This is a genomic window from Pseudomonas sp. A014, from assembly GCF_052378495.1.
In the GTDB taxonomy this organism is placed as follows: domain Bacteria; phylum Pseudomonadota; class Gammaproteobacteria; order Pseudomonadales; family Pseudomonadaceae; genus Aquipseudomonas; species Aquipseudomonas machongensis.
Genome location: NZ_CP199001.1, coordinates 4,790,839 through 4,846,432, shown reverse-complemented (window position 1 = coordinate 4,846,432; position 55,594 = coordinate 4,790,839). Strand labels below are relative to the sequence as shown.

Genomic DNA, 55,594 nt, shown 5'->3' with positions numbered 1-55,594 from the left:
CCCACCAGTGCCACCGGGATGGCGCTGTCGGCGAACAGCGCATCGCCGTCGTCGCCCTTGGCTTGCGCCGGGCGGGTGGTGCGCTGCTGCAGGTTGTCCGGGGTTGGCAGCAGGTTGCTGAACAGCGGGTCGAGCGGCAGGAAGTTGGTCAGGTCGCCTTTGTATGGCGCAGTCTTGCCCGCCTCGGTGATGTAGGCCTGGGGTTGGCCGTCGAGCAGTTGCTGGCGCTTGACGCCTTCGGCGATGGACTGGGCAACCACTTCGGCGCCCATTGGCGTCCAGTGCGTGTCGGTGCGCAGGAATACCTGGCCACGTGCCTTGGCCTGCTCCAGCGGGGCGAGCAGGTCGGGGGCGAACACGTTGGCCTGGCGCGCCTGGGCGTGGAACTGGTTGAACAGCTCGCCGTGCAGGCTGGCGGGCGTCTCCTTGCCCAGGTACTCGGCATAGACCCGTGCCTTGGCCGGCACGATCGCCAGCACCAGCTCGATGTTCTGGCGCTGCAGGGTGTCGCGCACGCCGCGGATCAGCGCCAGGTTGTCCTGCATCAGTTGGTCGGCGTTGGCGGTGGGGTTGAATTCCTCATCGCTGAACAGCCACTGGTCGCGGCCCAGCACCACACCGGGGCGGCCTTCGTTGAACAGCTTGAAGTCCAGTGCGGCCCAGAGGTTGGTGCCCAGGCGCTTGATCGGGAACTGTTCGTCGTAGTGGGTTTCAGCGGCCTTGGCCAGCTTGCCGTCGAGCAGGGTCATCTGCCCGGTGCGGTTGAAGCTCTCCAGGCCCGCGACCGACCAGGCGCCCAGGCCCACCAGCAGACCGAGGAACGACAGCGAATAGGTGATGCGAAGTGTGCGGTTCATGTCATCCACCTCAGAACTGGAAGTACAGGAACGGCGAGTAGCTCTGCGCCGAAAGCTTGAGGATCGAGGCCACGAACAGCAGCAGCACCAGGGCGCGGGTCATGACCCGGGTCCAGTCCAGGCTGAGCGTGCCGTCGCCATGTACTTGCGCCGGAATGCGCGGGGCGGCCGGTGGCGTTGCGTTGCGGTAGAAGTCGCGCAGGCCGAAGAACGCCAGGGTCAGGTAGGCGACGATCAGCGTGGCCACCTGCAGGCCGGTGAGTTGGGCGCGGTTGAGTTCCGACAGTTGCCACTGGCCGAAGCTGAACATGGCGCCGTACATACGGCCGGCCACTTCGAGGTTTTCGGCGCGGAAGATCACCCAGCCGACGACCACCAGCAGGAAGGTGAAGGCCCATTTGACCGGGTTGAAGCGCTGCGGGTTGGTGTCGATGCCCAGCGCGCGTTCGATCGCCAGCCACATGCCGTGCCAGGCGCCCCAGATGATGTAGGTGAAGTTGGCGCCGTGCCACAGGCCGCCCAGCAGCATGGTCAGGAACAGGTTGCGGTAGGTGGCGAAGGTGCCGCCGCGGTTGCCGCCCAGGGTGATGTACAGGTAGTCGCGCAGCCAGGTCGACAGGCTGATGTGCCAGCGCCGCCAGAACTCGGTGATCGACTGGCTGATGTAGGGCTGCTTGAAGTTCTCCATGAAGCGAAAGCCCATCATCAGGCCCAGGCCGATGGCCATGTCGCTGTAGCCGGAGAAGTCGAAGTACAGCTGCGCGGTGTAGGCCAGCGCGCCCAGCCAGGCATCGCCGGTGGTGGGGTTCTGCAGGGCGAAGCAGTGGTCGGCGACCACCGCCAGGGTGTCGGCGATGAACACTTTCTTGATGAAGCCCTGCATGAAGCGCGTGCAGCCTTCGGAGAACTTGTCCAGGGTGTGGGTGCGGTTGTTGAACTGATCGACCAGGTCCTTGAAGCGCAGCACGGGGCCGGCGATCAAGTGCGGGAAGATCGCCACGAATGCGGCGAAGTCGATCAGGTTGCGCGTTGCCGGGGTGTCGCCGCGGTACACGTCGATGATGTAGCTGATCGACTCGAAGATGTAGAACGAGATACCGATCGGCAGCAGCACGTGGGTGAGGATGAACGGCTCAAGGCCGAACGAGCTGATGATCGCGTTGAGGCTGTCGACGCCGAAGTTGGCGTACTTGAAGTAGCCGAGGATCGCCAGGTCCACGCCCACGCCCAGCAGCAGCCAGCGCTGGGCCGGCTTGGTGCGCACGCCGGCAGCGCCGACTTTCAGACCGATCCAGTAATTCCACAGGGTGACGCCTGCGAACAGCGCCAGGAAGTCTACCCGCCACCAGGCGTAGAAGATGTAGCTGGCCACCAGCAACAGCAGGTTGCGATAGCGGTTCCCGCTCAGGTAGTACAAGCCGAGGAAAACCGGCAAGAACAGGAACAGGAACACGTTGGACGAGAAGACCATCCCGGTTCTCCTTTTTGTTCACAGCATCCGGGGCACAGCGCCCCCCAAACCCCCCACGCGTAGCTGGGGAGCAACCTAGTTCCTGTGGGAGCGGGTTTACCCACGAAGCAGACACCGCGGTGCCTGGCAAGGGCTTCGCCCTTGTTCGCGGGTAAACCCGCTCCCACAGGGATCTACTATTTCTTCTGTTCCGCGCTCGGGTCGTAGACCCGGGTCATGTCGCCGCCCATGCGGAAGCTGTTGAACGGCTGCATGTCGTGCTTGCGCTTGAGGGTGTCGCCGACGCACTGGTACAGCGCGCACCAGGGTTCGAGCCAGGCGTACTTGCTGTCGACCTTGAGGTCCTTGAGGTCCTGCTTGACCCCGGCGCGCTCGGCGAAGTGCACCGGATCGCGGGCACCGGCCAGCACGCCTTCGCCCAGACGCTGCAGGGCGAAGTTGTTTTCCTTGCGCAGGTCCACGCCATTGACCTGGGCGAAGCTGGCGATCATCGCCAGCGGCGGCAGGGCGTAGTTGTGGTAGGCCAGCGCGCGCTGGCGACGTTTGATCTCGTTGGGCAGGAAGCCTTGGTCGTCGATCTGGTTGGCGCCGACCTTGAACTCCTTCACTGCCCAGTCGAACAAGTCGCGCCGATCGGTGGCCACTGCCGTGGCCATCACCGACCAGGCCGCCCAGTAGCTATGGTTGTTGATCTTCTCCAGCGGCAGGTCGCTCCAGTCGCGCACGGTCTGTGTCGCCAGCTTGGCGAGCCACTTCTCGATCAGCTCGGCTTCGGCCTGGTGCGCGGCCAGTGGCTGGGACTTGGAGAACTTCAAGCGCAGCCACGAGCCGCTCATGCTGCCCAGCGCCCATTTGCGCATGGACTTGCCGGTGTGGTTGAAATCGGTGGACTCCAGCGCATCGGCGCGCGCCCAGGTGCCGAGCCAGGTCAGCACGCAATCGAGCTGGGCCGGGCGACCGTCGCGCATGTACTGGCCGACCATCTTGCTGACGCCCTTCTCCAGGGTGGTGATGTCGGCGGTGGAGTCGCGGAAGGCTTTTTCAGAGGCGACGTTGAGCGTTGCCCGAGCCTTGTCCGAGCCCTCGTACTTGCTGCGAAACTGCAGCGCGCCGGTGTAGGGCTTGGGCGCGGCTTCGCAGGTGAAGTTGCCGTCGCTGGTCTTGAGTTTCTCGATGCCCTCGTAGTAACCCTGCGGGGGCACCAGCGCAGCCTGCGCGGCACCGCCGAACAAGGCCAGCGCGAGCAGGGCGGGGCTGAAGGTTCGCTTCAATGTCGTCATGTTCGCCTCACTGGCCGGCTTGCGCGGTGTTGCGCGCGCTGCCGGCGAAGTTGTTGCGTTTGCAGAGCTTGGCCTCGACTTTCTGGGTGCCGTTTTCCGGGCCCTGGACTTCCAGGGCCAGCAGGTTCTGGCTGGCCCAGTCTTCGTCCTCGCGCATCTGGAAGACGAAGCGTCCGTCGGTGTCGGAGGTCTCGGGTTTTTCGATCTTGATGTCCTCGTGGCGCCCGTTCAGGTACCAGAGGGTGGCCTGCAGCACCTTGACCGAGGTGTCCTCGAAACGGATGTCGAGTTGGTGATTGCGGTTGACCAGGTCCTTGATCACGCCACCCTTGCCGTTGACCATCAGCTCGTTCTTGCCCGGCTTGAGTGTGGTGCTGGCGCTCATTTGCGCCGGGCGGCCGTCGCAGCCATCGTCGAGCAGGCCGAGGATCTGCCGCCAGATGGTTTCCTGGTCCAGGCGGTACAGCGGCGAGAATTCCCAGATCAGGATCTTCGGCGGGTTCTTGTGGAACTCCTCGCTGCCCAGGTACTGGATCATCGAGCCTTCCAGGCCGCCGCCGGGGAAAGCGACATTGAGTACGTCGGCGCCGATGTACTGTTCCAGAAAGCCCGAGAAGTTGTAGTTCTTGCCACTGTGGCTGGTGCCGACCAGGGTGATCTGCGCGTTGCCTGAATCGCCGAACAGGTCGTCGCCGCCGCTGGCGCCCCCCTTGGGTTCGGTGGCGAACTGGTCCATGTACTGCACCGCGTAGCTGGTGCCGCACAGTTGTCCGGCGACGTTGTGCAGGGTGCCGGTCTTGCCCATGCGTCCGGATTTCCGGGTTTCGAATTCCTTGCGTGGAATACCCTCGAAAGCCGGCATCTTGTGCACGGTGTCGGCCACGATCTTCGCTGCGCGCTCGGCGCCATAGGGCGTCCAGTGCTGGTCGCCGCGGAAGTAGAAGTCCTTGCCCTGGTCGGCTGCGGCGAGCTGCTCGTTGGTCAGGGGCGAGAGGTCGGGCACGTTGTAGCCCATCCGGGCGAAGCGCTGCAGTATCGCCTGGTAGTTGTGCAGGGCTTTCTGGTAGTCGAAGGCAGCCTTCTCTTCGGGCTTGAGCATGTTGCGGTTTACCAGGCCACGGGTCGGCTGGTAGACCACCACCAGCTCCACGCCGCGTTTCTTGAACGCATCGTGCACCTGCTGCAGACGCTTGTAGCCGCCGGGCGTGGTGTCGAATTCGGTGCGCAGGTCTTCGCGGGTACGGAACAGCCAGTCGCCCTGGGCCTGTACCAGGGTGGTGAAGTTCTGCTGGTAGCGGGTGGTGTAGCGGCTGGCGTCGTGGGCCTCGGGGCACAGCTGGCAGCACGGCTCGGCGCTGAAGCTCGGTGGCTGCACGTCGTCGGCGCGCACGCCCTGGCTGATGGCCAGGAGGGCGGCGGACAGGCCGAGCAGTTTCATCAGGTGTGGGGTCATGGTCTGGGCTTCCTTAATCGATCATTTCGGTCTGGCGTTCGACCGGGTCGATCAGCACGGCCTTCTGCTGGCGCACCAGCAGGTCGAGGATTTCGTCCTGGCGCTCGCCGAGCACGCCGTTGAGGCTGATGCCGCTGGATTTGCGCGGGGCGAGCATGGACACCTTGTACAGCTCCACCGACAGCGGCGAGTCGATCGATAAGGGCCCGGAACCGTTGGCCGCCAGCTCGCCGCCAACCACGATCAGCGACACCTTGGTGTCGAACGGGTCGAGGGCGATGTCGCGGTCGGTGTCGGAGAGGTCCTTGATGTGCCCGTACACCCCGACCAGGCCGTTGGCCATGGCGATGTTTTCGTACAGGCGGATGTTCACGCTGTTGCGTACGCGGATGCCGTGGCGACGGTTGTTGATCAGCTTGTTGCCCCAGATCAGGTTGTCGCCGCTCTCGTAGAGGGTGATGCCGTCGGTGTGGTTGCGGTAGATCTCGTTGTAGGCGATCAGGTTGTTGACGCTGTTACGGTCGATCACTACGCCCGAGAGCTTGTTGTCGTAGCTCTTGTTGTTGATGATCCAGCTGTCGTTGACCTCGCGCGAGACGATGATCCCGTGCTTCTTCTTGGTGCCGTACACGGTGTTGCCGGCAATGATCAGGCGGTGCGAGCGGTCGTGCGGGTCGATGCCGTAGACGATGTTGTCGCGGTAGGTCGAGTCCTTGACCACGAAGTCGCTGGTCTCGTAGCAGTAGAAGCCGTACCACATGTCGCTGAACTCCGAGCCGATGATCCAGCCGGTCGGTTCAGGGCGGCCCATCTGCTTGGCCATGTTCGGGGTGTACTGCGAGATGCTCACGCCATACGACTTGGACTTGGCATAGCCGAAGCTGGCCATCTTGCTGTTGACGATGTACGTCTCGGTGCCGCCCCAGCTGAGCAGGAACGGGCGGAATTCCTTGGGCGAGCGGAAAGTCGCCGGGCCGTTGGCCTGCTCGCGCCAGCCGGTGACCTGGGTATCGCTGACGAACAGCTTGCCGTCATTGACGATGAACGAGCCGCCCTCCTGGGACAGGCGCAGCTCCTTGACCTTGCCGTCGATCTCCAGCACGCCCTTGCGCCCGACCACGATCGGCAGGCGCGCCAGATACACGCCCGGCGCGGTTTCGCGCAGGTACTGGGCGGGCACCTTCTTGCTCAGTTCGACCAGGTCGACATGCCCGTCATCGACGAAGATCGCCTGGGGGATGCCGTGCTGGCGCTGGACCCACTCGGCGGCCTTGTTGTCGCCGCCGATGAATTCCTTGAGCGACTCTTCCTGGAGCATGCGGCGCACGCTGACCTTGCCCTTGTGGCGGCGGTCTATCTTCTGTTGCACGGCCTGCGCGGTGTAGCCGGAGAGGTCGGGCAGCTTGGGCGGATCCATCTGCAGCGGCTCGATCGGCGCGCTGGCGACGGTGTAGGTCTTGGCCTGTTGCAGCTCCTTGGCGATCACCGCCGGCTGGGCCGCGGCGGCCATGCCGCTGGCCAGCAGCAGGGCGCTGGCGAGCAGGCTGTGGCGGAGGTTCGGGTGCAGGTTCATAACGGTCCTCTCCCGGCCTCAGAAGCGCCAGATCACGTCGACGAAGGCGCGGTGCATGTACGAGTCCGCTTCCTTGCCATAGGCATCGCCGGGCTTGAACACACCGGCGCGCAGGCGTACCAGGGCCGACGGCTCGTCGATCGACTGGCTCAGCGAGGCGGGCAGCAGGCCCTGCTTGAAGTACTTGGTGACCACCACGTCCATCTCCTGGCCCAGGTCCTTCTCGCCGTTGATCAGCGGACGGTTGATGCCATCGTCGTTGACCACCGCGTTGATGCCGCTGGAGCCGATGTTCTGGTTGCCATCGACGCGCCAGAACTTGTGGTAGATGAAGCTTGCGTCGTAGTCGTCGCGCAGTTGCCAGGAGGCGAACAGGGTCGCGGCCTGCAGGTTGCCCAGCTCGCCGCGGAAGGCCTCGCCGAAGCGGTGCACGCGCGAGCGGGTGCCGGTGAAGTTGGAGCGGTTGCTCTCAAGGCCGGTCTGCTCGAAGTTGTTCGAGCCATCGCTGCCGCCACCACCGCTGCCACGGGCGTAGGCCGCGCCGACCTGCCACTGCGGGTCGAGGCGCAGACGGATACCGAGGTCGGTGGCCCAGGCATTGACGTCGCCGCTCTGTTTGCCGGTGGCGACCTGGTCTTCGCCGACCAGCTGGCTGCTGAGGCTGTCGCGATTGCCGGTCAGCCAGGTGACGCTGCCCCAGTAGTTGACGGTGTGGTCGTTGCGCCAGTTGTAGGCGTCGCTGTTGGCCTCAAGGCCCAGCCAGGTGAGGTCGCCGGTGCGGGTCTTGTCGAGGGCATCGACGGTCTCGCCGGGGTTCTTCAGGCTGCCGCTGTCATGGGTGTGGTGGGCGCGCAGGCCGACCCAATGGCCGGGTGTCCACTGCGTGGCGATGTTGCCGTAGACGTGCGTGCGGTCCTTGTCTTCGGGGGCCAGCTCGGTGAGGTCGGTGCGGTATTCGCTGAAGCGCTGGGCCACGCCGAGGTCGGCCTTGAGCAGGGTGGTGTCGAAGCTCCAGTTCAGCGCCTCGATGTTGGTGTCGCGCCACATGCCGTCGTCGCTGCGCAGGCGTTGGCGGCCGAAGCGCAGTTGCTCGCCGGGGTAGGGCGTGAAGCCGCTGTAGCCGATCCAGAATTCGCGCAGGGCCAGGTAGCTCTTGTCCGGCTTGCGGCTGTCGTCGCCGGTGTCGACGGCGGTGCCGTCGTCGTTCTGGCGCAGGGTGTCGGTCTCGATGATGTCGGTGGCAGTCACCGCCTGGCCCATGGCGAAGGCGCTCCAGTTGCCGCGCTCGCCATACACCCAGGGACGCAGGTCCAGGCCCAGGCCGTTGACGTCGCCGCCGGAGCGGGTGCCCAGGTCACGGTCGTCCTCGGACTGGCCGGTGATCTTCACGTCCAGGCCGAAGTTCTTCACTGCGGTTTCCGCGGCCAGGGTCGGCAGCGACCACAGCAGGGCGAAGCTCAGGCCGATGCCGGCTTTCACGAAGGGATTGAGCGTCATAGCGAGTCCTCGGCGTCTACGTCTTTCTCGTCTTGCAGGGCGTCCAGGGCCAGCGGGCTGTTGCTGGCCTGGAGCATCCCGGCACGCGCCTTCTTCTCCTGCTCCAGCAGGCGCTGGGCCTGGCTGCGCTGGTCGGGCGTGAGTTGCTGGTCGAGTTGCTGCAGCAGTTCGCTGGACTGCGGCGTCGGGTTGGCCTGGGCAAGCTGGGCGAATACCCAGGCGTTGCCGGTGTTCTGGCGGATGCCGTGGCCTTCGCTGTAGAGCTGGGCCAGGGCGTAGTCGGCACTGAGCTGGCCACCACGAGCCGCGCTGAGCAGGTGGTCGACGGCTTTCTGCGGCTCGACATGGCCCAGGTAGCCGCGGCGGTAGAGCTGGCCTAGGTAGTAGTGGGCGCTGATTTCGCCGGCGTCGGCGGCGGCCTGCAGGTGTTGCTCGGCCTTCACGGCATCGGCCGGAACGGTCTTGCCTTCGTAGTAGAGGCGGCCCAGCAGCAGTTCGGCGCGGGGCTGCTCGGCTTCGCGGCCCTTGTCGATGTAGGCCATCAGCTGGTCGGTGTCGCCCAGTTCAGGGAAGTCGTAGAGCAGTTGCGCAAGGCTGACCCAGGATGCCGGGTTGGCCGGGGCGACGTGTTCGAGCAGGTCCTTGGCGGTCTTCTCGTCGGTCTGGCCGAGGCTCCGGTCGGCGAGCACGCGGGCGACGCTGTCGACCCGTGTGGCAGGCACCGCATTGCGGGCATAGGCGGCCTTGAGCTGGTCGAGCAGGGCGGCCTGCTGGTCGGGTTGGGCGCGTTTCTGGTAGACGGTGGCCAACTCCACGTAGCAGATGTCGGTGCTGCTCAGCGCGGCCTTGCAGATCTGCTCCACCTCGGCCAGGTGCTGGTCGTAGGTGCCTTGGGTGCGGTACAGCAGCACCTGGGCCAGGCCCGCCTCGGGGTTGCCGGCGGCGCGCCACTGGTCGATCTGCTGCTGGGCGTTGATGTTCGGGAAGCTCTGCGGGTATTGCAGGTAGAGCATCGCCAGCGGGATCAGGGTGTTGCCCTCACCTTGCCTGGCCGCGAGCTTGAGCAGGGTTTCGGCCTCTTCGCGTTCGGCCTGGGTGCTGTCGGGCTTGGCCACCAGCAGGCGGCCCAGGCGTGCCTGGGCACGTGGTGAGGTAGCGGCTGCGGCGCGGTAGGTGGCTTCGGCCTGCTTGAGCTGGGCCGGGTCGCGGGTGCCAACCTGAATGTCGGCCAGGCCGACCTGTGCGTCGCTGTAGCCCAGGTCGGCAAGTGCCTTGTAGTTGGCCTCGGCGGTGGCGGTGTCGCCGCGCTTCAGGGCCTCGTTGGCCAGGCGCTGGTCAGGCAAACCGACGCAGCCGGCCAGGGTGATGGCCAGGACGCAGAGCCCGAGAGCCCTGTGGGAGCGGGCTTGCCCGCGAATGGCCGGGACCTGGGATGAAGGTGTGCCTGCTGGCCCCTTCGCGGGCAAGTCCGCTCCCACGGGGACGCAGGGATAATTGTTCGGCGTCATCGTCCTGTCCCCCTCAGAGCCCGCGGGCCACGGCCTTGTCGATCAGCCAGTTCAGCGAGGGACCGCGGTCGCTGTTCACCGAAGCCGGGCGGCCGGCCAGCTCTGCAGGCAGCGACTCGTCTGGCTTGATCTGCACGCGAATGTCCGAAGCCAGGTTGTCGTTGTCCAGGCTGGCGCTGCCGACGATCACACCGGTGCGCACCTCGTCTTCGCCGGCGATCTGGAAGTTGACCCGGGTGCCGGGCTTGACCTCGTCGAACTGGCGATAGCTGAAGCGCGCCTCGACCATCGGGTTGGTGGTGCGCGGGATCAACTGGTAGACCACCTGGCCCTTGCTGGCGTACTGGCCGTCATCCACCAGCTGGCGGGCGACCACGCAGTCGCAAGGGCTGGTGAGGGTGCCGGAAAGCTGCTTGCCAAACAGTTCCTCGACCTTGGCTGGCTCCAGTTGCGAGTCGTCCAGATGGCCCTTGAGCAGGTCGAGCATGCTGGTGTTGAAGGTCGCCAGCGGCGCGCCCTTGACCACCTGCGCACCGTTTTCCACCAGGCTCTGCATGCTGCCGTCGCGGGGCATGGTGACGTTGGTGGTCGGTACTGCGACCACACCGGCCTCGGCGTGGCTGACGAAGTACAGGCCGTACAGCGATTTGGCGACGAAACCGAAGGCGGCGATGCCGACCACGAACACGCCCAGGGTGACGGTGACGGCACGCAGGCGACCGAAGGCCGAAAGGCCGGAGCCTGCGTCCTTCTGCTTGCGCGCCTTGGTGAAGTTGTCGCGCTGCAGGGTACTGAGCACATCACCGACGCTGATCAGCTCGCCGGACAGGTGGGAGGTGATGATGTGGCGCAGGGTGGCGATATCGCGCGGTTCCAGGTTCTGGAATTCGACACCGGTGCGGCCGCTCTGCGGATCGCTCGAGCGCACCAGGAACTCGATGTCCATCGACAGCCCCAGGTTGTCGACCACGAACTGCAGGCGACCACGTACGACATCTCCGACCGGAAGAGCTTTTTTGGCATGGAACGACAGACCACCGGCGGAGAGGTCGTCGACCTTCACATCCTGCGGCTGGCGCTCGCTGTCCAGGTAGCGCAGCTTGGCCGGGATGCGCACCCGGGCGTGCTGGCGCTGGGCTTCGGACTCATGCACGACGTTGACGTTCACGGCGGTATTCATGGCGATTTGTTCCTGTTGGATCGATCCGGGTTGGGCTCACACGACCATGAACAGCACAGCGACGAAGATGCTGGCGGCCGAGAAGGTCATGGTCCGAGAGGACCAGGTGTTGAACCATTGTTGAAAGCTGGCGAGGTCACGTTTCAGTGCAGTCGGCTGGCGGGTCCAGGACTGCTTGTCGAGGCGGAAGAACACGTAGATCTTCATCAGCGCGCCGACGATCTGGTTGTAATAGAGGATCAGCGGATAGGCCGGGCCGACACTGTGGCCCGAGCACAGCAGCATGATGGTGAGGATCAGGCGGGTGATGCCGATCCACAGCAGGTACACCAGCAGGAACTGCAGGCCGAACTTGAAGCTGGCGATCACCGCCACGGTCAGGCCCAGCAGGCTGGTCCACATCGACACACGCTGGTCGAGCAGCACGATGCTGGTGAACAGCCCCAGGCGCTTGAGGCCCAGGCCCAGGGCGCGGGAGTTCTGCCGCAGGTTGTTGCCATACCAGCGGTACATCAGCTTGCGGCTGGCCTTGACGAAGCTCTTTTCCGGCGGATGCTCGACCGTGTTGATCGCCGCGTCCGGCACGTAGAAGGTGTCGTAGCCCAGGCGCATCAGGCTGAACCAGCTCGACTTGTCGTCGCCGGTGAGGAACTTGAAGCGGCCCAGGCGCCAGTGCATCAGCGAGTCGCTTTCGACGTCGGCGATGAACTCGGGGTTGGTGACCACGCTTGCGCGGAACATCGACATGCGCCCGGTCATGGTCAGCACGCGCTTGGACAGCGCCATCGAGCACATGTTGATGTGGCGCTGGGCGAAGCGCAGCTTGTGCCACTCGCTCATGATGTAGCCGCCGCGCACTTCGCAGAATTCGTTGGTGGTCAGGCCACCGACATTGGGGTAGAGCTTGAACCAGGGCACGGTCTTGCGAACTACGCCCTCGGCCAGCACGGTGTCGCCGTCGATCACCGCAACCACGGCGTTTTCGTCCGGCAGCATCCGCGAGATGGCCCGAAAACCGTAGGCCAGGCCGTCGCGCTTGCCGGTACCGGCGATGCGCACGAAGTCCAGGGCGACGTGTTCGGGCGGGTTGTACTTGGCCCACAGGCTCTTGACCAGCAGCTCGTCGGACTTCTCCACCAGCGAGCAGACCACGGTGGTCGGATAGCCGCATTCGATCGCTTCGCGGATCACCGAGCTGTACACCTGGGCGGTGGTCAGCGCATCGATGCGAAAGCTGGTGACCATCAGGTACACATGCGACGGTTCGGCTGCCTTGCCCAGCTTCTGCACCTTGCGGCGCAGGTAGGGGTAGACCAGGTACAGGAAGATCATGCCGCGGATGAAATGGGTGGCGCCCATGGAGTAGCGCCAGATGCCGACTGCGCCGACCAGGAAGATGAAGTGCTTCGACTGCGAATCGAAGATATCGCTGGGCAGGGCCAGGGCGATCAGCATGAGCAGGCTCATGTAGAGCAGCCATCCGGCGCACTGCAACAGCACTGTCTGGAGCCTTTGCATGTTCAGCATCCGTCGCGAGAATCAGGAGAATGCGGGGCCGACCGGCCCCGCGTCGGGCTGGCTTACCAGCAGATGCCTTCGGTGCGGGTGAGGGTGCTGGTGGGCTTGCTCATGAAGCCGACCAGATCGATCACCTGCTTGCCTTCCGGCGCCTGCTGGGCAAGGGCGCGGAACTGTTCGTCGCGGTTGCCGAGGATGATGATGTCGGCGCCATCGACCACCTGCTGGAAGTCGGCGTTGAGCAGCGACGAGACATGCGGGATCTTCGACTCGATGTAGTCCTTGTTGGCGCCGTGGACACGGGCGTACTCGACGTTCTGGTCGTAGATGTTCAGCTCGTAGCCCTTGCCGATCAGGCGCTCGGCCAGTTCCACCAGCGGGCTTTCGCGCAGGTCGTCGGTGCCGGCCTTGAAGCTCAGGCCGAGCAGGGCGATCTTGCGCTTGTCGTGGCTTTCGATGATGTCGAAGGCGTTCTGCACCTGCGACTCGTTGCTGCGCATCAGCGAGTCGAGCAGCGGCGCCTTCACATCGAGGCTGGCAGCACGGTAGGTGAGGGCGCGCACGTCCTTGGGCAGGCACGAACCGCCGAAGGCGAAGCCTGGGCGCATGTAGTACTGCGACAGGTTCAGGGCCTTGTCCTGGCAGACCACGTCCATCACTTCGCGACCATCGACGCCGACCGCCTTGGCGATGTTGCCGATCTCGTTGGCGAAGGTCACCTTGGTGGCGTGCCAGACGTTGCAGGTGTACTTGATCATCTCGGCCACTTCGATCGGCTTGCGGATGATCGGCGCGTCGAGCTCTTCGTAGATCGCCTGCAGTACGTCGCCGCTGGCGCTGTCCAGTTCGCCGATGACGGTCATCGGAGGCTGGTCGTAGTCCTTGATCGCGGTACTTTCACGCAGGAACTCGGGGTTGACCGCCACGCCGAAATCGACGCCGGCCTTCTTTCCGGAGCAGTCTTCGAGGATCGGGATCACCACGTTCTTCACCGTGCCCGGCAGCACGGTGCTGCGTACCACGATGGTGTGGCGGCGGGTGGTGTCGCGCAGCACGTAGCCGATCTCGCGGCACACCGATTCGATGTATTCCAGGCCCAGGTCGCCGTTCTTCTTGCTTGGCGTACCGACGCAGATCATCGACACGTCGCTGGCGCGGATCGCCTCGGCGAAGTCGGTGGTGCCACGCAGGCGACCATTGGCGATGCCTTGCTGCAGGAGTTGCTCCAGACCCGGCTCGACGATTGGCGACTTGCCCTGGTTGATGAGGTCGATCTTGGTGGTGGACACATCCACACCAATCACTTCATGGCCCCTTGCCGACAGGCAACCTGCACAGACGGCACCCACGTAACCCAAACCAAAGATGCTGATACGCATCGTATTCACCTCGTGTGTTTATCACGCCGGCTCTTTCGAAGAACCGGACCGGGTTGATTGACCTGCTTTTACGGGCGCACGGATCCATGGCGAATTGACACTTCACCGAACGCAGGCATGAATGAATCCGGAGCGCAAACAGTGCTGCGCTCAAAGTTGGCAGTAAAAGGCCAGTTATAAAAAGGCGTGCCCTGAGATGCAGCCGTCTTTATTGCAACGCGTTATCGGGTGCGCTGCTGTGCTTGTTCTTTCAAGTGAATAAATCCTTTGAAATCAACCACTAGGACGATTAGTAAGGGGCGCGGCTCTCCTGCTTGAACAGACCGCTTGGTTATACCGAAGCGGTAGTCGAAGTTATCAGCGCAGGTAGTGAGTACCTGCCACTTGTCATCTGTAAGTCATCTCTCACGTTGCACGCTCGTGATTCGTTACGGGTGCTATGAGCGATCTGCGAAGGGAGAAGTTCCGAGGTGCGTTCTGGGCAGATGAAAGATTTCTAAATATTTTTTCAGTGAGAAATACTTTCATTCTGATAGCACGGATGGGTTTCGCCCCTATATATAAAGGGCGGAATCAAGATGAGATGGTTATATGCCAGTATCGGAAAAATTTTTTCAAAATTCGTCAAAAAACTACGAACGGTCTTATGGCGTTTGGCGATAAGCTCAGCCTTGCCTGTTTTTTGGCGCCGGTAATTTGGCTTTTTTGAGGCGGGGATTGCAGGAGCGCGCTGGTTGGGGTGCTCCTGCAAGACTGGGAAGCAGGGCTAGTCCGCTGGATGATCGCGCAGGAACACCAGGTGGTCGGGCTTCGATTGTTCGGCGCTGTAGTAGTAGCCTTGCACGTCGAAGCGCTTGAGCTGCTCGGGATCGTTGATGCGCTCCTGGATCACGAAGCGGCTCATCAGGCCACGCGCCTTCTTGGCGTAGAAGCTGATGATCTTGTACTGGCCGTTCTTCAAGTCCTTGAAGTCGACGTTGATCACGCGGGCATTCAGCGCATTCTTCTTCACGGCGCTGAAGTACTCGTTGCTGGCCAGGTTCAGCAGCAGGTCATCGCCTTGTTCGGCCAGGGCCTGGTTCAGCCATTCGCTGATGCGCGTGCCCCAGAAGGCGTAGAGGTCCCTGCCGCGTGCGTTCGCGAGCTTGGTGCCCATTTCCAGGCGATAGGGCTGCATCAGGTCAAGCGGTCGCAGCAGGCCATAGAGGCCCGAGAGCATGCGCAGGTGTTGCTGGGCATAGCTGAAGTCGTCCTCGCCAAGGGTTTCGGCATCCAGGCCTGTGTATACGTCGCCCTTGAACGCCAGCAGCGCCTGCTTGGCGTTGGCGGGGGTGAAGTCTGGGGTCCAGCTGCCGAAGCGCGCGGCATTGAGGCCGGCAAGCTTGTCGGACAGGTGCATCAGCTCGGCGATCTGCGCCGGCGACAGCTCGCGCAGTTGGGTGATCAACGTCTGCGAATCGTCCAGGTACTGCGGCAGGGTATGGCGCTGGGTTACCGGTGGGGTGTCGTAGTCGAGGGTCTTGGCGGGGGAAATCACCGTCAGCATGGGTCGGCTCCTGAAATCGTCGCCGACGATTCTACGGGGCCAGCAGGGCAACGCCAAACTATGGTGACGATAGTCACAGACCATCGCCCGGGCAGGCGCTATAGTGCGCATCATCCGTTTAGGGAGAACCGATCGTGCGCATTGCCTTCGCCGTGCTGGCCGGGTTGTTCAGCCTGGCTGTGCAGGCCGCTCCAGCCAATTCCGTCAGCTTCGACCGCAGCCATTGGCCCGAGCAACTCGACAGCCCGGTGCTGTTCGACGTGGCATCGCGCGCGCAGATCCTCTCCTTCGCCCAGGTGCTGCATGAAAGCGAGATGCTCGATGAGCGCGCTCTGGCGGCGCGCCTGGGGCTGCGGCAGATCAACCTGGCGGTGATCCGTTCGGTGCGTGCGCGCATGTGGCAGCGGTTGTGGGAAAACTTCCAGCAGGCCCAGCTCAGTTGCGAGCAGGATGCATCGTTTTGCTATCCGCTGGATTCGATGGCGGATTTGCGTACGCGTTCGGCTACGTTCGCTACATATGTCGGCGAATTCTACAAAGAATGGGTCGAGCCCAGCCATCAATTCAACGTCCGTTACCTTGACGAGCAATTGCGCAAGGCGGCCTTGTTTCCACAGACCAGCAGCGAGATCGAGCGGCTGTCGAATGGCGAGCGCAGTGGCGATGAACTCAACGACCGGATGTTCCTGCTGACGTTCGTCGGCGGCCCTGGCCCGGTCGGCGGCAACACGGACCTGCTCAACGATTACCTGCGCCGGCAAAAGCTGGGCGCAGTGTTCTTCGTGCTGGGCAACCGCGTGCAGCAGCGCCGCGACATGGCCCAGGGGGCCAATGTCGCGGCGCTCTACGCTGGACAGTGCGTGGGGATTCAGGGCTGGGAGTATCGCTCCCACGCCCAGTGGCAGGGCTGGCAGGATTCCCTGCGGCGCAGCCAGGCGCAGGTGCAGGGGCTGATGCCCGAGCAGTACGTGCCGCTGTTCCGCCCACCCTATGGGCAGCGTCGTGCCGACGGCGAGGCGTTCATGGCGGCGCAAGGGCTGCAGGTGTCACTGTGGGACATCGACGCCCAGGACGACGGCGCGCTGGATGCCGATCAGTCGGCCCAGCGGGTGATGACCCTGATGCTGCTATGGCGCAAGGGTGTAATCCAGTTCCACGACACCCTGCCCAAGGCACAGCCGGCCCTGGAATGGCTGTTGCAGCACACGGCGCAGAGCGGGATCGGGTGGCAGGATTGCATGGAATACGCGCATCTGCGCTAGCTAGAAAATCCAGGGTCCAACAGTGACTGTAGTCCCCCGTCACCGTATCGCCAAGCGCGGTTCGTCATTCGGCAAAATAAACTTCACCGGAGCGTAAAAAGTCTTTTTTCCGTCACGCCTTTTGCGGTATGAAGGAATCAGACAGCCGATTCCTGCAGCACAGGTGGCGTCATCCAGGCCCTCCTTTGCCAGGTGCGCTCCCCGCCCGTAACGACGCGGATACGGGGAGAACGGCGGTCACTCTGCGGTGCAGCGAAGCTGTGCCGTCCTGCTTTCACATAAGGTGACCGAGTATGGATGACCAAGGACGCAACCCTTCCTCCAACCAGCCAATCCTGTATGTGCTCGATACCAACGTCCTGATTCACGATCCCAACGCTTTGCTCAACTTCGAGGAGCACCACGTCGCCATACCGATGACGGTGCTGGAGGAACTCGACAAGCTCAAGACCGGTAAACAGACCATCGCCGCCGAATGCCGCCAGGCCATTCGCCTGATCGACCAGACCCTGGGCGATGCATCACCCAACGATGTCGAACAAGGGGTACCGATCCAGCGTGGCAAGGGCGGGCCGAAGGGCTTCCTGTCGATCCTGATGAGCCCGCGCAACGAACCGAACCGGCTGCTGCCGGAAAACCTCAACGACAACATCATCATCAACCAACTGCTGGAGCTGCGTGCCAGGCGGGCTGACCTGGACGTGGTGCTGGTCACCAAAGACATCAACATGCGCCTGAAGGCGCGCGCCTGTGGCATCGCCGCGGAGGACTACAGCACCGACCAACTGGTCGACGATGTGTCCCTGCTCTCGAAGGGCTACCACTCGGTCACCGGCTCCTTCTGGGACCGGGTCAGCAAGGTCGACACCCGCCAGGAACGGGGCCGCACCTGGCATCGCGTACAACTGATCGACAACTTGCCGGCCGTGCACGTCAATGAGTTCATCATCGACGAGCAGGGCTTCGTCGGCTGGATCAAGGGCATTCGCGAGAACGAGCTGCTATTGCTCGACCTGCACCAGGAGCCGCTGCTGCATCAGGAAGCCTGGGGCCTCAAGCCCCGCGACATCCACCAGAGCCTGGCGCTGTTCGCCCTGCTCGATCCGGACATCCACCTGGTCAATCTCACCGGCGCGGCCGGCTCGGGCAAAACCATCCTGGCATTGGCTGCAGCCATCGAGCAGACCATGGTCAGCAAGCGCTACCGGCGTATCATCGCCACCCGCAGTGTGCAGGGGCTGGACCAGGAGATCGGCTTCCTGCCGGGCACCGAGGCGGAAAAAATGGAGCCCTGGCTGGGCGCCATCACCGACAACCTCGAGGCGTTGCACATGGATGACGAAAGCACCCACGGCAGTGTCGAGTACATCCTCGAACGGGTGCCGCTGCAGTTCAAGTCGCTGAACTACATCCGTGGCCGCAGCTTCCAGCAGAGCCTGATCCTGATCGATGAATGCCAGAACCTCACCCCGCACCAGATGAAGACCATCATCACCCGTGCAGGCTCTGGCTCCAAGGTGGTCTGCCTGGGCAACCTGGCGCAGATCGACACCCCCTACCTGTCCGCGACCAGCTCGGGCCTGACCTACCTGACCGAGCGCTTCAAGGACTTCCCCCATGGCGTGCACATCACCCTGCAGGGTGTGCCGCGTTCGGTACTGGCCGAGTACGCCGAGTCGCACCTGTAGACCCGGATCGCTCATTACGCAGGCTCGCCCGCTCCCACACGGTTGTGGGGGCGGGCGAGCCCTGTGATGAGGCCGAGCCTGCCGACACATTCCCCTGCGCAAAGCTGACCCACAGGTTTACACTCTGCTTTCCCTTCACAGGAGCAGAGCAGTGCTGACTCATCTCGATTCCCAGGGGCGTGCCAACATGGTCGACGTCACTGAAAAAGCCGTGACTGCGCGCGAGGCGATCGCCGAGGCACGGGTGCGCATGTTGCCGCAGACCTTGCGGATGATCGTCGACGGCGAGCATCCCAAGGGCGATGTGTTCGCCGTGGCGCGCATCGCAGGTATCCAGGCGGCGAAGAAGACCAGCGACCTGATCCCGCTGTGCCATCCGCTGATGCTCACCAGCGTCAAGGTCGAGCTGGCTGCCGAAGGCGAAGATGTGGTGCATATCGTTGCCCGTTGCAAGCTGGCCGGGCAGACCGGTGTCGAGATGGAGGCCCTGACCGCCGCCAGCGTCGCGGCGCTGACGATCTACGACATGTGCAAGGCCGTGGACAAGGGCATGGTCATCGAGCAGGTGCGCCTGCTGGAGAAGCTTGGCGGCAAGAGCGGCCACTACAAGGTGGAGGGGTGATGAAGATCAAGGCCCTCTATTTCGCCCGTTACCGTGAGCTGCTTGGCGTTGATGCCGAGCGTCTGGAAGGGGATTTCAAGGTACTCGACGACGTGCGCCAGGCGCTGGTTGCCAGAGGGGGCGTTTACGCCGTGCTGGCCGAGCAGAACCTGATGTGCGCGCGTAACGAGGAGCTGTGCAGGCTCGATGAGCCGGTCGAGGACGGCGATGAGCTTGCCTTCTTCCCGCCGGTGACCGGAGGTTGAGCATGGGCGTACGGGTACAGCAGGCGGCGTTCGACCCCGGTGCCGAGGTCAATGCCATGCACGCTGCCAATGTTGGCGTGGGCGCGGTGGTGGGGTTCGTCGGTTATGTGCGCGACTTCAACGACGGTCGCGAGGTGGCGGGGATGTTTCTCGAGCACTACCCAGGCATGACCGAGAAGGCCCTGGCCAAGATCGTGGTCGAGGCCGAGCAGCGCTGGCCGTTGCTCAAGGTCGAGGTGCTGCACCGCATCGGTGCGCTGGAACCGGGCGAGCCGATCGTGTTCGTGGGTGTCGCCAGTGCCCATCGGCAGGCCGCGTTCGATGCCTGCAACTTCATCATGGACTATCTCAAGACCCGGGCGCCGTTCTGGAAGAAGGAGAACACTCAGGAAGGACCGAGGTGGGTCGAAGGCAGGCAGAGTGACCAGGATGCTGCCGGGCGCTGGTAGAACCATCTGTCTGATGGCCGGGGCGTTGCCCCGGTTCGCGGGCAAGTCGGGTCGCCGCACCGCCGCTCCTACAGGTACCCGCTGCCCTCAGGTCCAGCACATTACCTGTGGGAGCGGCGGTGCGGCGACTAGACTTGCCCGCGAAGAATCCAGTACCGATCAGGGATGCTTGCGCGGCACTGGCGTGAGCAATTCATCCGGCGGCATCTCGCACTTGATCTTGCGCCCCAGCAGTTCCTCGATCGCCGGCAACTGGTAGGAGTCATCCTCGCCGGCAAAACTGATCGACACACCACTGGTGCCTGCACGGCCGGTACGGCCGATGCGGTGCACGTAGTCGTCCGGGTCTTCCGGCAGGGTGAAGTTGATCACGTGGCTGATACCGTCGATATGGATCCCGCGCCCGGCCACGTCGGTGGCCACCAGCACGGTGATGCGCCCTTCGCGGAAGTTTTCCAGGGTACGGATGCGCTTGTGCTGCGGCACATCGCCCGACAGTTGGGCGGCATTGATGCCGTCGCGCACCAGCTTCTCCTCGATGCGCCGCACCTCGTCCTTGCGATTGGCGAAGACCATCACCCGTTCCCACTTGTTCTGCGTGACCAGGTTGTACAGCAGCTTGTACTTGTCGCTGCCCGCCACGGCATAGACGTGCTGCTCGACCGTCTCGCTGGCGACGTTCTCCGGCTCGATCTCGACGATGGCCGGATCAGTAGTCCACTGCTTGGCCAGGTTCATGACGTCGTCGGTGAAGGTGGCGGAGAACAGCAGGGTCTGGCGTTCGCTCTTGGGCGGGGTCTGGCGGATGATCTGGCGTACCTGTGGGATGAAACCCATGTCGAGCATGCGGTCGGCTTCGTCCAGCACCATCACCTCGACCATGTCCAGGTGCACTTCGCCGCGTTGCTGGAAGTCCAGCAGGCGGCCCGGGGTGGCGACCAGGATGTCGCAGTAGCGCTTTTCCAGGGCCTTGAGCTGCTTGTCGTACTCCATGCCGCCGACGAAGCTCATCACGTTCAGCCCGCTGTACTTGGTCAGGGCCTCGGCGTCCTTGGCGATCTGCACCACCAGTTCGCGGGTCGGGGCGATGATCAGGGCACGCGGCTCGCCCATGTAGCGTTCCTTGGGCGGCGGGGTCTGCTGCAGCTGCGAGATGATCGAGATCAGGAACGCCGCCGTCTTGCCGGTGCCGGTCTGGGCCCGGCCGATGGCATCCTGGCCACGCAGGGTGTAACCCAGGACCTGGGCCTGGATCGGCGTGCAGTAGGGGAAGCCCAGGTCATGGATGGCATGCATCAGCTCGTTGGAGAGCTTGAAGTCGTGGAAGCGGGTCTTGCCTTCCTGAGGCTCGACCACGAAGTCCTCGGGCTTCCACAGGCTGGCCTGGGGCTTGGGTTTGCGCTCACGGCGGGGTTTTTCCCGGGGCGGCTCGACAGGCGCGGCTTCAGCCTTGGCCACAGGTTCGGGCTGGCTGCGCGGCGCAGACTTCGCTCTTGGCGGTTTCGGGGGCCGGGCCGGTGCAGGCTGAGGCGTGGGTGCAATCACGGGGGCAGCGGGCGCGACGGCCTGTGGGGCGGCGTCTCCCTTGCCGAATATTTTCTTGAGTGCCTTGAGCACGGTCGTCTCGTCAACTGGTTAAGGAATGTACGCCGGGCAGTGTAATGCAAGATCCAGGCTCGGCGTAGTACCGGGTGTAGTCCAATGCGCCGACGGCTACAGGCGCACGTCGATTTACAGCAGGTGCTTGGCCAGCCAGTCGTGGATATCGCTCAGCTCCTCGACCACCACCTCGTGTTCCATGGGGTATTCATGCCAGCGCGCGGCCACGCCCCAGGTGTTCAGGTACTCGAAGGCCGTGCGGCCCATCGACGGGATCACCACCGGGTCATGCACACCGTGCAGGCACAGGGCCGGGGTGCGTTGCTGGCAAGCGCTGAGCTGGTGGCTTTCGTTGAAGGTCGGGGCGTAGGTGGACAGGGCGATCACCCCTCCGAGCGCTTCCTGCCACTTTATATAGGCGGTATGCAGCACTACGGCGCCGCCCTGGGAAAATCCGGCGAGGATGATCCTCGACAGGTTGATGCCCTTGGCCTGCTCGGCCTTGATCAGCTCGATGACCTGGTCGGCCGATTCTTCAAGTTGCGCCTCGTCGATGGCCCGGGCCGGGGTCATGGCCTTGATGTCGTACCAGCTCGGCATGGCATAGCCGCCGTTGATGGTGACTGGGCGGGTCGGCGCCTGGGGCATGATGAAACGGGTGCTTTGCAGACGTTCCTGCATGAATTCGGCCACCGGTAGGAAGTCGTAACGGTCGGCCCCCAGGCCGTGCAACCAGATCACACAGGCGTCGGCGGTCTTCTGGGGTTCGAGAATCAGCGGGTTGGTCATGACTGCTCCGAAAAAGTGCGTAAGAACTTATTGAGTGCGTAAAAAGAAGGCGCTGGTGGTTAGTGCCATAAAAAGATGTCGCAACTCTACAACTTTACCCCCTTGACGCATGCTTAAACGCTTAAGGCGGCAACTATGGTACGCGCTTTGCTACGTTCGTACCGATGCGATGGACGGGGACCTGAACGGTAACACCCGCCCACGTGGATGAAAGGCTGTCACAGAACAGCCCATTGCGCCAATTGACCCAAAAACAAGCCAACAAGGGTCGGATGCGCCTCATAAGGGTGCGGTGCAATTCCGGCTCGGTACAACAAGAGCATTTGGAGGTTGTTGATGAAGATGTTTAAAACCACGCTGGCAGTCCTGACCGCTGCCGCCACCCTGGGCACCGTGGGCGCCGCTCAGGCTGGCGCCACCCTCGATGCGGTACAGAAAAAGGGCTTCGTCCAGTGTGGCGTGAGCGACGGCCTCCCGGGCTTCTCCGTCCCTGACGCCCAGGGCAAGATCGTCGGCATCGACGCCGACGTCTGCCGCGCCGTGGCTGCCGCCGTGTTCGGCGACGCCACCAAGGTCAAGTTCAGCCAGCTCAACGCCAAGGAGCGCTTCACCGCGCTGCAGTCCGGCGAAGTCGACGTACTGTCGCGCAACACCACCTGGACCAGCTCGCGTGACGCTGGCATGGGCCTGGTGTTCGCCGGTGTCACCTACTATGACGGCGTGGGCTTCCTGGTGAACAAGAAGCTGGGCGTTTCCAGCGCCAAGGAGCTCGATGGCGCGACCATCTGCATCCAGGCCGGTACCACCACCGAGCTGAACGTCTCCGACTACTTCCGCGCCAATGGCCTGAAATACACCCCGATCACCTTCGACACCTCCGACGAGAGCGCCAAGTCGCTGGAGTCCGGTCGTTGCGACGTGCTGACCTCCGACAAGTCGCAGCTCTACGCACAGCGCTCCAAGCTGGCGGCTCCCACCGAGTACGTGGTGCTGCCGGAAACCATCTCCAAGGAGCCTCTGGGCCCGGTCGTGCGTAAAGGCGACGAGGAGTGGTTCAGCATCGTCAAGTGGACCCTCTACGCCATGCTCAACGCCGAAGAAGCAGGCGTGACTTCGAAGAACGTCGAGGCCGAAGCCAAATCCACCAAGAACCCTGACGTCGCCCGCCTGCTGGGTGCCGACGGCGAGTACGGCAAGGACCTGAAGCTGCCCAAGGACTGGGTGGTGAAGATCGTCAAGCAAGTCGGCAACTACGGTGAAGTGTTCGAGAAGAACCTGGGCAAGAGCACCCCGCTGGAAATCGACCGCGGCTTGAATGCCCTGTGGAACAACGGCGGCATCCAGTACGCACCGCCTGTGCGCTGATGGCTGCCCCCCGCGACGGCATCCGGCCGTCGCGGGTCGTTCGACTCCCTTCTTTTCGGGGCATTTCATGCAAAATCATATCGGCGCACGGAAAGGGTTATCCCTGAGCGATCCACGTGTGCGCGCGTGGCTGTTCCAGATCATCACGGTCGTGGCCGTGATCGGCCTGGGCTGGTACCTCATCCACAACACCCAGACCAACATGCAGCACCGAGGGATCACCTCGGGCTTCGACTTTCTCGAGCGCAGTGCCGGTTTCGGCATCGCCCAGCACCTGATCGACTACACCGAAGCCGACACCTATGCACGGGTGTTGCTGGTTGGCCTGCTCAATACCTTGCTGGCAAGCGTCATCGGCATCATCATCGCCACCGTGCTTGGCTTCGTCGTCGGCGTTGCCCGGTTATCCTCGAACTGGGTGATCAGCAAGCTGGCGGCCGTTTACGTCGAGACCTTCCGTAACATTCCACCGCTGCTGCAGATCCTGTTCTGGTACTTCGCGGTATTCACCGCCCTGCCGGGGCCACGCGGCAGCATCAACATCGATGACCTGTTCTTCATCAGCAGCCGTGGCGTGAACATGCCCGGAGCCTCCATCGGCGGAGGTTTCTGGCCGTTCGTCGTGGCGGTGCTGCTGGCGGTCGTGGCCATTGTCCTGATGGTGCGCTACGCCAACAAACGCTTCGATGAAACCGGTCAGCCGTTCCACAAGTTCTGGGTAGGGCTGGCGCTGCTCGTTGGCATTCCCGGTATCAGCGCGCTGCTGTTTGGCAACCCATTGCAGTGGGAAGTGCCGCAGCTCAAAGGTTTCAACTTCGTCGGCGGCTGGGTGCTGATTCCCGAATTCCTCGCGCTGACCCTGGCACTGTCGATCTACACCGCCGCCTTCATTGCCGAAATCGTGCGCGCGGGTATCCGTTCGGTCAGCCATGGCCAGACCGAAGCGGCCCGTTCGCTGGGGCTGCGCGAAGGGCCGACCTTGCGCAAGGTCATCATTCCGCAGGCGATGCGGGTGATCATTCCGCCGCTGACCAGCCAATACCTGAACCTGACGAAGAACTCGTCGCTCGCGGCGGTCATCGGCTACCCGGAATTGGTGTCGCTGTTTGCCGGCACGGTGCTGAACCAGACCGGCCAGTCGGTCGAGGTCATGGCGATCACCATGGCTGTGTATCTGACGATCAGCATCAGCATCTCGTTGCTGATGAACTGGTACAACAAGCGCATTGCGCTGATCGAGCGGTGAGGACAGGCGCATGACTTCCCATGTTTTCAAACCCGATATGCCGCCACCGGTGAAGACCGTCGGCGTGCTGGCGTGGATGCGCGCCAACCTGTTCTCCAGCTGGATCAACACGCTGTTGACCCTGTTCGCGATCTACCTGATCTGGCTGATCGTGCCGGCACTGTTGCAGTGGGCGTTCCTGGACGCCAACTGGACGGGCACGACCCGCGCGGACTGCACCAAGGATGGCGCATGCTGGGTGTTCATCCAGCAACGCATCGGCCAGTTCATGTACGGCTATTACCCGAGCGAGTTGCGCTGGCGGGTCGACCTGACCGTGTGGCTGGGCGTGATCGCCGCCGCACCGCTGTTCATCCGCCGGTTCCCGCGCAAGGTGCCCTACGGTATTGGTTACCTGGTGCTGTATCCGATCCTCGCCTACCTGCTGCTGCACGGTGGCAGCTTCGGCCTGACGCTGGTGCCGACCTCGCAATGGGGCGGCCTGATGCTGACCCTGGTCATCGCGACCGTAGGTATCGCCGCAGCCTTGCCGCTGGGCATCCTGCTGGCGCTGGGACGGCGCTCGAAGATGCCGGTGGTCAAGGCCGTGTCGGTGACTTTCATCGAGTTCTGGCGTGGCATTCCGCTGATCACCGTGCTGTTCATGTCGTCGGTGATGCTGCCGCTGTTCATGCCCGAGGGCACGAGCTTCGACAAGCTGCTGCGGGCGATGATTTTCGTGATCCTGTTCGAGTCGGCCTACATTGCCGAGGTGGTTCGCGGCGGCCTGCAGGCGATTCCCAAGGGGCAGTACGAGGCAGCCGCGGCGATGGGGCTGGGCTATTGGCGTGCCATGGGCCTGGTGATCTTGCCGCAGGCCCTGAAGCTGGTGATCCCCGGCATCGTCAACACCTTCATCGCGCTGTTCAAGGACACCAGCCTGGTGATCATCATCGGCCTGTTCGACCTGCTCAACAGCACCCGCCAAGCCACGGCAGATCCTGCCTGGCTCGGCATGGCGACCGAGGGCTACGTGTTCGCGGCCCTGGTCTACTGGATTTTCTGTTTCGGTATGTCCCGCTACTCCATGCACCTGGAGCGCAAGCTGGACACTGGCCACAAGCGTTAGGAGTTTCGAAATGAGTGAAGCGATCAAGCAGCCTGCCGGCCCCGAAGGCATCATCCAGATGCAGGGTGTGAACAAGTGGTATGGCCAGTTCCATGTGCTCAAGGATATCAATCTGAACGTACGCCAGGGCGAGCGCATCGTCCTGTGCGGGCCGTCCGGCTCGGGCAAGTCCACCACCATCCGCTGCCTGAACCGGTTGGAAGAGCACCAGCAGGGGCGCATCGTCGTCGATGGTGTGGAACTGACCAACGACCTCAAGCAGATCGAGGCGATCCGTCGTGAAGTCGGCATGGTGTTCCAGCACTTCAACCTGTTCCCGCACCTGACCATCCTCGAGAACTGCACCCTGGCACCGATGTGGGTACGCAAGATGCCCAAGCGCAAGGCCGAGGAAATCGCCATGCATTACCTGGAGCGTGTGCGTATTCCAGAGCAGGCGCACAAGTTTCCGGGGCAGTTGTCCGGTGGTCAGCAGCAACGTGTGGCCATTGCCCGCGCGCTGTGCATGAAGCCCAAGATCATGCTGTTCGACGAGCCGACTTCGGCACTCGATCCGGAAATGGTCAAGGAAGTGCTCGACACCATGGTCGGCCTGGCCGAAGACGGCATGACCATGCTCTGCGTCACCCACGAGATGGGCTTCGCCCGCACCGTGGCGAACCGGGTGATCTTCATGGACAAGGGCGAGATCGTCGAGCAGGCCTCGCCGGATGACTTCTTCGACCGGCCGCGCAGTGACCGGACCAAGTTGTTCCTGAGCCAGATCCTGCACTGATGTGACTGGGGCCGCAAAGCGGCCCCATCTTGTTGTTACTTTTCTTCCTTGGTCGCCACCGGCGCCGGTGGCGGACGCAGCCCGACCTCGGCAATCAGCTTCAACTGCTTGCCATTGCGCATCACCTCGATGCTGATCTTCTCGCTGGGTTTGATTCGTGCCACCTGGTTCATCGACCTGCGACCATCGCCGGCCGGCTCGCCATTGATGCTCATGATCACGTCACCCAGTTGCAGCCCCGCACGCTGGGCCGGGCCGTCGCGGAAAATACCGGCGACCACGATACCCGGACGCCCCTGCATGCCGAACGACTCGGCCAGCTCCTCGCTCAATGGCTGCACCTCGATGCCCAGCCAGCCGCGAATCACCTGGCCATGCTCGACGATCGACTTCATCACCTCCAGCGCAAGCTTGGCGGGGATGGCGAAACCGATACCCTGCGAACCACCGGATTTGGAGAAGATCGCGGTGTTGATGCCGATCAGATTGCCGTTGGCGTCGACCAGTGCACCGCCGGAGTTGCCCGGGTTGATGGCCGCGTCGGTCTGGATGAAGTCTTCGTAGTTGTTCAGCCCCAGCTGGTTGCGGCCAGTGGCGCTGATGATGCCCATGGTCACGGTCTGACCGACGCCGAAGGGGTTGCCGATGGCCAGGCAGACATCGCCGATGTGGATGTTATCGGAGCGGCCGATGGTGATGGCTGGCAGGTTCTTCAGGTCGATCTTCAGCACCGCCAGGTCGGTTTCCGGGTCGCTGCCGATGACCCGGGCCAAGGTCTCGCGGCCATCCTTGAGCGCCACCACGATCTGGTCGGCACCGCTGGTCACGTGGTTGTTGGTCAGCAGGTAGCCTTCGGGGCTCATGATCACCGCCGAGCCCAGGCTCGATTCCCAGCGCCGCTGCTTGGGCAGGTTGTCGCCGAAGAAACGACGGAACTGCGGGTCTTCGAACAGCGGATGGGCGCTCTTGTTCACCACTTTGGTGGTGTACAGGTTGGCGACCGCGGGCGCCGCCAGGGTGACGGCGTCGGCATAGCTGACCGGGCCCTGCATGATCCGCGAAGTCTGCGGTGCCTGTTGCAGGTTGACGTCCTGGCTGGGCAGGCCGACCCATTCCGGGAAACGCTGGATGATCAGTGCGGCGATCAGTACGCCAGTGAGCAGGGGCCAGCCAAAGTAACGCAAAGCCTTGAGCATCGAATGAATCCTGGAAATGGGACGAGGGCCGGGGCGCGAACGCGCGCGATCATACACCTCGGTGATGAGTGAGGGTATGGATCGCGAAGCAACTGACGCTGATGTACGCCGGTTTCCCCGAACCCGGCGACGGCCCATAATGACGCCCAGTATACGAGGCCTGGCGCCCGTTGAAGCAGCGAATTACGAGGAGATTTTCCATGGCCGTCGCCCTTAGCACCCTGGTCGAGGAAGCCGAGCGCTACCTGTCCAGCGCCAAGATCCAGGATTACTGCCCCAACGGCCTGCAGGTCGAGGGGCGTCCGCAGGTCAGCCGCATCGTCACGGGCGTCACGGCCAGCCAGGCCTTGCTCGATGCTGCAGTCGAAGCCGAGGCCGACCTGGTGCTGGTGCACCATGGCTACTTCTGGAAGGGCGAGAGCCCGTGCATCACCGGTATCAAGCAGCGACGCATCAAGACCCTGCTCAAGCACGACATCAGCCTGCTGGCCTTCCACCTGCCGCTGGACGTGCACCCTGAGGTGGGCAACAACGTGCAGCTGGCGCGCCAGCTCGACATCACCGTCGAAGGCCCTCTCGACCCCGAAAACCCGCGGGTGGTCGGCCTGATCGGCTCGCTCGCCGAGCCCATGTCGGCTGGCGATTTCGCCCGCCGCGTGCGTGAAGTCATGGGCCGCGAGCCGCTGTTGGTCGAGGGGGAGGGGATGATCCGCCGGGTTGGCTGGTGCACCGGTGGCGGCCAGGGTTATATCGACAACGCCATCGCCGCGGGTGTCGACCTGTTCATCAGCGGCGAGGCCTCCGAACAGACGTACCACAGCGCGCGCGAGAACGGCATCAGCTTCATCGCAGCAGGGCACCACGCCACCGAACGCTATGGGGTGCAGGCGCTGGGCGACTACCTGGCCAAGCGCTTTGCCCTGGAGCACCTGTTCATCGATTGCCCGAATCCAATTTAGGCAGGTGCGGTCCTCAAACCCCCAGTCATATCATTAGACCGTTTCGATCTAGCAGCCCGCCTAAATAGAATCAGGCGCTGTGATAAAGTGGCTCGCTCGAACACGGCCCGCTGGCCGTCCATAAGATCGTTTTTCGTGAGTAGCCATGGTCGACAAACTGACGCACTTGAAACAGCTGGAGGCGGAGAGCATCCACATCATCCGCGAGGTGGCCGCCGAGTTCGACAACCCGGTGATGCTGTACTCGATCGGCAAGGACTCCGCCGTGATGCTGCACCTGGCGCGCAAGGCTTTCTTCCCGGGCAAGCTGCCGTTCCCGGTGATGCACGTCGACACCCAGTGGAAATTCCAGGAGATGTACCGCTTCCGCGACAAGATGGTCGAGGAAATGGGGCTGGAGCTGATCACCCACGTCAACCCCGAGGGTGTGGCGCAGGGGATCAACCCCTTCACCCACGGCAGCTCCAAGCACACCGACATCATGAAGACCCAAGGCCTGAAGCAGGCGCTGGACAAGCATGGTTTCGACGCCGCCTTCGGTGGCGCGCGCCGCGATGAAGAGAAGTCGCGGGCCAAGGAGCGTGTCTACTCGTTCCGCGACAGCAAGCACCGCTGGGACCCGAAGAACCAGCGTCCGGAGCTGTGGAACGTCTACAACGGCAAGGTCAACAAGGGCGAGTCGATCCGCGTCTTCCCGCTGTCGAACTGGACCGAGCTGGACATCTGGCAGTACATCTACCTCGAAGGCATCCCGATCGTGCCGCTGTACTTCGCCGCCGAGCGTGAAGTCATCGAGAAGAACGGCACCCTGATCATGATCGACGACGATCGCATCCTCGAGCACCTGAGCGACGAGGAGAAGGCGCGCATCGTCAAGAAGAAGGTGCGTTTCCGTACCCTGGGCTGCTACCCGTTGACGGGCGCTGTCGAGTCCGAAGCCGAAACGCTGACCGACATCATTCAGGAAATGCTTCTGACGCGTACTTCCGAGCGTCAGGGCCGAGTCATCGACCACGATGGCGCCGGCTCCATGGAAGACAAGAAACGTCAGGGCTACTTCTAACTTCAGGGTTACTCCATGTCGCACCAATCCGATTTGATCAGCGAAGACATCCTCGCTTATCTGGCTCAGCACGAGCGCAAAGAACTGCTGCGTTTCCTCACCTGCGGCAACGTGGATGACGGCAAGAGCACCCTGATCGGGCGCCTGCTGCACGACTCCAAGATGATCTACGAGGACCACCTCGAGGCCATCACCCGTGACTCGAAGAAGTCCGGTACCACGGGCGAGGAAGTCGACCTGGCGCTGCTGGTCGATGGCCTGCAGGCCGAGCGCGAGCAGGGCATCACCATCGATGTCGCCTACCGCTACTTCTCCACCGCCAAGCGCAAGTTCATCATCGCCGATACCCCGGGCCACGAGCAGTACACCCGCAACATGGCCACCGGCGCCTCGACCTGCGACCTGGCGATCATCCTGGTCGATGCCCGCTATGGCGTGCAGACCCAGACCCGCCGCCACAGCTATATCGCCTCGTTGCTGGGCATCAAGCACATCGTCGTCGCGATCAACAAGATGGACCTCAAAGGCTTTGACGAGCAGGTCTTCGAGTCGATCAAGGCCGACTACCTGAAGTTCGCCGACGCCATCGACCTGAAGCCGTCGAGCCTGCACTTCGTGCCGATGTCGGCGCTCAAGGGCGACAACGTGGTCAACCGCAGCGAGCGTTCGCCGTGGTACACGGGCCCGGCGCTGATGGAGATCCTCGAGACCGTCGAGGTTTCGGCTGACCGCAACGTCACCGATCTGCGTTTCCCGGTGCAGTACGTCAACCGCCCGAACCTGAACTTCCGCGGCTTCGCCGGCACCATCGCCAGTGGCGTGGTGCACAAGGGCGACGATATCGTGGTGCTGCCGTCGGGCAAGAGCAGCCGCGTCAAGTCCATCGTCACCTACGAGGGCGAGCTGGAGAACGCAGGCCCAGGTCAGGCCGTGACCCTGACCATGGAAGACGAGATCGACATCTCCCGCGGCGACCTGCTGGTGCATGCCGACAACGTCCCGCAGGTGGCCGACCAGTTCGAGGCCATGCTGGTGTGGATGGCCGAGGAGCCGATGCTTCCGGGCAAGAAGTACGACATCAAGCGCGCCACCAGCTATGTGCCAGGCTCGATTGCCAGCATCACCCACAAGGTCGATGTGAACACCCTGGAGCAGGGCGCCGCCAGTGCGCTGCAACTGAACGAGATCGGTCGCGTCAAGGTCGCCCTGGACGCCGCCATCGCACTGGACGGCTACGACAGCAACCGCACCACCGGTGCGTTCATCGTCATCGATCGCCTGACCAACGGCACTGTCGGCGCCGGCATGATCATCGCCCCGCCGGTGCTGCCGCACGGCGGTACTGGCCAGCACGGCAAGCTCGCCCACGTCTCCACCGAGGAGCGTGCCTTGCGCTTCGGCCAGCAACCAGCCACCGTGCTGTTCAGCGGCCTGTCGGGCGCCGGCAAGAGCACCCTGGCCTACGCCGTGGAGCGCAAGCTGTTCGACATGGGCCGTGCGGTCTACGTGCTCGATGGCCAGAACCTGCGCCATGACCTGAACAAGGGCTTGCCGCAGGATCGCGCCGGTCGCACCGAGAACTGGCGTCGTGCCGCTCACGTAGCGCGCCAGTTCAACGAAGCCGGCCTGCTGACCCTGGCCGCCTTCGTCGCCCCGGATGCCGAAGGCCGCGAGCAGGCCAAGGCGCTGATCGGCAAGGAACGCCTGGTGACCGTCTACGTCCAGGCTTCGCCGCTGGCGTGCCGCGAGCGCGACCCACAGGGCCTGTATGCCGCCGGTGGCGACAACATCCCGGGTGAAAGCTTCCCGTTCGATGTGCCGCTGGATGCGGACCTGGTGATCGACACCCAGAGCACCAGCGTCGAGGACGGCGTGAAGCAAGTGCTGGATGTGCTGCGCCAGCGCGGCGCGATCTGACGTTCGCTGCTGCACCAGAAACCCCGCTTCGGCGGGGTTTTCTGTTGTTGGCCAGACCCATTCAGGCCAGCCCATTGTCCTGCCGCCACTTCATCACCTCTTGAACAATGCTCTTCGCCGACTCGCTTGTGCGTGATTCGGGGTGATAGATGAGGTCTGACCCCTGCGGGTGAGCGGTGATGTCGATGAAGTGCTCCAGCAACCCATCCTGGAACTCGGACGAACCTTGTGCGGTGATGAGCATTTCGACCAGCGATTCGAACTCATCAGGTGCGTAGTCGTTCAGCTGTTGCCTGAGGGTGATCATTCCTCGACCTCCGAGGACAGCGCATATTGCAGGGCGCTCATGATCCGCATGTTGTCCATGTCGTACACCACTGCGCTGAGCTCCGGTGGCGAGAGGTGGCAGATCTCGTAGGAGCGCAAGCCTGTGGCCGTTTCACCGAAGGGCGCGCGAGGCGCCCAGCCTTTCTTGATTCGGTTCAATTGCGATTCGACGAATTGCTTCGAGAGTACCGGGTCTTCGGCGATGGTCATCCAGAAGGTGCTGGAGAACTGGTCGAAGCTTGTGAAATGTTGTCCGGCGAGTTTTTGGGCGATGTGAGTGGGGATGGGTGTGGCCATGTCGTTCGGGCTCCTTGTGCACGACAGGGTGAGGTGCCCCATGATCAACGCTTGGTCAGCCAGGGAATAGATTCCGATTGCCGAGTTCTGCGCGGGTTGTTTTCTTGTGGCGAGTCAGAAAACTCCGCTACTGGTGTCGTCCAGGGCTGGCACCCTGTGCAAGACGCCTAGATATGCTTCTCCCCCACCGGAATCACCCGCCTTTCCTTCACGGCCTTGTACGAAAAGCTCGAATAGATTTCCTTCACCCCGGGCAGTGTCTGCAGCACTTCGCGGGCGAATTCGCCGAAAGACTCCAGGTCCCGCGCAAGGACCTCCAGGAGAAAGTCATAGCGCCCCGAGATGTTGTGGCAGGCGACGATTTCCGGGATTTCCATCAGGCGCTTCTCGAAGGCGCGGGCAGCGTCCTTGTTGTGCGATTCCATCATGATGCTGACGAATGCAGTGACACCAAAGCCCAGAGACTTGGGCGAAAGGATGGCCTGGTAGCCGGTAATGTAGCCGCCTTCTTCCAACAGCTTTACCCGACGCCAGCAAGGTGAGGTGGTCAGGGCGACTTGGTCGGCGAGGTCGGCGACGGTGAGGCGGGCGTTGTCTTGCAGGGCGCCAAGCAGGGCGCGGTCGGTTCGGTCGAGAGGGGCTGGCATGGTGTGCCCTTTTTTCGGTCTGATTGTTGTTTTTGTTCCAGAACTGCCGATGTTCACGGGGCAATTTGGAAAAAAATCCGGTGTGCCAAGGCATAAGCTTAGAACAAACAACAAGGAGGCTGTTGTCATGCGCGCCACTGTCGACAAGACCGGTTTTTCCACGCGGGCCATTCACCATGGCTACGACCCGCAGTCCCACGGTGGTGCGCTGGTGCCGCCGGTCTACCAGACCGCGACCTACGCTTTCGAAAGCGTCGAGTATGGTGCGGCCTGTTTTGCCGGCGAGCAGGTCGGGCATTTCTACAGCCGTATCTCCAACCCGACCCTGGCCCTGCTCGAGCAGCGCATGGCTTCGCTTGAAGGTGGCGAGGCGGGCCTGGCGCTCGCCTCGGGGATGGGCGCCATCACTTCAACGCTGTGGACGCTGCTGCGTCCCGGTGATGAGCTTATCGTCGGCGATACCCTGTATGGCTGCACCTTCGCTTTCCTGCACCATGGCATCGGCGAATTCGGCGTCAAGGTGAAGCATGTCGATCTGAACGATCCCGCCGCGCTCGAGGCCGCGATCACCTCCAATACACGGATGATCTATTTCGAAACCCCGGCCAACCCCAACATGCACCTGGTGGACATCGCCGCAGTGGTGGGCGTGGCGCGCCAGCATGAGCTGCTGGTGGTGATCGACAACACCTACTGCACCCCCTATCTGCAACGCCCGTTGGAGCTGGGCGCGGACCTGGTGGTGCATTCGGCGACCAAGTACCTCAGTGGCCATGGCGATATCACCGCCGGGCTGGTGGTGGGGTGCAAGGCGCTGATCGACCGCATTCGTCTGGAAGGCTTGAAGGACATGACCGGCGCCGTGCTGTCGCCGCACGACGCATCGCTGCTGATGCGCGGTATGAAAACCCTGGCCCTGCGCATGGAGCGCCATTGCAGCAATGCCTTGCGCGTGGCGCAGTTTCTGGAGCGGCATCCGCAGGTCGAGCTGATTCACTACCCAGGCCTGCCGAGCTTTGCGCAGTTCGGCCTGGCGCAGCGGCAGATGCGTTTGCCGGGCGGGATGATTGCCTTCGAGCTCAAGGGTGGCATCCAGGCGGGGCGACGCTTCATGAACGCGTTGCAGCTGTTCAGCCGTGCAGTGAGCCTGGGCGATGCCGAGTCGCTGGCGCAGCACCCGGCGAGCATGACCCATTCGAGCTATACGCCCGAGGAACGGGCGCAACATGGGATCTCCGAGGGGTTGGTGCGGTTGTCGGTGGGCCTGGAGGATGTCGACGACCTGCTGGCGGATCTTGGGCAGGCCCTCGGGAGCCGTGTTCGAGTTGAGTGATGGCCACTTCTCACGGGTACAAAAAAAGGCCGCTTTACGCGGCCTTTGTCATGCTTGCTGGGTCAGCGCTTGAGGCCATAGCTCTCGTCGAGCATGCCCGGCGAGTTCGGCGCCTTGGGCGCGTAGTCGCGTGGGACTTCGGCGGTATCCTTCGGCGGTGTCAGGCGATCGCGCGGACCTTGCGCGGCTTCGGAGTGCAACGAAGCGAGCAGGCGCTGACGGGTCAGTTCGTCCAGGGCCAGGCGATTGGCCCCGTCGGCCAGGTGATCCTGCACATCCTGGTAGCTCTGGGTCAGTTTCTTGACCAGCGAAGCGGTGCTGTTGAAGTGGGTGACCACTTCGTTCTGGTAATTGTCGAAACGCTGCTGGATGTCGTCCAGCTGGCGTTGCGTACTGCTGGGAGCCGCGTTGGGGAGAAGGCGGGCCAGGGCGAAACCGACGACGACACCAACGACCAGTGCCAGGGTCGGCAGCAACCAAACAAGGAGCGAGTGTTCCACGAGTCCTTCCTCTATAAACGGCTTTGCTTTACGTTAACGGCTCAGACCTGCGCTGTATACCGCGAGCAATCGCAAATCAGAACAGAATTCCCCCTCTAGACGAATCGACCCCCCTCGAGGTCACGGAGTAGTGCCTTGCTTGTCCGCGAAACCCCCTTGTTCATCGACGGCCCCTGTGGCCCGCTGGAAGCCTTGTACCTGGACGTGGAAGATGCCCGCGGCGTGGTGCTGATCTGCCACCCCAACCCGGTCCAGGGCGGCACCATGCTCAACAAGGTGGTCTCGACGCTGCAACGCACGGCTCGCGATGCCGGCTACAGCACCCTGCGCTTCAACTACCGTGGCGTCGGCCAGAGTGCCGGCAGCCACGACATGGGTGCTGGCGAAGTGGCTGATGCCGAGGCCGCCGCGGCCTGGCTGCGCGACAAACACCCTGAGCGGGCGCTGGTACTGATGGGCTTCTCGTTTGGGGGCTTCGTCGCCGCCAGCCTGGCTGGGCGCCTGGAGGCCGATGGGGTGACGCTGCAACATCTGTTCATGATTGCCCCGGCGGTGATGCGCCTGACCGAGCAGTTCCCGCTGGCGCAGCAGTGCCCGATCACCGTGGTCCAGCCTGACACCGACGAGGTGGTCGACCCTGCGCTGGTCTATGAATGGTCCGACACACTGACGCGCCCCCATGAGCTGCTGAAAGTGGCAGAATGCGGACACTTCTTCCATGGCAAGCTGACCGATCTGAAGGATCTGGTGCTGCCGCGTCTTTCGAACTGAGCCAAGCCTGAATAAGCGATCACCCATGACCACGCGCATTCTCACCGGTATCACCACCACCGGCACCCCGCACCTGGGCAACTACGCCGGTGCCATCCGCCCGGCGATTCTCGCCAGCCAGCAGCCCGGTGCCGACTCGTTCTACTTCCTGGCCGACTATCACGCCCTGATCAAGTGCGACAACCCGCTGCGCATCCAGCGCTCGCGCCTGGAAATCGCCGCCACCTGGCTGGCCGGCGGCCTGGATCCGGACAAGGTCACGTTCTACCGCCAGTCCGACATTCCCGAGATCCCCGAGCTGACCTGGCTGCTGACCTGCGTGGCTGCCAAGGGCCTGCTCAATCGTGCCCACGCTTACAAGGCCTCGGTCGACAAGAACCTGGAAAACGGCGAAGACCCGGATGCCGGTGTGTCCATGGGCCTGTACAGCTATCCGGTGCTGATGGCTGCCGACATCCTGATGTTCAATGCGCACAAGGTCCCGGTCGGTCGTGACCAGATCCAGCACGTTGAAATGGCCCGTGACATCGGCCAGCGCTTCAACCACCTGTTCGGCCAAGGCAAGGAGTTCTTCGTCCTGCCCGAGGCGGTGATCGAGGAGAGCGTGGCCACGCTTCCGGGCCTGGACGGTCGCAAGATGTCCAAGAGCTACGACAACACCATTCCGCTGTTCACCAGCGCCAAGGACATGAAGGACGCCATCTCGCGCATCGTCACCGATTCGCGTGCCCCAGGCGAGGCGAAGGATCCGGACAACTCCCACCTGTTCACCCTGTACCAGGCCTTCGCCAGCGCCGCACAAGCCGGCGAGTTCCGCGAAGAGCTGCTGCAGGGCCTGGGCTGGGGCGAGGCGAAAAACCGCCTGTTCCAGTTGCTCGACGGCCAGTTGGCCGAGAAGCGCGAGCACTACCATCAACTGATCTCGCGGCCGTCGGACCTGGAAGACATCCTCCTGGCCGGCGCCGCCAAGGCCCGCAAGATTGCCACGCCGTTCCTCGAGCAGTTGCGCGAATCGGTGGGCCTGCGCTCCTTCCGCAGCAGCGTCCAGGTCAACGCCGAAGTGAAGAAGAAGGCCGCCAAGAGCGCGCGCTTCGTCAGCTTCCGCGATGAAGACGGCAGCTTCCGCTTCCGCCTGCTGGCCGCCGATGGCGAGCAATTGTTGCTGTCGCGCAGCTTCGCCGACGGCAAGAGTGCAGGCGCGGTGAGCAAGCAACTGCAGCAGGGTGGCGAGGCGGATGTGCGCGTAGATGGCCTCGGCTTCAGCCTGTGGCTCGATGGCGAGCAGGTGGCCGACGGGCCGCAGTTCGCCGATGCAAGCGCCCGTGATGCGGCGGTGCTGAGCCTGCGTGAGGCGTTGGCGCCCCAGCAGGACTGAGGCATATTGACACAAGTCTGATTGCCATTAAGCGGGCCGGTCGCTACAGTGACGGCCCGTTTTTTGTTGCCTCGCTAACGAATCATGACGCCCCTAGAACGATATCAAGCAGATCTGAAACGCCCCGATTTCTTCCATGACGCGGCGCAGGAAACGGCTGTGCGTCACTTGCAGCGCCTGTACGACGACCTGGTCGCCGCGCAGAACAACAAGCCGGGCGTGTTCGGCAAGCTGTTCGGCAAGAAGGAGCAGACGCCGGTCAAAGGCCTGTATTTCTGGGGCGGGGTGGGGCGTGGCAAGACCTACCTGGTCGACACCTTCTTCGAGGCGCTGCCGTTCAAGGAGAAGATGCGCACCCACTTCCACCGCTTCATGAAGCGTGTGCACGAGGAAATGAAAACCCTCAAGGGTGAGAAGAACCCGCTGACCATCATCGCCAAGCGCTTCTCCCAGGAAGCCAAGGTGATCTGCTTCGATGAGTTCTTCGTGTCCGACATCACCGATGCGATGATCCTCGGCACTTTGATGGAAGAGCTGTTCAAGAACGGCGTCTCGTTGGTGGCGACCTCCAACATCGTGCCGGACGGCCTGTACAAGGACGGCCTGCAGCGTGCGCGCTTCCTCCCGGCCATCGCCATGATCAAGCAGTACACCGATGTGGTGAACGTCGACAGTGGCGTCGACTATCGCTTGCGCCACCTGGAGCAGGCCGAGCTGTTCCACTTCCCGCTCAACGAAGCTGCCCACGAGAGTCTGCGCGCCAGTTTCAAGGCACTGACCCCCGATTGCACCCAGGCGGTCGAGAACGACGTGCTGATGATCGAGAATCGCGAGATCCACGCGTTGCGCACCTGTGACGACGTCGCCTGGTTCGACTTCCGCGCCCTGTGCGACGGTCCGCGTAGCCAGAACGACTACATCGAGTTGGGCAAGATCTTCCATGCCGTGCTGCTGAGCAATGTCGAGCAGATGGGCGTCACCACCGACGACATCGCCCGCCGCTTCATCAACATGGTCGACGAGTTCTATGATCGCAACGTCAAGCTGATCATTTCGGCCGAAGTCGAGCTCAAGGACCTCTACACCGGCGGGCGCCTGAGCTTCGAGTTCCAGCGTACCCTAAGCCGACTGCTGGAAATGCAGTCCCACGAGTTCCTGGCTCGCGCGCACAAACCCTGAAGCCATGCCTGACCCCTGGCAGGCGCGGGCTTGGCGCACCCGCTAGGGGAGGTTGGTGTTCTCAGGCTTCCTGCATGAACTGCTGCCGATACTGGTTCGGCGACAGTTCAGTGTGCTGGCGGAAGAGTCGGGCGAAGAAGCTCGCGTCGTCGTATCCCACCTCATAACTGATGGTCTTGATGCTCTTGCGGGTGCTCGAGAGCAGGCCCTTGGCTGTCTCGATGCGCAGGCGCTGCAGGTAGTGCAGTGGCTTGTCCCCGGTCGCGCTCTGGAAGCGGCGCATGAAGTTGCGGATGCTCATGCCATGGTTGCGCGCCACGTCCTCGAAACGGAACTTGTCGGCGAAGTGCTCCTCCAGCCAGTGCTGGATCTGCAGGATGATCAGGTCCTGGTGCAGCTTCTGGCCGCCAAAGCCCATGCGCCCCGGCGTGTAGTTGCGCTGCACTTCGTAGAGGATGTCGCGAGCCACCGCCCGCGCGACGTTGGCGCCGCAGAAGCGCTCGATCAGGTAGATGTACAGGTCGCAGGCCGAGGTGGTGCCGCCGGCGCAGTACAGGTTGTCGGCGTCGGTCAGGTGCTTGTCCTGATTCAGGCGGATAGTGGGGAAGCGTTCGGCGAAGCTGTTGAAGAAACGCCAGTAGGTGGTCGCCTCCTTGCCATCGAGCAGGCCTGACTCTGCGAGCCAGAACACGCCGCTGGCTTCACCGCACAGCACGGCGCCACGGGCGTGCTGCTCACGCAGCCAGGGTAGGACTTGCGGGTAGCGGGCGAGCAGGTTGTCGAAGTCGTCCCAGAACGCCGGGAGGATGATCACATCGGCGTCACCCAGGCCACTGTCCACGGGGAGTTGTACGTCGCTGAAGCTGTCCACCGGCTGGCCGTCAGGGCTCACCAGGTGAATTTCGAACATCGATTGCAGCCCCAGGCCCAGTTGCTTGCTGTAACGCAGGCTGGCCAAGTGGAAGAAGTCCTTGGCCTGCATCAGTGTCGAAGCGAACACCTTATCAATGGCCAGGATGCTGACGCGCCGCAACGACGCGGAGGGTTGGGTAAACATCATTGTCATTGTTCTTATAGGGTAGAGTGGTCAATCACCGGCTGGATCGTCTTATTTTTTGGCGATTGTGTCTACCCCGAAGAAATGCGCTGCCTTCTTCGCGGGCCTACCTGCGAAGAAGGCAGCAATGCTATCGCCTCAAGGCGCCGGATTCGGCTGCCCTTGGTGAATCGCCTCGATCGCCGCCAGCAGTTCGTCGCCAAGTTTCAGTTCGATGCTTGCCAGGTTGCTGCGCAACTGCTCGAGGCTGGTCGCCCCGATGATGTTGCTGGTCACGAACGGCTGGCGGGTGACGAACGCCAGGGCCATCTGCGCCGGATCCAGGCCATGTTCGCGGGCCAATTGCACGTAGCGGCTGCAGGCGGCCACGGTCTGCGGGTTGGAGTAGCGGGCGAAGCGGCTGAACAGGGTCAGGCGTGCATTTTCAGGGCGCGCGCCGTTTTCGTACTTGCCCGACAGCATGCCGAAGGCCAGCGGCGAATAAGCCAGCAGGCCGCACTGCTCGCGGATCGCTACTTCCGCCAGGCCCACCTCGAAGCTGCGATTGAGCAGGTTGTAAGGGTTCTGGATCGAAACTGCACGTGGCCAGCCCCGGCTTTCGGCCAGGTGCAGGAACTTCATGGTGCCCCACGGCGTTTCGTTGGACAGGCCGATGTGGCGGATCTTGCCGGCGCGCACTTGCTCGTCGAGCACCTCCAGCGTTTCCTCCAGCGGCGTGAACAGGTCGTTGGGCAGGTGCTGGTAGCCCAGCTTGCCGAAGAAGTTGGTCGAACGTTCCGGCCAGTGCAGTTGGTAGAGGTCGATGCGGTCGGTCTGCAGGCGCTTGAGGCTTTCGTCCAGCGCGGCGACGATGTGCTGGCGGTTGTGCTTGAGCTGGCCGTCGCGGATATGGCTGATGCCGTTGCCGGGGCCGGCGACTTTGCTGGCGAGGATCCAGTCGTCACGGTCGCCATTGGCGGCGAACCAGTTGCCGATGATGCGTTCGGTGGCCGCGTAGGTCTCCGGGCGCGGCGGCACCGGGTACATTTCGGCGGTATCGATGAAGTTGATGCCGGCGGTCTTGGCCAGGGCGATCTGCTCGAAGGCCTCATCCTGGACGTTCTGCTCACCCCAGGTCATGGTGCCCAGGCACAGTGCGCTGACGTTGAGGTCGGTACGGCCGAGCTTGCGGTATTCCATCGGAAGGCTCTCTGCTGGACAAAGAAACCATCAAAGCAGGTTGAAAATCTTTGCGCAATCTGGATAATGCTGGGCCTCTCCGTGTGGCGGAAGTGATGCACCACCACGCAGGAAGAACCCCGTCGATCATGGGCGTGCCCGACCCGAGCCCCCAAAAGCGTCCGTGCTCGGCTGCGCGCTTGCCCTTGGCAAGTTGTGCACTATCCAGTAAGATTCGCCGTCTATTTTTCGCTGGGCGGCCTCTGAGGCTTTAGAGAATGAAAACTTTTACTGCTAAACCGGAAACAGTAAAGCGCGAGTGGTTCGTAATCGATGCCGCTGGTCAGACCCTGGGTCGTCTGGCTACCGAAATCGCTACCCGTCTGCGCGGCAAACACAAGCCTGAGTACACTCCTCACGTTGACACCGGCGACTACATCGTCGTCATCAACGCCGAGCAGGTTCGTGTAACTGGTGCCAAGTCTTCGGACAAGATGTACTACTCCCACTCCGGCTTCCCAGGTGGCATCAAGGAAATCAGCTTCGAGAAGCTGATCGACAAGGCCCCTGAGCGCGTCATCGAGACCGCGGTCAAAGGCATGCTGCCGAAGAACCCGCTGGGTCGCGACATGTACCGCAAGCTGAAAGTGTACGCGGGTGCTACCCACCCTCACACTGCTCAGCAGCCTCAAGAACTGAAGATCTAACGGGATAGTTCATTATGTCGGCGACTCAAAATTACGGCACTGGCCGTCGCAAGACCGCAACCGCTCGCGTTTTCCTGCGTCCGGGTACTGGTAACATCTCCATCAACAACCGTCCTCTGGACACTTTCTTCGGTCGCGAAACCGCTCGCATGGTTGTTCGCCAGCCGCTGGAACTGACCGAGACCGTTGAGAAGTTCGACATCTACGTCACCGTCGCCGGTGGTGGTGTCAGCGGTCAGGCCGGTGCTATCCGCCACGGTATCACCCGCGCCCTGATGGAATACGACGAAACCCTGCGTGGCGCTCTGCGTCGTGCTGGCTACGTCACCCGCGACGCTCGTGAAGTCGAGCGTAAGAAAGTGGGTCTGCGTAAAGCGCGTAAGCGTCCTCAGTACTCCAAGCGTTAATACCGCTTCGGCAGTCGAAAAAGCCCGGTTCCTTGGAACCGGGCTTTTTTTATGTCTTGAACTAACCTGTCAGCATGTCCGGGCCGAGTTGCCACATAGACGCAGATCAAGCAAAGCGAGGGTTGTAGCCCGAACCAGGGGTAATCACCTTGTCAGTGTGTGGATTTGTTTCTTACCATGGCGGCCAATTTTTAGCGCCACAGACATTACTAATAGACGCCTGATCCAGCGGGCGAGAAGAAAGCTGATGGGAGAGGACTGAATGAGCAATGACGGCGTCAACGCAGGCCGGCGCCGCTTCCTCGTAGCTGCCACATCCGTGGTGGGGGCTGCGGGGGCAGTGGGGGCTGCGGTACCGTTCGTGGGGTCATGGTTCCCCAGTGCCAAGGCGAAAGCCGCTGGGGCACCGGTGAAGGTCAACATCGCCAAGGTAGAGCCCGGGCAGCAGATGGTTGCCGAATGGCGTGGTCAACCGGTGTTCATCGTGCGACGAACGCAAGAGATCCTCGGCAATCTGAAAAAGATCACCGCAGACCTGTCCGACCCCGAGTCCAAGGCTTCGGTGCAGCCGACCTACGTCGATCCCGAGGTCCGCTCGATCAAGCCTGAAATCCTCATTCTCGTTGGCTTGTGCACCCACCTGGGGTGCTCGCCGACTTTCCGTCCGGAAGTCGCCCCCGCCGACCTCGGTCCTAAGTGGGTCGGTGGCTATTTCTGCCCTTGCCATGGCTCGCACTACGATTTGGCAGGTCGCGTCTACAAGTCGCAGCCAGCCCCGCTCAATCTGCCAGTGCCGCCGCACTCGTACGAGTCGGACGACATCATCGTCATCGGCGTCGATCAGGAGAACGCATGATGAGCAAGTTCATGGACTGGATTGACGCTCGCTTCCCCGCCACGAAAATGTGGGAAGACCACCTGAGCAAGTATTACGCGCCCAAGAACTTCAACTTCCTGTACTTCTTTGGCTCTCTCGCGCTGCTGGTGCTGGTCAACCAGATCGTCACGGGAGTCTGGCTGACCATGAGTTTCACGCCCTCGGCAGAAGAGGCCTTCGCCTCGGTCGAGTACATCATGCGCGATGTCGAGTACGGCTGGATCCTGCGCTACCTGCACTCCACCGGCGCCTCGGCGTTCTTCATCGTGGTCTATCTGCACATGTTCCGCGGGTTGCTCTACGGCTCCTACCAGAAGCCCCGTGAACTGGTGTGGCTGTTCGGCATGCTGATCTACCTGGCGCTGATGGCCGAGGCCTTCATGGGTTACCTGCTGCCGTGGGGGCAGATGTCCTACTGGGGCGCCCAGGTGATCATCTCGCTGTTCGGTGCCATTCCGGTGATCGGTGATGACCTCACTCAATGGATCCGTGGTGACTACCTGATCTCCGGCATCACCCTGAACCGCTTCTTCGCCCTGCATGTGGTAGCGCTGCCGATCGTCATTCTCGGGCTTGTGGTACTGCATATCCTGGCGCTGCACGAGGTGGGTTCGAACAACCCGGACGGTGTCGACATCAAGAAGCACAAGGACGAAAACGGCGTACCGCTGGATGGCATCCCCTTCCACCCGTACTACACGGTGAAAGATATCGTCGGGGTCGTGGTATTCCTCTTCGTGTTCTGTGCTGTGGTGTTCTTCTTCCCGGAAATGGGTGGCTACTTCCTGGAAAAACCGAACTTCGAGCAGGCCAACGCCTTCAAGACGCCCGAGCACATTGCGCCGGTGTGGTACTTCACGCCCTTCTACGCGATCCTGCGGGCGGTGCCTGACAAGCTGTTCGGTGTCATCGCCATGGGCGCGGCGATCGCGGTGCTGTTCGTGTTGCCCTGGCTCGATCGCAGTCCGGTGCGCTCCATGCGCTACAAGGGCTGGTTGAGCAAGATCTTCCTGCTGGTGTTCTGCGTGGCCTTCATCATTCTCGGCGTGCTCGGTGTACTGGCGCCTACGCCCGGACGGACCCTGCTGTCCCAGGTCTGCACCGTGCTGTATTTCGCCTACTTCCTGCTGATGCCGTTCTACACAAGGCTCGAGAAGACAAAACCGGTTCCGGAAAGGGTGACTGGCTGATGAAAAAGTTTATTGCAGTAATGTTCCTGGCATTGATGCCTGCCTTATCCTTTGCTGCCGAGCAGGGTGTGGAGCTGCAGAAGGTCGATATCGACCTGACTGACAAGGCCGCGTTGCAGGATGGGGCGCGAACCTTCGCCAACTATTGCATGGGTTGCCACAGCGCCAAGTTCCAGCGTTACGAGCGGGTTGCCGATGACCTCGGCATCCCCCACGAGCTGATGCTCGAAAAGCTGGTGTTCACGGGGGCAAAGATTGGCGATCACATGAAGATCGGCATGCAGCCCAGCGATGCCAAGACCTGGTTCGGTGCGGCGCCGCCCGATCTCACGTTGGTCGCCCGCGTGCGGGGTAACGATTGGCTGTACAGCTACCTGCACAGCTTCTACGAAGACAAGTCGCGCCCTTATGGGGTGAACAACAAGGTCTTCCCGAACGTGGGCATGCCCAACGTGCTGGTCGGGCTGCAGGGCAACCAGGTGATTGGGTGCAAGCAGATCCAGACAGTGGTCGACGGCAAGAAGCAATTCGACCCGCTGACTGGCAGTCCTTTGACCCATGAAGCCTGTGACCAGCTGACCATCGAGCCGAAATCCGGTACCCTGACGCCCGAGCAGTTCGACGAGAAGGTCAAGAACCTGGTGACCTTCCTGGCCTATTCGGCCAACCCGGTCAAACTGGAGAGTCAGCGCATCGGCACCTATGTCCTGCTGTACCTGGCTTTCTTCTTCGTGTTCGCCTACTTGCTCAAGCGCGAATACTGGAAGGACGTGCACTGATCACGCAGTAGTTTCTGGTAGTTGAACGCGCCCTGGGGCGCTCCTGCGCAATCGCGAGGAGCCTTCCAGGGCGCGTTTGCATTTGCAGTTTCACAAGCATCCCCATGCGAGGAGGAGCTACATGGGCGCGACCAACAGGTTAGCCTGCTATTCCGACCCCGCTGACCATTATTCTCATCGGGTACGCCTTGTTCTCGCCGAGAAGGGCGTCAGTGTGCAGATCATCGACGTCATCGCCGATCGTCTGCCGCCCAAACTGATCGAAGTGAACCCCTATGGCAGCGTGCCAACCCTGGTCGACCGCGACCTGGCGTTGTACGAATCGACCGTGGTGATGGAATACCTCGAGGAGCGTTATCCTCATCCGCCGCTGATGCCGGTATACCCGGTGGCGCGCGGCAACAGCCGCCTGCTGATGCACCGTATCCAGCGTGACTGGTGTGCACTGGCTGATGTCATTCTCGATCCGCGTGCCGCCGAGGCTGCGCGTGGCGAGGCGCGCAAGACGCTGCGCGAGAGTCTGACTGGTGTCTCGGCGCTGTTCGGCGAGTTTCCCTGCTTCATGAGCGAGGAGCAAAGCCTGGTCGATTGTTGTCTACTGCCCATACTCTGGCGATTGCCGGTCCTGGGTATCGAACTGCCGCGGCAAGCCAAGCCGCTGCTGGATTATATGGAGCGACAGTTCGCCCGCGAGCCTTTCCAGGCGAGCCTGTCCGCTGCTGAACGTGAAATGCGCAAGCTTTAAGGAGCCGTTGATGAACTCCAGTCGCCCCTATCTGGTTAGAGCACTGTACGAGTGGATCGTCGACAACGATTGCACCCCCCATATGCTGGTCAATGCCGAGTATCCGGCGGTCCAGGTGCCCCAGGGATTTGCCAGCGATGGCCAGATCGTCTTGAACATCTCGCCCAGCGCCGTGCGTAACCTGCACATGGACAACGACGCGGTGAGCTTCGAGGGGCGCTTCAGTGGCGTGGCCCATTCGCTCTATGTGCCGGCAGGCGCGATCCTGGGTATCTATGCTCGAGAGAATGGCCAGGGCATGGTGTTCGAGCTGGAGCCGCCGTTGATGGATGGCGAAGAGCTCGGTGACGAAGGCGTCGAGCCTGATGATGATGGCCCGCCGGAGGGGGGTGGCCAGCCGCCGCGACCCACTGGGCGGCCGAGCTTGAAAGTGGTCAAGTAATAAAAAAGGCGATCCATCCGGATCGCCTTTTTTATTCAAGTTCGGATTACAGGTCCTTGATCGTGCGGACCTGGTCCTTGTTGATGCGGGTCGGCTTGCCGTCCAGCTGCTTGAATTCGTAGAAGCCCGAATCTTTGTCGAACTTTGGCGTGTCGAGCGTCTGCAGCTCGCGGCCGTCGTTGAGGGTGATCGTGCTCGGGGTGGAGCAGCCGGCCAAGGTGGCGAAGGCGGTGATGGCGAGAAGGGACAGCAGGGACTTCTTCATGGGCTTTCCTGGGTTGTTTGCGGCAATACCTGGTGCGATGGGCCACAGCGCGCATTCATCGCGCGCCGTGGCCCTGGATATCAATCGATGTACTCGAACAGCTTGACGATCTTCTGTACGCCAGAGACACCTTGAACCACGTTGGTGGCGGCGTTGGCTTCCTGCTGGGTGACCAGGCCGAGCAAGTAGACGATGCCGTTCTCGGTGATCACCTTGATGCGCGAGCTGGGCACGTTGGCGTCACCGATCATCTGGGTCTTGATCTTGGTGGTCAGCCAGGTGTCGTTGTTGCGTGCCAGGATCGACGAGGGCTGCATCACCTGCAGTTCGTTATGCACCTTCTTGACCCGTTGTACCTGGCCGGCGGTCTGCTCGGCGAGGCTCTTCAGGTCGGCGCGCGGGGTCTGGCCGGCGAGCAGTACGATGCCGTTGTAGCTGCTGACGACGATGTGCGAGCCCTTGTCCAGGTCTGGGCTTGCCTTGGCCACATTGACCGAAACCTTGGTTTCGATCAGCGAATCGTCGATCTTGCTACCAATGGTGCGTGTGCCGCGGTCATCCTCGATCGGCGAGTTGCGGGTCGAGGTCAATACCGAGCTGCAGCCGGAAATACCGAGGCACAGGGTCAGGGCCATGAGGCCGAGGCGCTTGGGGATCATTCTTCACTCCCGAACAGTTGGCTGTCGATCAGATCGCACAGGCAATGGATCGCCAGCAGGTGGACTTCCTGGATGCGCGCAGTGACCGTGGAGGGGACGCGGATCTCCACATCCTCGGGCAGCAGCAGCGAAGCCATACCGCCGCCGTCACGCCCGGTCAATGCTACGACAATCATTTCACGATCATGTGCGGCCTGGATCGCCTGAATCACATTGGCCGAGTTGCCGCTGGTGGAGATCGCCAGCAGTACATCGCCTGGTTGGCCCAGGGCGCGGATCTGCTTGGAGAAGACTTCGTTGTAGCTGTAGTCGTTGGCGATCGAGGTGATGGTCGAGCTGTCGGTGGTCAGGGCGATGGCCGGCAGGCTCGGACGCTCGCGCTCGAAGCGGTTGAGCAGTTCCGAGGAAAAATGCTGGGCGTCACCCGCCGAGCCGCCGTTGCCGCAGGCGAGCATCTTGCCCTCGTTGAGCAGCGCGTTGACCATGACCAGGCTGGCCTGCTCGATGTGCGGTGCCAGGATGTCCATTGCCTGTTGCTTGGTATCGATGCTGGCCTGGAACAGCCGGCGAATTCGGGATTGCATGTCCATCTGGTGTGACCTTAAGTGCGGCGGAGGCCTGCGCGACGCGCGACAGGGGCCAGCCCGCGAAACATAGAGCAAAGAAATCGGAATGGGTTCAGCATTCGAAGGCGTTTTTCAGCCATTGAAGCGGCCGACCTGCATGGTGGCTGCCCTGCAGGGCGACTACGTCGAAGCGGCAGGGGTGATCGGCCCAGCGGGGCTCCTTCAGCAGGAACATGTTGGCGGCAAGCGCCAGACGTTTCTGCTTGCGCCCGTCGATACTTCCGACGGCGCCGCCGAAGTCCACGTGCAAGCGGTAGCGGACTTCGACGAATACTACTGTATCGGCGTCGAGCATGACCAGATCAAGCTCGCCTCCCTTGCATCGCCAATTGCGCGTCAGCAGCTGCAGGCCTTGCCCTCGAAGATAATCGAGGGCTTGGTTTTCTGCCGCGAGCCCGGCGCTGGTAGGCGAGGCGTCGGGCATCAGCGAGCAGTGTCCGGCAGGCGCTTGACCTGGCCGCCGGAGAACTCGGCCCAGGGCAGTTGGCGCTCGATACGCTGGTTGGCGTTGATGCTCAGGCTGCCGGACAGGCCCTCGACGCGGTTGTCAGGCAGCGCCTTGAGCTGGCCGAGGCGTGGCGCCAGGCTATAGGCATCGACCCCCATGGCGTACAGGCGACCCAGGCTGCCGGCAGCCTGCGGCCACTGCTGGACCACCTGCTGGCGCAGGCTGTTGGTGTTGTCCAGCAGCCATGGGGTTTCGCAGAAGCGAATGCCGTTCATGTCGTTGTACTGGTTCACGTCTCCACTGGCGCTGTAGAGGTTGGAGGTCGCATAGACCGGCACGTCACCCGCGTACTGGAAGTTGAGGGTCGGCTTGATCTGTTGGGCCTGCTGCGGGGTGGCAGCGAGGAAGATGAAATCGATGTCCTGGCGACGCGACGGTTGTGCGGCGACATTGCCACTCACGGCACTCTGCAGGCTCTTGGCGCGACCTTCGCTCTGGCGCAGCTGGAACAGATCGGCGATCTGTTGAGCCAGGGCCACCGGCTGGGCGATGCGCTCGGCAGCGAGCAGGGTGCCGCCGTTGCCTTCCCAGTCCTGGCGGAAAGCTGCGAGCACGCGGTCGCCCCATTCGCCGCTCGGCACCAGGGCCACGGCGCGGACCAGGCCGTCTGCGCGGGCACGGCGAGAGACTTCGCGGGCTTCGTCCTCGGCGGCGAGGCCGAACTGGAACAGTTGTGGTGGCGATTTCTGCCCGGCCTCGGCGTAGTTCAGCGCCAGGGTGGTGATGGGCAGTTGCGGGTAGTCGGCGAGTTTCTTCACCAGTGGTTTTTCGAGCGGACCGATCACCAGCTGTACGCCGGCCGCCTGGGCCTGGCGATAGAAGTCGTCCAGCGAGGTGAGGCGCGAGCTGTCGAAAACCTGAACCGCCGGCGCTGGCTGACCGGATTGCTGGGCCTGGAAGTGGGCTGCCATGAAGCCGTCGCGCAGTGCACGGGCTACACCGGCCAGCGGGCCTTCCTGTGGCAGCAGCAGGGCGATCTTGGTCAGCGGCTGGCTGGCCAGTTGCTTGAGTTTGACCAGTGCGTCAGGCAACTGCTTGGCGGCCGGATGATCGGCATGTTGCTGGCGCCAGTTATCGATGGCGGCCTGCTGCTGTTCCAGGGTGCCGGCGCTCTTGACCGCCAGGGCCAGGCTGGTCCAGCCGGCGAGGGTCGGGTTGCTGGCCGGTTGCTGCAATTGGTCGGCGGGCAGCGAGGCTACCAGCGACCAGATGGCATCGTTGTTCTTGGCTGCGGCCGGGCCGCTGAGCAGTGGGGCGAGCAAGGCGCGCTGCTGGGCAGCAGGAAGTGCCTGGCCGTCGGCTTCGAGGGCTGCAGCATGCACGCTATAGGTGCGTACCTGCAGCTCTTCGGGCAGCTCGCCGACACGTTGCAGGCTTGGGTGCGACAGTGCGCCGAGGGCGGCTTTGGGCTGGTTGCGGCTCATCGCCAGTTCGGCGGCCAGGGTGCTGGCGAACACCTGTTGCGCGGGTTTGAGCGTGTCCAGTGGAACCTGCTCGAGGATGCGTGCGGCGCGTGGGAAGTCCTTCTGCCGGTAGGCCATGTCGGCGGCGCTCAGGCGCAGCAGCGCGGCGTCTTCGACGGACTTGCTGGAAGCCGCCTTCTCGAGCAGTTGCTCGATGCTGGCGTCCGGGGTGCGTGGCAGTTCGCCCAGGCTGGATGAGGGCGAGCTGGCGCAGGCTGCCAGCAGGGCAGCGAGACAGAGGGCTGTGAGCAGCCGCAGGCAAGCGATCATGTAAGGGTCCTGTTACTCGATCAAGTTGGCCGGCAATTGTACCCAAGCGCTGGCCGGGGCGCGATCTTGCTGACGCTGATCCTTCACTATAGGTCGCATGTCAGGGGATGGCGGCCAAGTTCTTTGCGCCTTGTTGCGGGCGCTCGGGCTACAATGGCGCCTTTGATCGGCAAGGCAGGTGTGTGCAGTGACTGATGTTGCAGGGGTTCCAAAATCCATAGCGGGTACGCTTTACGTCGTTGCGACGCCCATCGGCAACCTCGACGACATGAGCGCCCGGGCACTCAAGGTGCTGGCCGGCGTGGCGCTGATCGCGGCCGAGGATACCCGCCATTCTGTGCGCCTGCTTCAGCACTTCGGCATCGAGACGCCGCTGGCGGCCTGTCATGAGCACAACGAGCGCGACGAAGGCAGTCGCTTCATCACGCGCTTGCTGGCGGGGGACGATGTGGCGCTGGTGTCCGACGCCGGCACACCGCTGATTTCCGATCCGGGCTATCACCTGGTGCGCCAGGCGCGGGCTGCCGGGGTGAGGGTGGTGCCGGTGCCAGGGGCGTGTGCGCTGATCGCTGCGCTGTCGGCAGCAGGGCTGCCCTCTGATCGCTTCATCTTCGAGGGCTTCCTGCCGGCAAAGGCTGTCGGGCGCCGTGCGCGACTGGAGCAGGTCAAGGAGGAGCCCCGGACCTTGATCTTCTATGAGGCGCCGCATCGCATCCTCGAATGCCTGGAGGACATGGAGGCGGTATTCGGGGGTGAGCGCCCGGCCGTTCTGGCGCGAGAGCTGACCAAGACGTTCGAGACGCTCAAGGGGTTGCCGTTGGCCGAGTTGCGCGCCTTTGTCGCAGCGGATACCAATCAGCAGCGTGGGGAATGCGTGGTGCTGGTCGCGGGCTGGAGTGCGCCGCAAGACGATCAGGCGATCAGCAGCGACGCCATGCGTGTGCTGGACCTGCTGCTGGCAGAATTGCCGCTCAAGCGGGCGGCGGCATTGGCGGCGGAAATCACCGGGGTGCGCAAGAATCTTCTTTATCAAGCGGCGCTGGATAAACAGAAAAGCCATTAATGGCGTAATGATATTATTTGCGGTATTGCTTGTTCTTGCTCGCGCCTGCCGTTACCCTTACCGGCGGAGAGTCGATCGGACAGTCGCTGCCTGCATTTGTTCCGCAAAAGCAGGGGGAGGAAAGTCCGGGCTCCGCAGGGCAGAGTGCCAGGTAACGCCTGGGAGGCGCGAGCCTACGGAAAGTGCCACAGAAAACAACCGCCTAAGCACTTCGGTGCCGGTAAGGGTGAAAAGGTGCGGTAAGAGCGCACCGCGCGACTGGCAACAGTTCGTGGCTAGGTAAACCCCACTCGGAGCAAGACCAAATAGGGTTCCTTATGGCGTGGCCCGCGTCGGAACCGGGTAGGTTGCTAGAGGCGTCCAGTGATGGCCGTCGTAGAGGAATGACTGTCCTCGACAAAACCCGGCTTACAGATCGACTCTCCACCTCTTCTTTCCCTGCTTGAATCGATAGCAGATCCCTCCTGGTAATGCCGAAAAGTTCTTACTCTTGATAATTCACTTTAACTTCACACTCTATCCGTTTGAGTGCGCTTGATTTTTCCCGCCAGTTTTTTCTCCCGGTAGTCCTTCCGCCTTCCTTTGTTGCGCTAAATCTCGGTCCTGTAAGGGTTTTCCTTATGAACGCGCCTTGACGGTGTGGCGGACGGATTCCTATAGTGTGCGCAAGTGGCAGAAAGTGGGATGAAGTGGGTTTTCTGGCACAAAAAAGTTAACATTGTGGGGAATCGCAGCCGTGTTCCGCGGAGCTAACGCCGTCAGCCTCGATGCAAAGGGCCGTCTCGCCATGCCGAGCCGGTACCGTGACGAGCTCGATTCGCGTTGCAATGGTCAACTTATCGTGACCATCGACGCTGTTGATCCCTGCTTGTGTGTTTATCCCCTCGATGAGTGGGAGCAGATAGAAGCCAAGTTGCGTGCCTTGCCGTCGCTGCGTGAGGAAAACCGTCGCCTGCAGCGTTTGCTGATCGGTAATGCGGTGGACCTGGAGCTCGATGGCAGTGGTCGTTTCCTGGTGCCGCCCCGTTTGCGTGAGTACGCCAAGCTCGACAAGAAGGCGATGCTGGTGGGGCAACTGAACAAATTCCAGCTGTGGGATGAGGATGCCTGGAACGCGGTTTCGGCAGCCGACCTCGCAGCTATTCAACAACCGGGCGCCATGCCCGATGAACTGCGTGACCTGATCCTGTGACGATAGATAGCGGCTTCAACCACATCACCGTATTGCTCGACGAAGCTGTCGAGGCATTGGCCCTGCGCGCCGACGGTTGCTATCTGGACGGGACCTTCGGTCGCGGAGGGCACAGTCGTCTCATTCTCAGCAAGCTCGGGCCGCAAGGGCGGCTGTTGGGCTTCGACAAGGATCCACAGGCGATTGCCACGGGGCAAGCGCTGGCGGCCGAAGACGGCCGCTTTGTCATTGTGCAGCGCAGCTTCGCCGAGCTCGGTGATGAAGTGCGCGCGCGCGCGCTGGACGGCAAGGTCAGCGGTATCCTGCTCGACCTGGGTGTCTCCTCGCCGCAGCTGGACGATCCCGAGCGCGGCTTCAGTTTCCTCAACGATGGCCCGCTGGACATGCGCATGAATCCGGGCCAGGGCATCAGCGCGGCGGAGTTCATCGCGACCGCCCCCGTCGAAGAAATAGCCCGCGTGTTCAAGGAGTACGGCGAGGAGCGTTTTGCCGGCCGCATGGCGCGTGCGGTGGTCGAGCGTCGCGAGAAGCAGCCCTTCACCCGTACTGCCGACCTGGCCGAAGTGCTCAAGGTCGCCAACCCTGCGTGGGAAAAGGGTAAGAACCCGGCAACTCGGGCCTTCCAGGGGCTGCGCATTCACGTCAATAACGAGCTGGGTGACCTGGAAGCCGGCCTCGACGCCGCGCTCGAGGCGCTGGAAGTCGGCGGCCGCTTGGCGGTGATCAGCTTCCACTCGCTGGAAGACCGTATCGTCAAACTGTTCATGCGCAAGCTGGTCAAGGGCGAGGCGGATAACCTGCCACGCAACCTGCCGGTGCAGCACAAGGTCTTCGAACCTCGTATCAAGCTGATCGGCAAGGCGCAGTTCGCCTCCGATGCGGAACTCAAGGGCAACCCGCGTGCGCGCAGCGCCGTCATGCGCGTGGCGGAGAAGCTGCGGTGAGTCGCCTGTTCGCCAAGCCATTGCCAGGCGGAAGCTTCCTGATGCTTCTGCTGTTCGTTGGCGTGCTGGTGTCGGCCATCGCTGTCTCCTACAGCGCGCACTGGAACCGCCAGTTGCTCAACACGCTCTACAACGAGCTGAGCGAACGCGACAAGGCCCAGGCTGAGTGGGGGCGCCTGATTCTCGAGCAGAGCACCTGGACTGCCCACAGCCGCATCGAAAGCCTGGCCGCCGGCCAGTTGAAGATGCGCGTGCCCAACGCTGACGAAGTGCGGATGGTGACGCCATGATGAAGCTCGAGGGTGCACTCTACCCCTGGCGCTTCCGGGTCGTCGTTGGCCTGCTGGCGTTGATGGTCGGCGCCATCAGCTGGCGGATCATCGACCTGCAGGTGGTCGACCGCGACTTCCTCAAGGGCCAGGGTGATGCTCGCAGCCTGCGCCATATTCCGATTCCTGCACACCGTGGCCTGATCACCGACCGCAATGGTGAGCCTCTGGCTGTCAGTACGCCGGTCACCACGCTGTGGGCCAACCCCAAGGAGATGCAGGCGTCCAAGGATCGCTGGCCGCAACTGGCCGCTGTGCTCGGGCAGAACCCGCAGCAATTGATCGAGCGCCTCACTCAGCAGGCCAACAAGGAGTTCATCTACCTGGTTCGTGGCCTCACGCCCGAGCAGGGCCAGCAGGTGCTAGACCTTAAAGTGCCCGGTGTCTACGGCCTCGAAGAGTTCCGCCGCTTCTATCCGGCGGGTGATGTCACCGCGCACATGGTGGGTTTCACCGACCTGGATGACCATGGCCGTGAAGGTGTCGAGCTCGCCTACGACGAGTGGCTGGCCGGGGTGCCTGGCAAGCGACAAGTGATCAAGGACCGGCGCGGTCGCCTGATCAAGGATATTCAAGTCACGAAGAACGCCAAGGCCGGTAAGACCTTGGCGTTGTCGATAGATCTGCGCCTGCAGTACCTGGCGACTCGCGAGCTGCGCAACGCCATCGCCGAACAGGACGCCAAGGCCGGCAGCCTGGTGATCATGGACGTCAAGACCGGCGAGGTCCTGGCGATGGTCAACCAGCCAACGTACAACCCCAACAACCGCCGCAGCATGTTCCCGGCAGCCATGCGTAACCGGGCTATCATCGATGTCTTCGAGCCCGGCTCCACGGTCAAGCCGATCTCCATGAGTGCGGCCCTGCAGAGCGGGCGCTGGAAACCGACCGACAAGGTCGAGGTGTATCCGGGCAGCCTGCAGATCGGTCGCTACACGATCAAGGACGTGTCCAGGAGCGAGGGCCCGATCCTCGACCTGACCGGCATCCTGATCAACTCCAGTAACGTCGGCATGAGCAAGATCGCCTTCGATATCGGCGGCGAAGCCATCTATCGGGTGATGTCGCAGGTCGGCCTGGGGCAGTACACCGGCCTGGGCTTCCCGGGCGAGCGTGTTGGCAACCTGCCCAATCATCGTGAGTGGCGCAAGGCCGAGACAGCCACGCTCTCCTATGGATACGGCGTATCGGTCACCGCCCTGCAGTTGGTTCACGCCTACGCCGCGCTGGCCAACGACGGCAAGATGGTGCCGCTGTCGATTCTCAAGGTCGACAAGGCGCCGGAAGCCGTGCAAGCCATTCCGCAAGAAACCGCCAAGACCGTGCAGGGCATGTTGCAGCAGGTGATCGAAGCGCCGCGTGGTGTGTTCCGCGCCCAGGTGCCGTTCTACCATGTCGCTGGCAAGTCGGGTACGGCGCGCAAGGCCACGGTCGGCTCCAAGGGCTACACCGAAAACGCCTACCGCTCGCTGTTCGCAGGCTTCGGCCCGATGAGCGACCCGCGCTACGCCATCGTTGTGGTCATCGACGAGCCGGGCAAGGGCGGCTACTTCGGTGGCCTGGTCTCGGCGCCGGTGTTCAGCAAGGTCATGTCCGGCACCCTGCGGCTGATGAACGTGCCGCCGGATAACCTGCCGCCCGCGAACGCGCAGCAGGCCAGTGCAGTACCCGCCAAGGGAGGGCGTGGTTGATGACGATGCCATTGAGCAAGCTTTTCGCCCATGCCAGCCGCGATCCGTTGATTCGCGAGCTGACGCTCGACAGCCGCCAGGTGCGGCCGGGTGATCTGTTCCTGGCGGTGCCAGGTGCCAAGGTCGATGGTCGTGATCACATCGTCGATGCGCTTGCCCGCGGTGCCGCCGCCATTGCCTATGAAGAGCAGGGCGCCACGGTGTTGCCGCTGACCGACGTGCCGCTGATTCCGGTCAAGGGCCTGATCGCGCAACTGTCGGCCATCGCCGGCCGCTTCTATGGCGAGCCGAGCCGCCAACTCAATCTGGTCGGTGTGACCGGCACCAACGGCAAGACCAGCGTGACGCAACTGCTCGCCCAGGCCCTTGATCAGTTGGGCCAGCGCTGCGGTCTGATCGGCACCTTGGGCACCGGTTTCTACGGGGACTTGCAGAGCGGCCGCCTGACCACGCCAGATCCGATCGCCGTGCAAGCCACGCTCAACGACCTGAAGAAGGGTGGCGCTGAGGCCGTGGCGATGGAAGTGTCTTCCCATGCCCTGGAGCAGGGGCGCGTGGCAGCACTGGCCTTCGATATCGCGGTGATGACCAACCTGTCGCGCGATCACCTTGACTACCACGGCAGCATGCAGGCCTACGAGGCCGCCAAGGCCAAGCTGTTCGCCTGGCCGGACCTGCGCTGGCAGGTGGTCAACCTGGACGACGCCTTTGGTCGTCGTCTGGCCGAGGACTTTGCCCGCCGCCCGAGTGCCGATCATATCGAGACCCGGCTGCTCAGCTATAGCCTGGAAAACCCGGACGCCTCGCTGTTCTGCCGCGAAGCCCTTTTCGACGACGATGGCGTGTGCGCCATCCTGGTCACCGCTCAAGGCGAACGCACACTGCGCAGCCAACTGCTCGGGCGTTTCAACCTGAGCAACATGCTCGCTGCCGTGGCCACGCTGCTGGCGCTGGATTACTCGCTGGACGAAATCCTGAAAGTCATCCCGCAGTTGCAAGGGCCTGTCGGTCGCATGCAGCGCCTGGGCGGGGGAGCCAAACCGCTGGTGGTGGTCGATTACGCTCACACCCCCGATGCGCTGGAAAAGGTGCTCGAAGCCCTGCGTCCGCACGCCCACGGCAAGCTGCTGTGCCTGTTCGGTTGCGGCGGGGATCGCGATCGCGGCAAGCGTCCGCTGATGGCCGAAGTGGCCGAGCGTCTTGCCGACCGCGTGCTGGTCACCGACGACAACCCGCGTACCGAGGATC

54 protein-coding genes and 1 other RNA gene (2 of these 55 running past the window's edge) are annotated in these 55,594 nt (G+C 62.7%); 30 read left to right on the top strand and 25 right to left on the bottom strand.

All coding sequences use genetic code 11. From position 1 onward, the window contains the following. From ACTYOL_RS22555 to yaaA, 11 genes are all read right to left on the bottom strand, one after another. Positions 1 to 857 carry the 5' portion of an alginate O-acetyltransferase gene (locus ACTYOL_RS22555; protein ID WP_444757077.1) on the bottom strand. The gene continues 301 nt to the left of window position 1, outside the view, so 857 of the gene's 1,158 nt are visible here — the first part of the coding sequence; it begins with the start codon at positions 855 to 857; its stop codon lies off the left edge, out of view. A gap of 10 nt (positions 858 to 867) precedes the next feature. Then, the gene (locus tag ACTYOL_RS22550; RefSeq protein ID WP_065864944.1) at positions 868 to 2,328 is read right to left on the bottom strand and encodes an MBOAT family O-acyltransferase; all 1,461 of its coding nucleotides are present in this window, start codon (positions 2,326 to 2,328) and stop codon (positions 868 to 870) included. Between the two features lie 176 nt (positions 2,329 to 2,504). Beyond that, positions 2,505 to 3,608 carry a mannuronate-specific alginate lyase gene (locus ACTYOL_RS22545; protein WP_153773209.1) on the bottom strand — a complete coding sequence of 368 codons (1,104 nt, stop codon included), beginning with the start codon at positions 3,606 to 3,608 and terminating at the stop codon, positions 2,505 to 2,507. 7 nt (positions 3,609 to 3,615) lie between these two features. Further along, positions 3,616 to 5,061, bottom strand: a complete 1,446-nt coding sequence (locus ACTYOL_RS22540; protein ID WP_444757076.1) for an alginate O-acetyltransferase — start codon at positions 5,059 to 5,061, stop codon at positions 3,616 to 3,618. Positions 5,062 to 5,074: 13 nt separating this feature from the next. Then, positions 5,075 to 6,634: a mannuronan 5-epimerase AlgG gene (algG, locus tag ACTYOL_RS22535; protein WP_054894914.1), complete on the bottom strand. Its 1,560-nt coding sequence runs from the start codon at positions 6,632 to 6,634 to the stop codon at positions 5,075 to 5,077. Positions 6,635 to 6,652: 18 nt separating this feature from the next. Continuing rightward, positions 6,653 to 8,131: an alginate export family protein gene (locus ACTYOL_RS22530; protein ID WP_063546035.1), complete on the bottom strand. Its 1,479-nt coding sequence runs from the start codon at positions 8,129 to 8,131 to the stop codon at positions 6,653 to 6,655. Next, complete coding sequence (algK, locus tag ACTYOL_RS22525; RefSeq protein WP_444757075.1) at positions 8,128 to 9,639, bottom strand: alginate biosynthesis TPR repeat lipoprotein AlgK; 1,512 nt, start codon at positions 9,637 to 9,639, stop codon at positions 8,128 to 8,130. The genes ACTYOL_RS22530 and algK overlap by 4 nt, the downstream gene beginning before the upstream one ends. A 13-nt stretch (positions 9,640 to 9,652) precedes the next feature. Then, the gene (locus ACTYOL_RS22520; RefSeq protein WP_054894917.1) at positions 9,653 to 10,819 is read right to left on the bottom strand and encodes an alginate biosynthesis protein Alg44; all 1,167 of its coding nucleotides are present in this window, start codon (positions 10,817 to 10,819) and stop codon (positions 9,653 to 9,655) included. A 36-nt stretch (positions 10,820 to 10,855) separates the two neighbouring features. Further along, the gene (locus ACTYOL_RS22515; protein ID WP_172964813.1) at positions 10,856 to 12,337 is read right to left on the bottom strand and encodes a glycosyltransferase family 2 protein; all 1,482 of its coding nucleotides are present in this window, start codon (positions 12,335 to 12,337) and stop codon (positions 10,856 to 10,858) included. A 62-nt stretch (positions 12,338 to 12,399) separates the two neighbouring features. Then, entirely contained in the window at positions 12,400 to 13,716 is a 1,317-nt protein-coding gene (locus ACTYOL_RS22510) for a nucleotide sugar dehydrogenase (protein ID WP_065864153.1), read from the bottom strand. Between the two features lie 766 nt (positions 13,717 to 14,482). Continuing rightward, positions 14,483 to 15,262 carry a peroxide stress protein YaaA gene (gene yaaA / locus ACTYOL_RS22505; RefSeq protein ID WP_200604011.1) on the bottom strand — a complete coding sequence of 260 codons (780 nt, stop codon included), beginning with the start codon at positions 15,260 to 15,262 and terminating at the stop codon, positions 14,483 to 14,485. A 134-nt stretch (positions 15,263 to 15,396) separates the two neighbouring features. On the opposite strand from yaaA, the gene ACTYOL_RS22500 reads away from it, so the two are divergent. The 5 genes from ACTYOL_RS22500 (at position 15,397) to moaE (ending at position 19,528) form a co-directional block, all read left to right on the top strand. Next, a complete protein-coding gene (locus ACTYOL_RS22500; protein ID WP_444757074.1) occupies positions 15,397 to 16,524 on the top strand; it encodes a polysaccharide deacetylase family protein in 1,128 nt (375 codons plus the stop codon). Between the two features lie 293 nt (positions 16,525 to 16,817). Continuing rightward, positions 16,818 to 18,212 carry a PhoH family protein gene (locus ACTYOL_RS22495; RefSeq protein ID WP_054894922.1) on the top strand — a complete coding sequence of 465 codons (1,395 nt, stop codon included), beginning with the start codon at positions 16,818 to 16,820 and terminating at the stop codon, positions 18,210 to 18,212. Between the two features lie 151 nt (positions 18,213 to 18,363). Next, positions 18,364 to 18,834: a cyclic pyranopterin monophosphate synthase MoaC gene (gene moaC / locus ACTYOL_RS22490; RefSeq protein WP_054894923.1), complete on the top strand. Its 471-nt coding sequence runs from the start codon at positions 18,364 to 18,366 to the stop codon at positions 18,832 to 18,834. Next, positions 18,834 to 19,079: a MoaD/ThiS family protein gene (locus ACTYOL_RS22485; protein ID WP_063546029.1), complete on the top strand. Its 246-nt coding sequence runs from the start codon at positions 18,834 to 18,836 to the stop codon at positions 19,077 to 19,079. Before moaC ends, ACTYOL_RS22485 begins: the two co-directional genes overlap by 1 nt. A gap of 2 nt (positions 19,080 to 19,081) precedes the next feature. After that, complete coding sequence (gene moaE / locus ACTYOL_RS22480) at positions 19,082 to 19,528, top strand: molybdopterin synthase catalytic subunit MoaE (protein WP_065864156.1); 447 nt, start codon at positions 19,082 to 19,084, stop codon at positions 19,526 to 19,528. Positions 19,529 to 19,687: 159 nt separating this feature from the next. On the opposite strand, the gene rhlB is transcribed toward moaE, so the two are convergent. Both rhlB and ACTYOL_RS22470 read right to left on the bottom strand, forming a co-directional pair. Then, a complete protein-coding gene (gene rhlB / locus ACTYOL_RS22475; protein WP_444757073.1) occupies positions 19,688 to 21,145 on the bottom strand; it encodes an ATP-dependent RNA helicase RhlB in 1,458 nt (485 codons plus the stop codon). A 114-nt stretch (positions 21,146 to 21,259) separates the two neighbouring features. Next, complete coding sequence (locus ACTYOL_RS22470) at positions 21,260 to 21,916, bottom strand: alpha/beta hydrolase (RefSeq protein WP_444757072.1); 657 nt, start codon at positions 21,914 to 21,916, stop codon at positions 21,260 to 21,262. Between the two features lie 336 nt (positions 21,917 to 22,252). Between ACTYOL_RS22470 and ACTYOL_RS22465 the strand changes: the two genes are divergently transcribed. The 4 genes from ACTYOL_RS22465 (at position 22,253) to ACTYOL_RS22450 (ending at position 26,410) form a co-directional block, all read left to right on the top strand. Then, positions 22,253 to 23,281: an amino acid ABC transporter substrate-binding protein gene (locus tag ACTYOL_RS22465; protein ID WP_200604008.1), complete on the top strand. Its 1,029-nt coding sequence runs from the start codon at positions 22,253 to 22,255 to the stop codon at positions 23,279 to 23,281. Between the two features lie 67 nt (positions 23,282 to 23,348). After that, the gene (locus tag ACTYOL_RS22460) at positions 23,349 to 24,527 is read left to right on the top strand and encodes an amino acid ABC transporter permease (protein ID WP_153773202.1); all 1,179 of its coding nucleotides are present in this window, start codon (positions 23,349 to 23,351) and stop codon (positions 24,525 to 24,527) included. 10 nt (positions 24,528 to 24,537) lie between these two features. Next, positions 24,538 to 25,635 carry an amino acid ABC transporter permease gene (locus ACTYOL_RS22455; protein WP_065864161.1) on the top strand — a complete coding sequence of 366 codons (1,098 nt, stop codon included), beginning with the start codon at positions 24,538 to 24,540 and terminating at the stop codon, positions 25,633 to 25,635. A 10-nt stretch (positions 25,636 to 25,645) separates the two neighbouring features. Then, positions 25,646 to 26,410 (top strand): amino acid ABC transporter ATP-binding protein, encoded by a 765-nt coding sequence (locus ACTYOL_RS22450; RefSeq protein WP_054893975.1) that lies wholly within the window; start codon positions 25,646 to 25,648, stop codon positions 26,408 to 26,410. A gap of 35 nt (positions 26,411 to 26,445) precedes the next feature. On the opposite strand, the gene algW is transcribed toward ACTYOL_RS22450, so the two are convergent. Continuing rightward, positions 26,446 to 27,606 carry a Do family serine endopeptidase AlgW gene (gene algW / locus ACTYOL_RS22445; RefSeq protein WP_063546025.1) on the bottom strand — a complete coding sequence of 387 codons (1,161 nt, stop codon included), beginning with the start codon at positions 27,604 to 27,606 and terminating at the stop codon, positions 26,446 to 26,448. 200 nt (positions 27,607 to 27,806) lie between these two features. Here algW and ACTYOL_RS22440 point away from each other — a divergent pair, with 200 nt between their 5' ends. The 3 genes from ACTYOL_RS22440 (at position 27,807) to cysN (ending at position 31,545) form a co-directional block, all read left to right on the top strand. Further along, the gene (locus ACTYOL_RS22440) at positions 27,807 to 28,565 is read left to right on the top strand and encodes a Nif3-like dinuclear metal center hexameric protein (protein WP_063546024.1); all 759 of its coding nucleotides are present in this window, start codon (positions 27,807 to 27,809) and stop codon (positions 28,563 to 28,565) included. Positions 28,566 to 28,710: 145 nt separating this feature from the next. After that, the gene (cysD, locus tag ACTYOL_RS22435; protein ID WP_009408193.1) at positions 28,711 to 29,628 is read left to right on the top strand and encodes a sulfate adenylyltransferase subunit CysD; all 918 of its coding nucleotides are present in this window, start codon (positions 28,711 to 28,713) and stop codon (positions 29,626 to 29,628) included. Between the two features lie 15 nt (positions 29,629 to 29,643). Next, complete coding sequence (gene cysN / locus ACTYOL_RS22430) at positions 29,644 to 31,545, top strand: sulfate adenylyltransferase subunit CysN (RefSeq protein WP_054893978.1); 1,902 nt, start codon at positions 29,644 to 29,646, stop codon at positions 31,543 to 31,545. Positions 31,546 to 31,606: 61 nt separating this feature from the next. Here cysN and ACTYOL_RS22425 read toward each other — a convergent pair whose 3' ends face one another. From ACTYOL_RS22425 to ACTYOL_RS22415, 3 genes are all read right to left on the bottom strand, one after another. Further along, positions 31,607 to 31,852: a bacteriocin immunity protein gene (locus ACTYOL_RS22425; protein WP_444757071.1), complete on the bottom strand. Its 246-nt coding sequence runs from the start codon at positions 31,850 to 31,852 to the stop codon at positions 31,607 to 31,609. Beyond that, positions 31,849 to 32,169, bottom strand: a complete 321-nt coding sequence (locus tag ACTYOL_RS22420; protein WP_444757070.1) for an S-type pyocin — start codon at positions 32,167 to 32,169, stop codon at positions 31,849 to 31,851. Before ACTYOL_RS22420 ends, ACTYOL_RS22425 begins: the two co-directional genes overlap by 4 nt. A gap of 167 nt (positions 32,170 to 32,336) precedes the next feature. Continuing rightward, entirely contained in the window at positions 32,337 to 32,816 is a 480-nt protein-coding gene (locus ACTYOL_RS22415) for an Lrp/AsnC family transcriptional regulator (RefSeq protein WP_054893981.1), read from the bottom strand. A 127-nt stretch (positions 32,817 to 32,943) separates the two neighbouring features. Here ACTYOL_RS22415 and ACTYOL_RS22410 point away from each other — a divergent pair, with 127 nt between their 5' ends. After that, on the top strand, positions 32,944 to 34,149 hold the full coding sequence (locus ACTYOL_RS22410) for a methionine gamma-lyase (protein ID WP_444757069.1): 1,206 nt from the start codon (positions 32,944 to 32,946) through the stop codon (positions 34,147 to 34,149). Between the two features lie 62 nt (positions 34,150 to 34,211). Here the strand turns inward: ACTYOL_RS22410 and ACTYOL_RS22405 are convergent, their stop codons facing one another. After that, positions 34,212 to 34,649, bottom strand: coding sequence for a YhcB family protein (locus tag ACTYOL_RS22405; RefSeq protein WP_054893983.1), 438 nt, complete (start codon positions 34,647 to 34,649; stop codon positions 34,212 to 34,214). 135 nt (positions 34,650 to 34,784) lie between these two features. Between ACTYOL_RS22405 and ACTYOL_RS22400 the strand changes: the two genes are divergently transcribed. From ACTYOL_RS22400 to zapE, 3 genes are all read left to right on the top strand, one after another. Further along, a complete protein-coding gene (locus ACTYOL_RS22400; protein WP_444757068.1) occupies positions 34,785 to 35,420 on the top strand; it encodes an alpha/beta hydrolase in 636 nt (211 codons plus the stop codon). 25 nt (positions 35,421 to 35,445) lie between these two features. Then, positions 35,446 to 36,795: a tryptophan--tRNA ligase gene (locus ACTYOL_RS22395; protein WP_444757067.1), complete on the top strand. Its 1,350-nt coding sequence runs from the start codon at positions 35,446 to 35,448 to the stop codon at positions 36,793 to 36,795. An 84-nt stretch (positions 36,796 to 36,879) separates the two neighbouring features. Beyond that, on the top strand, positions 36,880 to 37,974 hold the full coding sequence (zapE, locus tag ACTYOL_RS22390; protein WP_054893986.1) for a cell division protein ZapE: 1,095 nt from the start codon (positions 36,880 to 36,882) through the stop codon (positions 37,972 to 37,974). A gap of 61 nt (positions 37,975 to 38,035) precedes the next feature. On the opposite strand, the gene ACTYOL_RS22385 is transcribed toward zapE, so the two are convergent. Next, positions 38,036 to 38,932, bottom strand: coding sequence for a GlxA family transcriptional regulator (locus ACTYOL_RS22385; protein ID WP_172964850.1), 897 nt, complete (start codon positions 38,930 to 38,932; stop codon positions 38,036 to 38,038). Positions 38,933 to 39,169: 237 nt separating this feature from the next. After that, positions 39,170 to 40,210 carry an NADP(H)-dependent aldo-keto reductase gene (locus tag ACTYOL_RS22380; protein WP_112899090.1) on the bottom strand — a complete coding sequence of 347 codons (1,041 nt, stop codon included), beginning with the start codon at positions 40,208 to 40,210 and terminating at the stop codon, positions 39,170 to 39,172. Between the two features lie 257 nt (positions 40,211 to 40,467). Here ACTYOL_RS22380 and rplM point away from each other — a divergent pair, with 257 nt between their 5' ends. From rplM to ACTYOL_RS22345, 7 genes are all read left to right on the top strand, one after another. Next, positions 40,468 to 40,896 carry a 50S ribosomal protein L13 gene (gene rplM, locus ACTYOL_RS22375; protein WP_054893988.1) on the top strand — a complete coding sequence of 143 codons (429 nt, stop codon included), beginning with the start codon at positions 40,468 to 40,470 and terminating at the stop codon, positions 40,894 to 40,896. A 14-nt stretch (positions 40,897 to 40,910) separates the two neighbouring features. After that, complete coding sequence (rpsI, locus tag ACTYOL_RS22370; RefSeq protein WP_054893989.1) at positions 40,911 to 41,303, top strand: 30S ribosomal protein S9; 393 nt, start codon at positions 40,911 to 40,913, stop codon at positions 41,301 to 41,303. A 262-nt stretch (positions 41,304 to 41,565) separates the two neighbouring features. Further along, entirely contained in the window at positions 41,566 to 42,159 is a 594-nt protein-coding gene (gene petA, locus ACTYOL_RS22365) for a ubiquinol-cytochrome c reductase iron-sulfur subunit (protein WP_054893990.1), read from the top strand. Then, complete coding sequence (locus ACTYOL_RS22360) at positions 42,159 to 43,370, top strand: cytochrome b (RefSeq protein ID WP_054893991.1); 1,212 nt, start codon at positions 42,159 to 42,161, stop codon at positions 43,368 to 43,370. The genes petA and ACTYOL_RS22360 overlap by 1 nt, the downstream gene beginning before the upstream one ends. After that, positions 43,370 to 44,149: a cytochrome c1 gene (locus ACTYOL_RS22355; protein ID WP_054893992.1), complete on the top strand. Its 780-nt coding sequence runs from the start codon at positions 43,370 to 43,372 to the stop codon at positions 44,147 to 44,149. The genes ACTYOL_RS22360 and ACTYOL_RS22355 overlap by 1 nt, the downstream gene beginning before the upstream one ends. Before the next feature lie 121 nt (positions 44,150 to 44,270). After that, positions 44,271 to 44,894 carry a glutathione S-transferase N-terminal domain-containing protein gene (locus tag ACTYOL_RS22350; protein WP_153773195.1) on the top strand — a complete coding sequence of 208 codons (624 nt, stop codon included), beginning with the start codon at positions 44,271 to 44,273 and terminating at the stop codon, positions 44,892 to 44,894. Between the two features lie 10 nt (positions 44,895 to 44,904). Then, a complete protein-coding gene (locus tag ACTYOL_RS22345; RefSeq protein WP_197891839.1) occupies positions 44,905 to 45,336 on the top strand; it encodes a ClpXP protease specificity-enhancing factor in 432 nt (143 codons plus the stop codon). 46 nt (positions 45,337 to 45,382) lie between these two features. Here the strand turns inward: ACTYOL_RS22345 and ACTYOL_RS22340 are convergent, their stop codons facing one another. The 5 genes from ACTYOL_RS22340 to ACTYOL_RS22320 form a co-directional block, all read right to left on the bottom strand. Further along, the gene (locus ACTYOL_RS22340) at positions 45,383 to 45,601 is read right to left on the bottom strand and encodes a YgdI/YgdR family lipoprotein (protein WP_063546018.1); all 219 of its coding nucleotides are present in this window, start codon (positions 45,599 to 45,601) and stop codon (positions 45,383 to 45,385) included. Between the two features lie 80 nt (positions 45,602 to 45,681). Beyond that, a complete protein-coding gene (locus ACTYOL_RS22335) occupies positions 45,682 to 46,260 on the bottom strand; it encodes a BON domain-containing protein (RefSeq protein WP_063546017.1) in 579 nt (192 codons plus the stop codon). After that, positions 46,257 to 46,850, bottom strand: coding sequence for a phosphoheptose isomerase (locus tag ACTYOL_RS22330; protein ID WP_054893997.1), 594 nt, complete (start codon positions 46,848 to 46,850; stop codon positions 46,257 to 46,259). Before ACTYOL_RS22330 ends, ACTYOL_RS22335 begins: the two co-directional genes overlap by 4 nt. An 88-nt stretch (positions 46,851 to 46,938) precedes the next feature. After that, the gene (locus ACTYOL_RS22325; RefSeq protein ID WP_054893998.1) at positions 46,939 to 47,310 is read right to left on the bottom strand and encodes a YraN family protein; all 372 of its coding nucleotides are present in this window, start codon (positions 47,308 to 47,310) and stop codon (positions 46,939 to 46,941) included. Beyond that, positions 47,310 to 49,127 (bottom strand): penicillin-binding protein activator, encoded by a 1,818-nt coding sequence (locus ACTYOL_RS22320; RefSeq protein ID WP_444757066.1) that lies wholly within the window; start codon positions 49,125 to 49,127, stop codon positions 47,310 to 47,312. Before ACTYOL_RS22320 ends, ACTYOL_RS22325 begins: the two co-directional genes overlap by 1 nt. Positions 49,128 to 49,314: 187 nt before the next feature. Between ACTYOL_RS22320 and rsmI the strand changes: the two genes are divergently transcribed. From rsmI to ACTYOL_RS22285, 7 genes are all read left to right on the top strand, one after another. Continuing rightward, positions 49,315 to 50,190, top strand: a complete 876-nt coding sequence (gene rsmI / locus ACTYOL_RS22315; protein WP_112899087.1) for a 16S rRNA (cytidine(1402)-2'-O)-methyltransferase — start codon at positions 49,315 to 49,317, stop codon at positions 50,188 to 50,190. Positions 50,191 to 50,257: 67 nt separating this feature from the next. Then, positions 50,258 to 50,617: RNase P RNA component class A (gene rnpB / locus ACTYOL_RS22310), an RNA gene on the top strand. 309 nt (positions 50,618 to 50,926) lie between these two features. Next, on the top strand, positions 50,927 to 51,382 hold the full coding sequence (mraZ, locus tag ACTYOL_RS22305; RefSeq protein WP_004575120.1) for a division/cell wall cluster transcriptional repressor MraZ: 456 nt from the start codon (positions 50,927 to 50,929) through the stop codon (positions 51,380 to 51,382). Next, complete coding sequence (gene rsmH, locus ACTYOL_RS22300) at positions 51,379 to 52,326, top strand: 16S rRNA (cytosine(1402)-N(4))-methyltransferase RsmH (protein ID WP_444757065.1); 948 nt, start codon at positions 51,379 to 51,381, stop codon at positions 52,324 to 52,326. The genes mraZ and rsmH overlap by 4 nt, the downstream gene beginning before the upstream one ends. After that, complete coding sequence (ftsL, locus tag ACTYOL_RS22295; protein WP_063546012.1) at positions 52,323 to 52,616, top strand: cell division protein FtsL; 294 nt, start codon at positions 52,323 to 52,325, stop codon at positions 52,614 to 52,616. Before rsmH ends, ftsL begins: the two co-directional genes overlap by 4 nt. Next, positions 52,616 to 54,346 (top strand): peptidoglycan D,D-transpeptidase FtsI family protein, encoded by a 1,731-nt coding sequence (locus tag ACTYOL_RS22290; RefSeq protein WP_162714455.1) that lies wholly within the window; start codon positions 52,616 to 52,618, stop codon positions 54,344 to 54,346. The genes ftsL and ACTYOL_RS22290 overlap by 1 nt, the downstream gene beginning before the upstream one ends. Then, positions 54,346 to 55,594: the 5' portion of a UDP-N-acetylmuramoyl-L-alanyl-D-glutamate--2,6-diaminopimelate ligase gene (locus tag ACTYOL_RS22285; RefSeq protein WP_153773189.1), read on the top strand. It continues 239 nt past the right edge of the window; 1,249 of the gene's 1,488 nt are visible here — the first part of the coding sequence; its start codon is at positions 54,346 to 54,348; its stop codon lies beyond the right edge, outside the window. The genes ACTYOL_RS22290 and ACTYOL_RS22285 overlap by 1 nt, the downstream gene beginning before the upstream one ends.

Bases quoted from the DNA above. Each gene is read 5' to 3' on its own strand.
- ACTYOL_RS22550 (WP_065864944.1), bottom strand. From the start codon at position 2,328: ATGGTCTTCTCGTCCAACGTGTTCCTGTTCCTGTTCTTGCCGGTTTTC.
- ACTYOL_RS22545 (WP_153773209.1), bottom strand. From the start codon at position 3,608: ATGACGACATTGAAGCGAACCTTCAGCCCCGCCCTGCTCGCGCTGGCC.
- ACTYOL_RS22540 (WP_444757076.1), bottom strand. From the start codon at position 5,061: ATGACCCCACACCTGATGAAACTGCTCGGCCTGTCCGCCGCCCTCCTG.
- algG (WP_054894914.1), bottom strand. From the start codon at position 6,634: ATGAACCTGCACCCGAACCTCCGCCACAGCCTGCTCGCCAGCGCCCTG.
- ACTYOL_RS22530 (WP_063546035.1), bottom strand. From the start codon at position 8,131: ATGACGCTCAATCCCTTCGTGAAAGCCGGCATCGGCCTGAGCTTCGCC.
- algK (WP_444757075.1), bottom strand. From the start codon at position 9,639: ATGACGCCGAACAATTATCCCTGCGTCCCCGTGGGAGCGGACTTGCCC.
- ACTYOL_RS22520 (WP_054894917.1), bottom strand. From the start codon at position 10,819: ATGAATACCGCCGTGAACGTCAACGTCGTGCATGAGTCCGAAGCCCAG.
- ACTYOL_RS22515 (WP_172964813.1), bottom strand. From the start codon at position 12,337: ATGCAAAGGCTCCAGACAGTGCTGTTGCAGTGCGCCGGATGGCTGCTC.
- ACTYOL_RS22510 (WP_065864153.1), bottom strand. From the start codon at position 13,716: ATGCGTATCAGCATCTTTGGTTTGGGTTACGTGGGTGCCGTCTGTGCA.
- yaaA (WP_200604011.1), bottom strand. From the start codon at position 15,262: ATGCTGACGGTGATTTCCCCCGCCAAGACCCTCGACTACGACACCCCA.
- ACTYOL_RS22495 (WP_054894922.1), top strand. From the start codon at position 16,818: ATGGATGACCAAGGACGCAACCCTTCCTCCAACCAGCCAATCCTGTAT.
- ACTYOL_RS22485 (WP_063546029.1), top strand. From the start codon at position 18,834: ATGAAGATCAAGGCCCTCTATTTCGCCCGTTACCGTGAGCTGCTTGGC.
- moaE (WP_065864156.1), top strand. From the start codon at position 19,082: ATGGGCGTACGGGTACAGCAGGCGGCGTTCGACCCCGGTGCCGAGGTC.
- ACTYOL_RS22470 (WP_444757072.1), bottom strand. From the start codon at position 21,916: ATGACCAACCCGCTGATTCTCGAACCCCAGAAGACCGCCGACGCCTGT.
- ACTYOL_RS22465 (WP_200604008.1), top strand. From the start codon at position 22,253: ATGAAGATGTTTAAAACCACGCTGGCAGTCCTGACCGCTGCCGCCACC.
- ACTYOL_RS22460 (WP_153773202.1), top strand. From the start codon at position 23,349: ATGCAAAATCATATCGGCGCACGGAAAGGGTTATCCCTGAGCGATCCA.
- ACTYOL_RS22455 (WP_065864161.1), top strand. From the start codon at position 24,538: ATGACTTCCCATGTTTTCAAACCCGATATGCCGCCACCGGTGAAGACC.
- ACTYOL_RS22450 (WP_054893975.1), top strand. From the start codon at position 25,646: ATGAGTGAAGCGATCAAGCAGCCTGCCGGCCCCGAAGGCATCATCCAG.
- algW (WP_063546025.1), bottom strand. From the start codon at position 27,606: ATGCTCAAGGCTTTGCGTTACTTTGGCTGGCCCCTGCTCACTGGCGTA.
- ACTYOL_RS22440 (WP_063546024.1), top strand. From the start codon at position 27,807: ATGGCCGTCGCCCTTAGCACCCTGGTCGAGGAAGCCGAGCGCTACCTG.
- cysD (WP_009408193.1), top strand. From the start codon at position 28,711: ATGGTCGACAAACTGACGCACTTGAAACAGCTGGAGGCGGAGAGCATC.
- cysN (WP_054893978.1), top strand. From the start codon at position 29,644: ATGTCGCACCAATCCGATTTGATCAGCGAAGACATCCTCGCTTATCTG.
- ACTYOL_RS22425 (WP_444757071.1), bottom strand. From the start codon at position 31,852: ATGATCACCCTCAGGCAACAGCTGAACGACTACGCACCTGATGAGTTC.
- ACTYOL_RS22420 (WP_444757070.1), bottom strand. From the start codon at position 32,169: ATGGCCACACCCATCCCCACTCACATCGCCCAAAAACTCGCCGGACAA.
- ACTYOL_RS22415 (WP_054893981.1), bottom strand. From the start codon at position 32,816: ATGCCAGCCCCTCTCGACCGAACCGACCGCGCCCTGCTTGGCGCCCTG.
- ACTYOL_RS22410 (WP_444757069.1), top strand. From the start codon at position 32,944: ATGCGCGCCACTGTCGACAAGACCGGTTTTTCCACGCGGGCCATTCAC.
- ACTYOL_RS22395 (WP_444757067.1), top strand. From the start codon at position 35,446: ATGACCACGCGCATTCTCACCGGTATCACCACCACCGGCACCCCGCAC.
- zapE (WP_054893986.1), top strand. From the start codon at position 36,880: ATGACGCCCCTAGAACGATATCAAGCAGATCTGAAACGCCCCGATTTC.
- ACTYOL_RS22380 (WP_112899090.1), bottom strand. From the start codon at position 40,210: ATGGAATACCGCAAGCTCGGCCGTACCGACCTCAACGTCAGCGCACTG.
- rplM (WP_054893988.1), top strand. From the start codon at position 40,468: ATGAAAACTTTTACTGCTAAACCGGAAACAGTAAAGCGCGAGTGGTTC.
- rpsI (WP_054893989.1), top strand. From the start codon at position 40,911: ATGTCGGCGACTCAAAATTACGGCACTGGCCGTCGCAAGACCGCAACC.
- petA (WP_054893990.1), top strand. From the start codon at position 41,566: ATGAGCAATGACGGCGTCAACGCAGGCCGGCGCCGCTTCCTCGTAGCT.
- ACTYOL_RS22360 (WP_054893991.1), top strand. From the start codon at position 42,159: ATGAGCAAGTTCATGGACTGGATTGACGCTCGCTTCCCCGCCACGAAA.
- ACTYOL_RS22355 (WP_054893992.1), top strand. From the start codon at position 43,370: ATGAAAAAGTTTATTGCAGTAATGTTCCTGGCATTGATGCCTGCCTTA.
- ACTYOL_RS22350 (WP_153773195.1), top strand. From the start codon at position 44,271: ATGGGCGCGACCAACAGGTTAGCCTGCTATTCCGACCCCGCTGACCAT.
- ACTYOL_RS22345 (WP_197891839.1), top strand. From the start codon at position 44,905: ATGAACTCCAGTCGCCCCTATCTGGTTAGAGCACTGTACGAGTGGATC.
- ACTYOL_RS22340 (WP_063546018.1), bottom strand. From the start codon at position 45,601: ATGAAGAAGTCCCTGCTGTCCCTTCTCGCCATCACCGCCTTCGCCACC.
- ACTYOL_RS22335 (WP_063546017.1), bottom strand. From the start codon at position 46,260: ATGATCCCCAAGCGCCTCGGCCTCATGGCCCTGACCCTGTGCCTCGGT.
- ACTYOL_RS22330 (WP_054893997.1), bottom strand. From the start codon at position 46,850: ATGGACATGCAATCCCGAATTCGCCGGCTGTTCCAGGCCAGCATCGAT.
- ACTYOL_RS22325 (WP_054893998.1), bottom strand. From the start codon at position 47,310: ATGCCCGACGCCTCGCCTACCAGCGCCGGGCTCGCGGCAGAAAACCAA.
- ACTYOL_RS22320 (WP_444757066.1), bottom strand. From the start codon at position 49,127: ATGATCGCTTGCCTGCGGCTGCTCACAGCCCTCTGTCTCGCTGCCCTG.
- ACTYOL_RS22290 (WP_162714455.1), top strand. From the start codon at position 52,616: ATGAAGCTCGAGGGTGCACTCTACCCCTGGCGCTTCCGGGTCGTCGTT.